Genomic DNA, 57,671 nt, shown 5'->3' with positions numbered 1-57,671 from the left:
CAGCCTTGATAGTTCATTGGCTGAATCTATTGATGAACCCAAGACATAGCGCCAAAAAACTTGCAAAGAGATGAAGACAGTCATCAACGCCATTACCACCACAACAGCCCAGTAAGTGGCGACATCCAATTGCTCGATCAGCTTTTTAAAGTAACTAAAGCGTTTAGATACCGGCGGGGGCATTGGCCCCCACCCGCGTTTTTCATCATGGCGATTTTCAGAGGAAGAAGGCGTCATAGCTCGTCTCACTTAGCGCTTTCAGCTTCTTGCATCACCAGCTCGAGGAACTCAGGATCGACCCGCTCGGCAAGCGTATCCGCCACCCCTGCGGTCGCCTCGCGAAGTTCGGCGCGCAACTCATCAGGGATCGATGTAAACTCCATGCCCTCGTCGATAAGCATCTGACGCCACTCTTCTTCTTCCGCCGCAGCCGCTTCACGCTGCCACTCCATTGCCGCTTGCATACCCTCGTCCACTAGCATGCGATGTTCATCGGAGAGGGCGTCATAGCTATTCTTGTTCGCCACCGCGTTGATAAAGTCATAAAAGTGACCACTGTCCGAGAGATAATCCTGGACCTCATGGAAGCGACGACTTGCGATAATGTTGTAGGGGTTCTCCTGTGCATCAAGCACATCCTGCTGAAGGGCCGAGTAGAGTTCTGACACATCCATCGATTGCGGATTAGCCCCCAGAGCTCGGAACGTCTGAAGGTGGACCTCATTGGGCTGCAGACGAATACGCATGCCCTCGAAGTCTTCAACCGACGTAATCGGGCGCAAATTATTCGTCACGTGGCGGAACCCGAGCTCGCCGTAACCCAGGTTGACAAAGCCGAGCTCTGCCATCTCCTGGTCCAGATGCTCACCGACGGGACCGTCCATAACTTCAAAGGCCTGCTCACGACTGTCGAACAGGAAAGGCAAACTGACGGCTTCGTAGTCCGGCACGGTCCTACTGAAGTAAGCAATCGACGTAAAGACCGCAAAAATACTACCGGAGCGCACCTGATCAACGTTTTCGGTTGCACCGCCCAACTGCATAGCGGGAAAAAGATCGACCTCGATCTCGCCCTCGGACTCCGTTTCGACATACTCTTTAAATATTTCCATGGCGCGAGAGACCGAATGATCCGTCGGAAAGTTACCTGCCACTCGCAGTTGTTCCGCCGCCAGGAGCGAGGGTGACAGCAGCATACCCGCCGCCAAAAAAGGAACCGCCTTCAAAAATTTGCTATGGGACATGATGAAATCTCCAGCCGTTTTAGTAAGGACAGCCTGGGCACTCAGAGCTCGGCCACCTGAGATTAAGTCAGCAACTAGCATGCCAAGCCCATTTTCATCACACCGACATCAGCCATTTATTGTCGTAAATAAATGAATATAAAGGATAATAATATTGTTCTTTATATTATTTAAAATAGTTAATACAATATTGCATACAATATTTTTGAAAATATATCGCACTCATTTTGTGCGATAAAAATGCAAACGCCCATTAACAGTGCAGTCGTACCAGACGCACTTTTGATTGAAAGCCGACCCCATTCATACGTATCTTACGGCTAGTGAAAATACAGGAACCTTTATGGACACATCCCTTGCAAAACTTGCCATTGATGAGATAGCCGAGCGGATAACGGATGCGGTAATGGAGCACCGGCTACCCCCAGGCATCAAATTAGTGGAAGAAAAACTAGCCAGTGCTTTCGGTGTGAGCAGAACGAAGATTCGTCAGGCACTGACATTGCTGGCACAAGACGGGCTTGTGACCCTGCACCCCAACAAGGGGGCCTACGTGACGCGCCCCACGGCCGACGAGGCGAGAGACCTTTTTGTCACCCGTCGATTGGTAGAGCCGGAGATCGTACGTAATGTCATCAAGCGCGCCTGCGCCGACGACCTGGCACAGTTGCGGGCTCATTTAGAAGAGGAAACCGAGGCACGCCGGCTTGGAGATCGGCGGCGCATCATTCGGCTGTCAGGCCAGTTTCATATGTTGATGGCTCGCCTTAGCGGTAACAGCTTCATTGAAAAACTGATGGCGGAACTCTGTCCTCTGACCTGCTTGATTATTGCTCTTTTCGACGAGCCTCAGACGCCCGCTTGTCCAGAAGATGAGCATGCCATGATTGTGGACGCGATAGCTGAACGTGATGAAGAACGAGCCATCGACTTGATGCTGCATCACTTACATCACATTGAGCAGGCACTTCATTTGGATCAGCAAGTTGAAAGTGGCATTCACTGGGAAGCACTTTATGGATAGAGAAGCAGCGCTGTATGCCCTCATAGATCATACACCCTTCCATCTATCCCAAAAGGCACCGTACGGAAGCAATTAAGGCGTCCGTCATGACACTTCGCCAAGCTGTTTTCGAGACAGATTGGTCGGACCGGATACATCATCGTCTCCCTCATGCATCGGGATAGGCCGTGCCGCGCTTGACGCGCACCAGTAGCTCCTCCCCGCCGATCTGGCCGCCCTTGAGTACTACCTCCAGCCCGTCGACCGGCGAGTCGGTGGCTACCAGCCGGCACAGATGGCCTCCCTGAGCCTCATCGAAGGCCACCAGTTCCAGGGCATCTGCCCCGAGTTGCCGCATGGCATGGCTCGAGGTATCACCACCCGCAAAAACAACACGATGAAGATCGCCTGCCTCTCTCAGCTCGCGGGTCAGTCGAGCGAAAACCTCGCCAACGACCGTCGCCAGTCGCTCGGTTGAAAGGTCAGCAATGACATCCGTGTCGCTGCGCGTGGTCGCCACAGCGACATCACGACCCTCTCGGAACATAGCCATCACCTGGCGGGACAGCCGTCGGGCCACGCCAGGCGCATCGCGCATCGCCTCTTCGGGCTGCAGTGGTAGAACGCAACCGCCCTGCGACTCGAAATGCGCCAACTGCATGCGGGTCTGGGGGGAACAACTGCCGGATAGCACCAGCAACCGCGCCACGCCTTGATAGGTGGTCGGCAACGGGTGGCGCTCCACCGTATCGCGGGTCAAGGAACGGCCCACGGCATCTGCCAGCCCCTGGGCAGCAACCGCGAGCGTAGGACGGTGCTCGGCCAGGCGCAGGATCAACTCGGCAGCGTGTTGCAGCTCGGACTGATTGGTGGCATCAAGGACCACGAAACGCTCTGACTCAACGGCCGACCACAATGTCTCCCAGCCGCCGCCCGCCTGACGATAGTCGAGCAGTGTGACCGCCGCCGACGCAATTGTCGTCTGCGAAGCCAGATGACGACGCAAGTCCGCCTCGTTCATCGGGGTCGAGGGGTGATGCGCCATGCCTGGATGCTGATCCAACCGACAGATCTCGCCCTGGTAGCGGGTGAACAGGTGGGAAAATGCGGTGTATCGCCCGAAGTCCGGGGTAGCGGGCATCACCGGCAGAGCACAGCCCGGCCAGCGCCGACGGGCCAGCTCCATTACATGCCCGATGCTGCCCACCGTCGGTGATGAATCGAATGTCGAGCAGATCTTGAACTGCATTAGCCTGGGGGCGATCGACTCGATGACTGCAAGGGCCGGCTCGACCTCGGCGGTGATTGCCGACGGCGTCAACCCACGAGCCGTCCCCGCCAGCCCTACCACATCCAGTTCCGTTGCCATGTCAAAGATCGTCTCGGGCGCTGCAGTGGAGAAAAACAGTCGCCCACGAAATCCATGGCGGCAGAACTGCGCCAAATTTTCCGTCGAACCGGTGAAATCGTCGCCATAAAAGGCAACCAGTGGTCTTGTCATTGTTAGCCCCTCTTTCCTGGTTGCTCAGGTGCTCTCTCGCACCTTGAGCTCGTAGCCTATATCAACTCTCGATGAAGCGGGCGATCCGCCCTCCAGCTTCGCCAATAGCATTTTCGCGGCCTCTACGCCCATCTCGTAGCGGGGCACGGTCACGGTTGTCAGGCGTGGCGTCAGGTGCTCACCCAACGACAACCCCAGATATCCACCGATGGCGATATCCTGGGGCACCCGTACGCCAATCCGATTGGCTTCCAGAATGGCCCCGGCCGCCAGGTTATCGTTGGCGAAATGTAACGCCTGCAGTTCAGGACGTGCGTCCAACGCCTCGAGAAACAGTTTCCGCCCTACCTCATACGACGAAGGTTGGTCATCCTGAAATAGCACGTCACTTTCTATCCCAGCTGCCTTCAATGCCTGACGATGCCCTTCATACCGCAGGCGGGCACGATAATCGTGCGCCATGCCAGTTCCCAGAAAGGCAATACGTTGATAGCCCTGCTCGACCAGATGCCTGGCCATGCAGGCCCCCGCTTCGGTGTTTTCAACCCCAATGTTCATATCGATGCAGGTCTCGCCCAACTCCATGATCTCGACCACAGGTCGTCCCCAGGCCTTCAGCCGACGTTCAGCGCTCTCGCGATGCCGGAGACCGGTCATGATCATCCCTGAAGGCGAATAGCCGAGCACCGTATCGACCAGGGAGGCCTCGCGTTCCAGGTCAAAATCGGTGGAGCCCAACAGCACCTGATAACCAGCGGGTTCAAGGGTCTGCTGGATGCCATGGATTACCTCGATATAGGTCAATATCGACAGTGACGGCACCACCACCGGAATCACTCGGGTACCTGCCGAGGCCAGACCGCCGGCGATCAGATTGGGAACATAGCCCAGTGCGGACACGGCATTGTCGATACGCTCACGCAAACCGGCAGAGACATTCTCGGGCGTATTCAGGGCGCGCGACACAGTGATCGGCGCGACCCCTGCCTCCCTCGCTACGTCCTTGAGCGTGACACGGTTATCACCTTGATGACGTCGACGTTCTCGCACGCCCGTCTTGTTGGTTGACATACCCTTCTCCTATCTATCCCAGTTTGCGTTCCTGGAAGTTTATCCTATGATGAAAAAAATGGTAGCGCTACCAAATCACCAGTGCTAGCTTTCTGAATAGCCATTCGAACCAGTTGGTGAGGAGTACGCAAATGGCGAGCCAGCCATCTTCAGTTGAAATGCCGCGCATCAGCGCCAGCTACCGCATCGAAACGCCGCTTGATCCAGAGCGGGCGGCCCTGGCGATGGCTGGCGAGCAGTCCTCCGGCACTTTCCTCAAGCTGGCCGGAGAAACCGATGCCCTGCGCGAACGCCATGCCGCCAGGGTAGACGCGGTCACCGCGCTGACGGCATGTGATACGCCCTCACTGCCTGGCTGTTTATCCGGTGACACTTACCAGCAGGCGGATGTCACCTTGTCATGGCCGCTCGAGAATATCGGGGCCAGCCTTTCCAACCTGATGGCGACGATTCTTGGCAACCTCACTGAGCTACGGGAACTTTCCGGCTTCCGGTTGACGGATATCGCACTGCCCGATGCGTTCATCAAGGCAATGCCCGGCCCCCAGTTTTCGGTTTCCGGCACGCGGCATTTGGCAGGCGTCGACCGGGGCCCGCTGGTGGGTACCATCATCAAGCCCAGTGTAGGCCTATCCCCCGAGGAAACCGCCGCACTGGTCAAGCAACTGGTGGAAGCCGGCATCGACTTTATCAAGGATGACGAGCTGATTGCAGATCCCCCCTATTCGCCGTTAGCCGAGCGGGTCCCTGCGGTGATGCGAGTGATCGAGGAACACGCTCAACGTACCGGGCGCAAGCCCATGTATGCCTTCAACATCACTGGCGACCTCGATGAAATGCGCCAGCGCCATGACCTGGTCCGCGACCATGGGGGTACCTGTGTCATGGCCAGCGTCAACTGGATCGGCATGGGGTCGCTGACGGCACTGAGGCGTCATGCCCAGCTACCGATTCATGGTCACCGCAATGGGTGGGGCCTTTTCTACCGCCATCCGCAGTTGGGCATCGATTACCGCGCCTACCAGACATTACTGCGCCTGGCCGGTGCCGATCACTTGCACGTCAACGGTCTCGGCAGCAAGTTTGCCGAGGCCGATGCCTCGGTGATCGACTCCGCCCGCGCCTGCCTGACCCCATTGCTCGAAGCGCCGGACCGCGACGATTGTGCAATGCCGGTTTTTTCGTCGGCACAAACGATCCACCAGGTACCCGCTACGTTCGCGGCACTCAAGTCGGCGGATCTCATTTACACCTGCGGCGGCGGCATCATGGGCCACCCCGATGGAGTCGCCTCTGGCTGCCGCGGAATTCGTGCCGCCTGGGACGCCACCTCCCGCGGAATATCGCTGGAGGAATACGCTAAACAGGAACCCGACCTTGCGGTCGCGTTGCGGGCCTTTAGCCGCCCGTTTTCAGGATGAAGCAACACCGATACGCCATAACAACATCAATACGCCACTACGACATCAAAGAGGTAAGTACCATGAAGACAATAACAGCAAGCAGCATCTTCCTCGTTGGCCTCGCGGCCTTTGGCACGACAACAACGGCCTCAGCCGAGGAGTTGGCCATTGCCATCCACGTCGAACCGTCGCATCCCATGTTCAAGGTGGGCGAACGGCTCAAGGAGAGCATCGAAGAAAAGACCGACGGCGAATTCTCGATCACCCTGCTGGGGACCGAAGTGGGCGGCGAACGTGACCACCTCGAGGGCGCCAGTTACGGCGAGTACGCTATCGCCCTGGGTGGCTCAATGCCCATGACCCTATATGCCGAGGAATTTGCCGCCGCCGACCTGCCCTTCGTCTACGGCTCCAGCGAAGAGGCCCGTGAGGTCTACAACGGCGAGACCGGCGAACTGCTCAACGAACAGCTTATCGCCAACGGCAACATGCGTCTGGTCGGACTTTCCGCACGCAATCCGCGCAACCTGACGTCCAACTTCCCAGTCGAAACGCCAGAAGACGTTCAAGGGGTGCGCATGCGGGTACCCGAGATCGCGCCCTGGATCCAGATTTGGGAAGAAATCGGCGCCCTGCCCAGCCCCATCGCCTGGCCCGAAGTTTACACGTCGCTGCAGACCGGGGTGATCGATATGCAGGAAAACCCGGTTGACCTGATCCATGCCGGCAAACTCTACGAGGTACAGAGCCATATCAACCGCACCGAGCATGTCTACTCTTTCTTCCATTGGCTGATGAACGAGGACTTCTACCAAGGGCTTTCCGATGAGAATCGCGACATCATCATCGGTGCGATCGATGAAGCGACCAGCTGGGGTAACGACATGGTCGCCAATGGCCAGGCCGACCTCTACGCGGAGCTTGAGGAACTCGGCATGACCGTCGTCGAGCCGGATGTTGCCGCCTTCCGCAGCGCAGCCGAACCCGCGATTCGCGACATTGCCGAGAGCTATCATCCTGCGGTGCGTGACTACGTCTTGTCACTCGTCGAGTAATCGCAAAGGGCGAACCGTTAATTTCGGCGGTTCGCCCACCCATTCCGATGCACATCACCCGGAGGCGCCCGTGAAAATCTCGGAACGCGTTACCCGTGCACTTGATCTGTTCTGGAAGTTGCTGACCGGGGTTGTGATGACAGCTTTCGCGCTGATGCTGATCATCATGGCTGTTCAAGTCATCTCACGCTATGCCTTGGGCATTGCCGTGTCCTGGACCGATGAAGCCTCGCGCTATCTCTTCCTGGCCGAAATTTTCCTGGGGTCAGTGCTCGCGCTGCGCTACCAGGAACACATTCGCATCACCATCGTGACCGACATCTTGAGCCCTTCCGTGCGCAACATCATCGCCAGCGTAGCGGATGTGATCTGCGTGCTGGTGCTGCTGATGCTCGTCGCTGGAGCCTGGAACATGATGGACAGAACGGCCGGCATCATGGCCAGCACCTTTCAGATGAGCTTTTCCTACATCTACCTCATACAGATGATTTCCGCGTTGCTCATGATCGCGCTCCTGCTCGGTGAACTTTACCAGCGTCTCATGGGCACCCTCCAACCCACCATCGAAGATGGCAGGAGTGACTGACCATGGAAGTTTTCGTCATCATGTTCGTTGGCTTGATCGTTCTGCTGATGCTCGGGGTTCCCGTGGCATTCGCCATGATCGCCTCTTCGGCCCTTGTACTGGGCTATACCCGTGGCTTTGACGCCATCCCCATGGAAATGATCTCACAGCGGACACTATACGGGGTCAACAGCTTTACCCTTCTGGCTATCCCCGCCTTTCTGCTCATTGGCCGCCTGATGAACAGCGCCGGCATCTCGGACCGTGTCTTCGATGTCGCCCGCACCATGGTAGGCCACTTCAAGGGTGGGCTGGGTCATGTCAATGTCGTCGCCAGCATGCTGTTCGCGGGCATGTCCGGCTCGGCGGTTGCCGATGCCGGCGGACTCGGGGCGCTGGAAATCAAGGCGATGGAGGACGACGGCTACCCGACTGGCTTCAGTGCCGCCGTTACCGCCAGTTCGGCCACTATTGGACCGATCATCCCACCCAGCATCCCCGCTGTCATCTACGGCGCCCTGGCCAATGCCTCGATTGCCGCCATCTTTCTGGCTTCCATCATTCCCGGGCTATTCATGGGCATAGGATTGATGGTGATGGTCGCCATTATCTCTCATCGGCGCGGTTTCCCGACGCGGGCAAGGGCCCGTTTCAGCGAGTTTACTCTCGCCCTCACGCGGGGCGCACTGCCAATGTTAACCCCCCTGATTATCATCGTGGGGATTCTCTCGGGCGTGTTTACCCCTACCGAGGCGTCGGTGGTAGCGCTGATCTACTGCCTGATCATCTCGTTTCTGGTCTATCGTTCGATCAACATACGCGAGTTCCTGAATATTCTGCGCGCCACCGCCATTGATACCGCCGCGCTGCTCTTTATCATCGCCGGCAGTGCGCTTTATAGCTGGGTGTTGGCACGTTATCAGGTGACCGCGCTGGTGGCGGATTTTCTGCTGGCAACGGTGACCGACCCACTCGGACTGCTGCTCTTGCTGGCCCTGTTCATCCTCCTGATCGGGCTCTTTATTGATTCAGTTCCGGCGCTGTTCCTGCTGACCCCGCTACTGGTGCCGGTGGTGATGCAATACGGTATCGATCCCGTGCATTTTGGCGTGGTCATGATTTTCACCCTGATGATCGGCTTGATCACACCGCCTGTCGGCACTGTGCTGTTCACGATACAGAAGATCACAGGCATGCCGTTCTCGGGTCTGGTGAGGGAAATACTCCCGTTCTACATACCGCTTTTCGCGGTATTGCTGATCATCATCCTGTTCCCAGCAGTCGTCATGTTTCTACCCAACCTGGTACTCAATTAGGGCAGCAACGCCTGTCCACGACAACGAGGAGATTCACATCATGTCTGTTCTCATTACGGGGGGGCTCGGCCACGTCGGCTCCTGGGTGGCCTACCAACTGGCCAAGCAAGGCAAGCAAGTCATCATCTGCGACATGGCGGCCGGCCATTTCGATCGGCTGGGTCTCGACTATCTGGAGGAGGTACGCGACAAGTTAGTGCTGGAAGCCGTCGATGTCCTCGACTATCACAGCATGTTCGAGCTTTTCCTTCGTCATCAGGACGAACTGGAAGGTGTCATCCATGGGGTCTCGGTCATCGCCGGCCCCACGTTCCAGCAACGCCCCTTCAAGAATATCTCGATCAACGCGATGGGTACCCTGAATGTACTCGAAATCTGTCGAATTCTGGGGATTAACAAGGTCGTGAACATGAGTTCCGGTGCCGTTTACGGCGATGCCCCGGGACCCCAAAGCGAAGCGACGCCTTACAAAGCGACCGATCTTTATGGGGCCACCAAGATTGCCGGTGAGCTCTATGGCTTACAATACAGTGACACCTACGGAATGGACGTACGCAACGCACGGCTGTTCTTCGTCTACGGCCCTGGCAAGCGCCCGTCGCACATGCATATGGTCTACCAGGGATTGTTTGGCCCGCTGGAAGGGCTTGACGATATCCAGGCACCCAACGGCGCCGAGCAGTCCCTGGACTGGACTCATGTACACGACACGGCGGCCGGCATCGTCAAATTGTTCGAGAAGGACAGTGTTGTCCAGCGCAATTTCAACATCTCCAGCGGGGTCAGCGTCGACCACCTGCAGATCGTCGAACACGTCGCCGAGATCACGGGCAAGCGGGCCAACGTCAAACTGGGTCCCGGCCCCTTCGTGGTCAGAGGCGCACCGCTGGATATCTCGCTGGCCCAGCAGGAGCTTGGCTTCACGCCCAGATTCACGGACATTCGCGAAGGCATCCGCGACTACTGGCAGTGGCTGAAATCCAACGCCAATTGAAGGGAGCAATGGGAGGCAACTGAACGCATTCGCCGCACGTCCTGCGAAAGAATGCGTCTTATCCGGTGAAAAATGGCTGGCTCCCCCAAGGGGTGACGCTGGCCATCGCTTACGACCCTCATACAGCCACTTTCCTACCTGCCACCAGAACGGATCACCTCGCCTGAACAACGATTAAACATTGGTAACACCGGGAACATAAGTCCGTCTTTCAAGCATCCCCAGCAAGCTCGCCACGGTGGATGTCAGCACCAGGTAAATCACCCCCGCCCAGAGAAAGACCATGAAAAAGTCCAGCGTGCGTGAGCCGATATCTGAAGCAATCGCGGTGATCTCCACCACACCGATCGTATAAGCAATGGAGGTAAACTTGAGCTCGATGATCGCCTCGTTGGACCATTGAGGAATCACTCGGCGCAATGCCTGTGGCAGCATGATATGGCGAATGGCCTGCCACTGACTCATCCCGCAGGCGCGCGCAGCGACCAGCTGCCCTTGCGGCACCGACAGCACCGATCCACGAAAATATTCAGCCTGGTAGGCCGCACTGTTTAGCGTTATGGCGATAACGGCCGCCGTGAATGCATCGAAAACAATCCCGACATGCGGCAGCCCCAAATAGATAAAAAACATCTGCACTAACATCGGCGTCCCGCGGAACAACTCCACATACACGGTGCTGATCCAATAAAAGAGGCGATTGCCATACACCCTGGCCCAACACAGTATGAGACCGAGAAAGAAACCCAACGTGATCGCAATGATCCAGATCGACAGCGTGATTGGCACCCCCGCAAGAAGCGAGGGCAGCCACTCGATCCCAAATTCAATGAATTCCTGCATGGATCACCCGTGCTCGGCAATAACGTTGAGAAAAGCGCGTGTCCGCTCGTGGGTAGATTGATTGAACATGAAGTCAGGCGCCCCCTGTTCAACGATATACCCATGTTCCATAAAGATAATCTCGTCAGCTGCTTGACGGGCAAAGCTCATTTCATGAGTCACCACCACCATTGTCATGCCTTCCTTGGCGAGCTGTTGCATCACTTTTGTCACTTCCCCCGTTAGCTCAGGGTCAAGCGCCGATGTTGGCTCATCAAACAGCAGAACGTCGGGGTCCATCGCCAAGGCACGCGCAATCGAAACACGTTGCTGCTGGCCACCGGAAAGCTCAGCGGGATACGCCTCCGCTCTATCGGCCAGGCCGACCCGCTCAAGCTCCTGGTGTGCCCGTTCAGTGGCAGAAGCCTTATCTTTACCCTTCACCTTGATCTGGCAAATCCGCACATTGTCGAGCACGGTTAAATGCGAAAACAGGTTGAAATCCTGGAAAACAAAGCCCATTCGCGCCCGCATCGCATCAATATTCGTGTCCAGGACTTCTTCACCGTTCAACTTGATACAACCGGCATCCGGAGTGGTGAGATAGTTGATACACCTCAACAACGTGCTTTTACCCGACCCTGAAGGGCCAATCAGCACCTTGGTTTCACCCTTTTTCAAACTAAAACCGATGCCTTTTAGAACGTCCACACCATCGTAGGCCTTTTTAAGGTCTTGCACGTCCAGAATCAGATCGTTGGCCATTGTCGGTTGAACCCCTTAGGTTATTTTTCGAATCCTGGCACGGCCAACTTACGCTCAAAAGCGTACAGCAAACTGTTACCCGCGCGGTTAAGAATGAAGTACAAGAGCGCGACCACGGCAAACACGGTCAACACATTCCCCTGGGTACTGGTAATGATGTAATGCGCCTGACGTGTCAGCTCAACGACACCAATGACATAGGCCAGAGACGTCTCTTTGATCTCGGAAGAAAACTCGTTCGTCCAGGGGCCAATCGCATGGCGTGCTGCCTGCGGGAACATGATGTGCCGAATGGCACTTAATTTGGACATTCCCATGGCCCGGGCGGCCATCATTTGCCCGGCAGGCACCGACTGGAAGGCACTACGGAAAATCTGTGACTGGTAAGCCGCTGAGCGAAGCCCCATGGCAAGAATAGCGGCACCAAATGCTGAAATATCCCAAACGCCCGAGATGCCGTAATAAAAGATGAACAGCATGATGATGATCGGAATGCCGCGAAAAATACGTTCATAAACTTTCAGCGGCCACTGCACCAGACGTGATTTGGGCCCATAGAGCTGGATAAGACAAATCGCCATCCCCAGAACGAAACCGATCAATAGAAGCGCCGCCAACAGAACGATGGCGACGCCCAACCCTTTAAGCAAGAAAGGGAAATCACGTATCAATACATCGTAGATATTCATGAAAGCTTCCCTACAACACAGGGAACGACCTGATTGAGATCAGGCCGCACCTGGAAAACGAACGGTTATTCGTTACCTAATTCGGGAAGACCAGCAACAGGCTTCTGATAAGTGTCAACAAAGCCGGGCATATGGCCAGGAATCGCAGGAGGCGTCACGCCGGGAATATATTCCTCGATAATCTCACCCCAGGTGCCCGCCTCATAAATTGACAGAATACCCTGGTTCAAACTCCCCAGAATTTCCTGCGGGTCACCTTTAGAAACCGCAAGCGCCAGCGGGGCACGTATGTAGATCTTACCTGCCATTTTTACCGGCCTGCCCGCATTAATATATTCCTGAGCGGATGTATCGTCGACAATGACGGAGGAAATACGGCCAATCGCCATATCATCAACGGCAGTGACATAGTTATCGTACTTGGCCAGTTCTACGTCTATATCACTGGAATTGACAATATTCTCCTCCATCCAGGCTTGCTGAGAAGAGCCCCCCTGCACACCCACGCGTGCACCACAGCACACCGCCGTAAAGACGTTTAGATCAGAGTCCTCGGGTACCAGCACCACGTCGTTCGTTTCCCACCAGGGAATCGTAAAGTCGATATTCTGGCTCCGCTCTTCAGTCACCGTCAGCCCAGTGGCGAGAATATCAATTTTTTCTGCGGCTAATGCGGGGATCAATGATGGAAAGGGCATATCCTGAAATTCAATTTCAAAACCTGCCTCATCCGCAATGGCGTCCATGGCATCAATGGCAATCCCTTTGAATTCACCACCTTCAACGTATGCCCAGGGCGGGAAAGACGCTTCCACGCCGACGGTATAAGATTCCTGAGCCTGCGCAGACGTTATAAAAAAGCTTCCGCTAATCGCCGAACAAAGCACTGCGGTGGATAAAAAAGATAGTTTTTTCATGAAGTTTCCCTTTGATTTGTGCGGTTTTTGTAATTTCGGGTTTATTTTTAGCAGATTTGAAGTTTGGTCAGCCCCGAGCACGCCTGTCAAGTTGATAAGCGATCACAAGCGCACAGATCGCCAATTTTCCGCCAGCGGGACACTTCCGTGAGCACGGGGGATTGCTGCGCAAAAGAGTACCTCTCGACCTTTGCGCCGGACTGGGTAACTCCCATCAGTTCGCGCTATCGCGACCATGAGATATCGTGTTGGCCATTCGCTATCACTTACGAGAGAACCGCCAAAAGCCGCAACACGCTTAGCCTCAAACGCCATCTAAAAGGCCTGAGCCCCTTACATACAGTAAAGGATCCAGAGCGAATTGCCCGCCCACCCTGCTTTGGCAGATACATGACAAGGGGTGATCCGGCCTCCTGAACACCAGCTCGGTGTCGGTATACCCTGTCAAAAGGCCTCGCCAGTCTTAACCGCATACCCTCGCAAGATAGGCGCGTGTTTCCGCGGTTCGCCAGAGCAGCGGGTACAAATCACCATCGGCGAAGTCGTAAAGCAAATTAGCAATTTTCTTTTCTTGCAACGCCGAGTCCCCAGCTATCGTTTAGAACTCGATATTGTGGGTATAACGTATACTCATCAATCGACAGCGCTAAGCGTGCTACTTTGAATTACCACGAAAGTTGTATTTCATAAAAAAATAGAGGTATGTCGCTGCTATGAAACATCTCATCATGACACTCCTGACTACCCTGGGACTGGGCCTTTCTGCCACCACCATGACGGCACACGCACAAGATGACCCTATCGTGGTCGGCGGTCTCAACTACACGGAGCATTTGATTCTCACCTCCGCCACCTTCCAGTTGCTGCAAGCCAAAGGCTATGACGTCGACAAGCGCGAGGGGTTGGGCACCTCCGTTTTGCGTCAGGCGCAGGAAAATGGCCAAGTCGACCTCTATTGGGAATATACCGGCAACTCAGTCATCCTCTTCAATGACCAGCCACAACCCGATAATGCCGCCGAGACCTACGCCACTGCCAAGCGTCTGGACGCCGAGAAAGGCCTGGTCTGGCTGAATCCTTCGGACACCAACAACACCTATGCGCTCGCCATGCGCGAGGCCGAGGCCGAAAAACTCGACATCCATACCCTTTCTGATCTAGCCGCGGCGATGAACGATGGTGCCGATCTGACGCTAGCCTCTAATGCCGAGTTCTATGCCCGCGAAGATGGGCTGCGGCCACTCCAAGAAGCTTATGGATTCGAGTTTCCCCGCTCGAGCGTCAAGCGCATGGACTCAGGGCTTACTTACAATGCGCTGCGTGAAGGCGAAGTCGACGTGGCGCTGGTATTCGCTACCGATGGCCGCAATGGCGCTTTCAACTTCGAGGTGCTCGACGACGACCAGCAGTTCTTCCCGGTCTACCAGCTGGCACCGGTGGTTCGCGAAGAAACGCTCGACGCCCACCCTGAACTTCGCCCCCTGCTAAACGATATGTCCGCTGCGTTGAACGATCCGACGCTAATCGATCTCAACCGCCGAGTCGACGTCGATGATCAGAGCATTGAAAAGGTCGCGAAGGACTTCCTGACCGAAAACGACCTGCTCTAACCCCTTGCTCCGATCCCATCTTCTTTTCCGGGGGCGATGCTTGCATCGCCCCAAGTGACAGGACACCCCATGTTTCCAAGTGGAAGCCAACCCGATTCCCGGGAAGTGCGTGACTTCCCGCATCCAGTCGTAGAGGAACCAGCACTTTTCATCCCGCTGCCCGATGATAGCCACCTCGCAGCAAGGATGTGGAGGCCGACAGACGCCGAGTCCCATCCCGTGCCCGCGATCATCGAGTGCATCCCCTACCGCAAACGAGACGCCACCAGTGCCGACGACGAACGCATGCATCCCTACTTCGCTGGACACGGCTATGCAGCGCTGCGTATCGACTTGCGCGGCAGCGGCGACTCCGACGGCGTGCTGGAAGATGAATACCTGGTGAGCGAGCAGGACGATATCGTCGCCGCAATCGCCTGGATAGCCGAACAGCCATGGTGCAGTGGCCGCGTCGGCATGATGGGCATTTCCTGGGGCGGCTTCAACTCATTGCAGGTGGCCTCGCGCCAGCCGCCAGCGCTCGGCGCCATCATCGCCGTTGGTGCCACCGTCGACCGCTATCACGATGACGTGCACTACAAGGGCGGCTGCGTGCTCAACGAGAACTTCGGCTGGGCGGCCTCGTCGCTTTCCTTCATGTCGCGGCCGCCAGACCCCGCCTTACGCGACGACTGGCGCGAACTCTGGCAGCACCGGCTCGCCCATCAACCCTTCGTGGCCGAGAACTGGTTCGATCACCAGACGCGCGATGCCTACTGGCGCCACGGCTCGGTGTGCGAGGATTATGCGCAATTGACGACACCGACCTTGGCCGTCACCGGCTGGGCCGACGCCTATGTCAACTTCGTCGCCGAAATTCTCGAGCATGCGCCCTGCCCAAGGCGTGGGATCGTCGGCCCCTGGCCCCATGCTTATCCGCACCTGGCGATGCCTGGGCCGACCATCGGCTTTCTCCAGGAAGCGCTGCGCTGGTGGGATCACTGGCTGAAGGGGCGTGACACCGGCATCATGGAAGAACCGCTATATCGCGTATTCTGTCCGTCCTTTTCCGAGGCCGATCCGCAACGGCTCGAAGTGCCCGGCGAATGGCTCGCCGAAACACAATGGCCAAGCCCGCACGTCACTTCGCAAGCCCTGGCGCTCGGCAATGGCGCGCTACACACGAACAGCGGGGCTATCCGCCCCAAGATGGCCAAACTGCGTGCGCCCGCCGACAATGGCCTACAATGCGGTGAGTACATTCCCCACAGCAGCGGCCCCGAGATCGCTGGCGATCAACGTGTCGACGACGCCCATTCGCTGACCTACGACACCGATCCGCTGGATACCGACATGGTAATTCTGGGGCGCCCCACGCTATCCCTGCGGGTCAGCGTCGACCAGCCGCGCGCCAATTTGATCGTGCGCGTTTGCGACGTCTCGCCCGAAGGCGTGTCGCAACGCGTCTCCTACGGTGTACTCAACCTCTGCCACCGCGATAGCCACGTCACACCCTCCGACGTACCATGCGATACGCCTTTCGACGTGTCGGTTCCACTGAATCAAACCTGCTACCGCTTCACCGCCGGGCACCGGCTTCGCGTCTCGGTGACCACTGCCTACTGGCCGTTGGTCTGGCCAAGCCCTTACCCGGTGACGCTGACCCTGCATGAGGCCGACTCTCAAATCACGCTACCTCAGCGCGCCTCGCACGACACGCCACCGGTACAGTTCGAACCGGCAGTCTTTTCCGGCCCCCTGCAACATCAGGTTGTACGCGCGGGCGAACAGTCCCGAGACGTCACCCACTCCTTGACCGACGGCTGGACCCGGCACGCCATCATCGACGACTTCGGAGAGATCGCCTACGACCATGGCCTGACCAACATTGCCTCGGCGGACGAGCGCTACACGATCCACCCCGATGCACCCGCGACCGCGACCATGAGCAAGAGCTGGCGTCAGGACTTCAGACGCGACGGCTGGCACGTCCACACCGAAACCTGGGCGGAACTGAGCTGCGATGCCGACTGGTTCTACCTGGAAGCACGTCTGCAGGCCTTTGATGAGACCGAACGCTTCATCGACCGACGCTGGAAAACGCGCCGCCGCCGACGCTGGGTGTAAGTCACGCCCTCAGCCGTGACGCTCCCGTTCCAGCCGCTGTGCCATCAGCGAAGCCACCAACGGCGTGTCAGCGTCCCGGTGGGTCGGCATCGCGAAACGGGCGGCGTCGATCGCGCCGGTGTCGATGTCGGCGCTGACGAGGGTCTCGCCGTCTTCGGCCCGCACCAGCACCTTGCCATCAACGTCGACGATGCAACTACCGCCCCAGAACCAGGCATCGCCCTCTGCCCCGTAGCGATGGGCCATGACCATGGGCGTAGCGTACATCATGGCGTAGAACTTCAGGCAGATCAGCCAATTGCCTTCGTCATCGAAATCGCCATCGACCATTCCCGTGGCCGCGTTGACCGGTGCCAGCATGACGTCGGGACGCTCCATCATGGCCGCGTGGGCCAAGCCGGGATTCCAGAGATCGGCACAGATCATCACACCGCAGGCGAGACCGTCAGCATCGGCGACGGTAAGCGACTGTCCCTTGCTGAAATGCTTGCCTTCCTCGTGTCCTCCGTAGGTACAGAGATTGACCTTGCGATGCACGGCAACGACCTGCCCAGAACACAGACAGGCCATGGAATTGGCATATTCACCGCGACCGCAGCGCTCGACAAAACCCACTACTGTCAGCATGTTGCCGACGGATTCCGCCAACTGGACAAGACGCGGATCATCACGATGCATGGCAACCTCGGGAACACGGGTGCCCAGGTCATACCCCGTCAGGGAAAGCTCCGGGAACACCAATACATCGATCTCCCGCTGACGGGCTTCCTCGATGACACGACGGTGGGTCTCGATATTGTGCGCGACATCAGCCAGCGAGCATTGAATCTGGGCGGCGGCGAGCCGGTAATTCGTCCTGCAAATGCTCAAAATGTTGCCTCCCGCAAGAAACACGAAAACACTGGATAAGCTTCGACGAGGATACGGTGAAACCCATGCATTTCCTATCCAATGCCTATTGGCATCGCAAATAAATGGCATGACATATCCGAATATCATAATCAGAGATATCTCTGAAGAGCGTGTTAAGCTCTTTACCTACACACTTATAAAAAGTGTCTTATACAGAACTTTTTAAGCGCGTTAGTAAAACACTTGTTCACGAATGCGACGTCCATGCCAATGAATTTACTTAAAACTTTTTATAAGTAGTCACGAGTTTTTAGGGTCCTTATCTTCGAACACATTATGTTAAGTAATCTTCATCCTATGTGTATTGGCACATTGATAGGGAATGGGCTTTTTCATCTATCAAGCGATTCTGGGTCAAAAACCAGCACCAAAGGACACTAACATGCACGACCACCCTTCCCTTTCCTGGATGCACGGAGTCGATCTAACGGCTCTGGACGCCGCCCACCTTCATCAGGTCAAGCGGTGCCTGCTTGACCTGCTGGGGGTGGCCGCCGGGGCCACCCGCACGTCCCTCGCCGAAAAAGCCAGACGCTTTGTGACTACCCAGCACGGCGGCGACCGTCCGCTATTATTTGCCAACGGCCAAGCCTCGCCAATCGGCGTCGCCCTACACGGGGCCTGGCTCATCGACGCGCTCGACGCACACGACGGCCAAGTACTCACCAAAGGACACGCCGGCGTCGCCTTGTTACCCGGACTACTGGCGCTGCCCGAGGTCAACAGACTTTCCGGACACGATTTCCTCGCCTTGCTTGCCTACGGCTACGAGATTGCTACCCGCGCGGGGATCGCCCTGCACGCCACCAGTCCGGATTACCACACCTCCGGCGCCTGGAACGCCCTGGGTGTCGCTGCCGTTGCCGCTCGCCTGCGCGGGGTTGATGTCGAGACCATGCATCATGCCCTGGGTATCGCAGAGTTCTATGGCCCGCGCAGCCAGATGATGCGCTGCATCGACCACCCCACGATGCTCAAGGACGGCTCTGGCTGGGGGGCAATGACCGGGATCTCAGCGGCGCTGCTGGCCGAAGACGGCTTCACCGGAGCCCCGGCGCTGACAGTGACCGCGCCGGACGTGACCATGGTCTGGCAAGACCTGGGCGAGCGCTGGTATCTCCACGAGCAGTACTTCAAAGCCTACCCGGTCTGCCGCTGGGCCCAGCCCGCCGTGGAAGCCGTGTTGTCACTGCCTGCAGCGAAACGCGATCCCGCCGCCATCACGCGTATCGAGATTATTACCTTTCACGAAGGCAAACGCCTGCACGTGATGCACCCGACGACCACCGAGCAAGCCCAGTACAGTCTGCCCTGGTCTGTCGCCTGCGCACTGGGGCGGGGTACCGTGGATGTTGCGGGTGTCTGCGACGAGCTCGACGCCCCCGACCTCAAGGCGCTTGCCAGCCAAGTAGAGATTCATGAGGATGACAACTTCAACGCCCGCTTTCCTGCCGAGCGCTGGGCATGTGCCCGATTGCATCTAAGCAACGGTGAGGTCATCGAAAGCGCGAACTTCGAGGCGCGTGGCAATCCGGATCAGCCGCTGTCGGACGCGGAGTTGATTGAGAAATATCAAACGTTGGCCAAGCCTGTCCTGGGCGACCGAGCCACACGAATTCACGAGGTGGTGATGAGTCTCGATACGCGACCCGCGGGCGACCTTCTAGCCCTGCTTGGCGAGCCTTGAAACGAGGACGGGCAAGCGCTGAATGGCCTCATATCGTTTTCTGGTCATCTGACATCTCGCTTATGGTGTTGATACTACCACCTGGGTTGGTGTCCAGAAGCAGTGAACCTCTACCCCTTACCGAAAAGGGGTCAGCCCCCGGGATGTCGCAAGCTATTCACCACGACGTTACTCACCTGACGCTAAGTGGCTGAAGGTGAGCGCTTCTTCACTGTCATAGATCTTCGTGGCACATAACGGCACGCCCGCAAAATCGTGGTCGATCAGGGCATCAGCGCTGATGAAATGGTCCTGCTTCGGCTGCTGGGTGCGCAACTCACCCTCAATGTTCTCCTGGAAAACCATGGGCACCGTCGTGATACCGTCGGTTCGAGATACACGATTCACACGCCTTGCGACATCGAGATAGGCAGTGGGGTCCGTCAATACCAGCGTGCGCCCCAGCCTTTTGACCGGGATATCGATGGGCCGTCCATCCCAGAGCGCTTCGTCAAGGGACGCATCATGCAAACCGATGGGCTGCACTCGCACGATGCCTTGATCCGGAATGCCGACCTGCTCCTCCGTCGCCAGCAGCGCCACTCTCAGGTTCTTGCCCGGCCCACCCTGCTTCGGCAGATACATGACAAGGGGATGATCATGCCGCCTGAACACCAGCTCGGTGTCGGTATACCCTGTATAAAGGCTTCGCCAGTCTTCGCCGCATACCCTCGAAAGATAGGCACGCGTTTCCGCTGTTCGCCAGAGCAGCGCACGCTCGGCGCTCTCGGCGTAGTCGCCAACAGGCGTTGTGTGGGCCAGCGACACCGCATAGCCCATCGCCGTGAGGTAGTCGTCAAGAAGCGCAAAAGCCGTCACTTCCTGATGAGGCGTGAGCGGCTTGGGCAGGCCCTCAATGAAAGCGTCGACGGGTGTGTCTTTCCAATTAAGCGACAGCACCCATCCAAGCAGTGTTTCGTAAAGGTGGGAATCCTCCAGCGCGATCATCGCGTCGCTTTCCTTCAGCACCGGGGTTGTATCGGGATCGGCGCTTTCTCGCACATGAACCGTGATGCCCAAACGCATCATGTTCTTTGTGGCCGCTTGCAGGGCGTGGCGTTGTTTAAGGGTTAAAAACGGCGCCGCTATAGCGATATCAAGCTCGACCGGCACTCCATCTTCCGTGAGCAGCCGCGCACCGTTCCCCAGCGTGTAACCGGCCTCGGTAAGTCGCTGAAAACTTTGCCGCAACACCGCTCGCCCGTTTCCGACACCGACCATGGCCTCAGGGTCGAGGCTGCTCAGAACCGGTATGCCGTTTCCGGGGGTCATGCCAGAGGCATCCGCCAAGGCTGCAATCGAGGCGTCAGGACCGTCGAAATCGGCAAGCGCCTTACGGTACTCCGTGATCGGCCCCGTGAAGGCAGGTGCAGAGAGTTCGAGGTTCGATGACCCAGCGGTGCGCGGAAAAATCGCCTCATCCGCGATACCCAACAACATGACGGCTGCGACGACATCCCGAATCGCCGGGTCGGCAACCGCCTCAGACCCCGGATTGAAGCGCAGGACAAGTTCGGCTTCACTCTCCTCGAAGAAAGGGATGTCCAGGTTGGCCTGAATGGCGGGGGGCGGCAGGCTAAAACCGAAGCCGAAAAAGAAGGCGGCAGCGGGGATTGGGGCCATGGCCAGGCCGATGGCAAGGAGAAGTGGCAGCGACCGAGCAGCGAGCATGGCAGACCTCCCCGTCTAGCGTCGGCTTGTGCAGCGCAAGATATTGTCGTCGATCCGGCAATTTTCCCATGTTTCCACCAGTTGCCAGGTCTGCCCGTCTTGACGAAACGAGGCCCAGGTCCACTGATTGAAAGCGCTTGCCGCATTCACGAGCGACGCGACCTGCCCCATCATGCCTGACCCTGTCATCGACATATCGGCGCGATACCGACAATAGGCCGATACGTCAGGGTCCTTCATCCGCAGGCAGTGATCCAGGCTGACAGATGTGATGCGCATATTACCGGTGCTTGAGTTCATCGCACCGCCTCCGGAGAACAGGCACATCATTGCTGCCACAGGATTGTTGTCCCGGCGGTAGGTGTTGCATTGGTCGCCCATCGCATCCAGCCGCTGGAAAGCGACATCGACCCTTGCCTGAATCGCGTTCTGGATGTCCTGTGCGTTCGGTGTGAAACGACCTGCCAGAGACGGCACGCCAGGATCGACCACCGATGCAGGCCGTTCAGGCGTCAGCGCGGGCTCGGGCGTAGGCGCACCATCGGGGTTTCGAGCCAGCGCGATATCGATCGGTTGCGACAGCTGCAGGTCGAACTGCCGCCCTCCGAAATCGACCACGACATCACGGCGCCCATCGGTGTAATCGTACCAAGGAAGGTCTTCACGAATATTCTGCCGGAGCCTATCGAACACCTCTCCCGAGCAGCCGTGATGGGTGAACACATCGATAAAGCCTTCCTGCTGCCTCTGACGCAATTCATCGAACCGCTGAGATAAAACGCTGAACGAGAAATCGTTTCGCAGCTCGCTGTCATATATTTCTCTACTGACGTCCTCATAGGTAGAGGCCGTGAGGACAAACGGCGCAAAATCGTCATCAAGGAGGCTCACCGTCTGAACCTCGGCAAGAGGCGTCGTCGTATAGGAAGACATCGGCTCGTCAGTGGCCGTGGCACAGCCCTCCCAGTAAGCAAGGTGGAACGCCATATAGTTGAGCATCCGAGCCCGCAGCGACGACTCCGAAGAGGCCCGCCGACCCTCATAAATCCGCTGGAAGGTTCGCGCCTGGCTCTGGTCCAGGAATGACAAATCAAGCTCGGCGGGCGCCTCCGCCGATCCTGGGTCATTTTCAGCAATCACGGTCTCGTCGAGATCGATGCGTTTTAGTGGATTCGGCTTACCAGCGCGGCAATACGCCAATAGTGGCTCCACATCCGCGCGAAACGTGCTGAAATCAAGGCCGCCGGTCATGGGCAAGAACGCGCCATTTCTTTTCAACTGATAGGAAAAATTGGTGGTGCCCTTCAAGTGAGTAAAGAAGGGGGCGTCAGCGCGTGCCGACCCCGTCACGCGAACCACATGGCGATGACTGGGAAAGCGCTCCCCCAGCGCTACCGGCATCGTCAATTCGTGGTCTTGACCGTAAGGACGAATGTGGAGTGAATACTCGTCGTCAGCGCTCAGTTCCAGAGGGTCGTCCATCAACTGTGAGACGATGCTGGTCATATCGATGATGCCATCGCCGCGGCAACGCATCACAAATTCCGGCTCTCCCTCAGGCACATCGTAGTTAGCGCCACGCGTGTAGACAAAAGCGGGGTCACCTTGGATGGATACGAGAACTGGCGGAGTGGCGTTCGTGCGATTCTCGTCACGGCCACTTTTATCGACACTACTCGCCGTTATTCGCGGGTCGCTTCCCGCTCGCGCCATGTCGGCAATGCGTTCGATTTCCTGGATATCCATTACGTCAGCTGCGCTAACCGCATCCTGAGCAAACACCGTGGTGGCAGTGCAGAGCCAAAGAGGTAAGGAGATAAGCCGACAGGTAGCATTGAGTGTCCGATACATGGTTTTCCTACCCTCGAAAGCTCGGATCGCTAGAGCCGTGGTCACCCGTTAGATGTAAAAAAACTAGGTGCCTTTAGTGAGGGGGTCAACGCTCAATTGTCTAATACTTGTAATGACGACAATCTCCTTGATTTCATTCAAAACCCCAAGATTGCATACAACAATAGACAAAAGTTTAATTTCTGAGCGCTAATTACTCACCTAGATTCAAAACTGCATACAATTTTAGGAATCCAGATGGCAAACACCGCTCGCATAGCACCTGCTTCCGTGGTCCAGACAGCGACGACCAAGGTGCATGAGGTCATCAAACAGCGGATTTTAGATGGGCACTACCAGGCTCATGAGTACATTCGGGAAGCGAATATTGCCCGTGAACTCGACGTGAGCAGAACGCCTGTCCGTGAGGCCCTCCGCGAACTGGTGTCGGAAGGTTGGCTCGAGATGATTCCCCATCACGGGTCTCGTGTGACGGCCTGGACCGAAAAGGATGCCCGTGAGGTCTTTGAACTACGCCTTGTACTGGAACCCATGGCGGTTCGCATGGCAAGCGAGCGCATGACCAGGGAATGCCTTACCAAACTCGAAGCGATGGCTTCCCACATGGAACAGCTCACCGAGATGGCCGATACGACGCCATCCATACGTAATGAAATCGCCTCCATCAATCATGAGTTTCACCGCGAACTGATCCACGCGAGCGGAAACCAGCGCCTGGGTGCCGTGTTGGAAAGTGTGGTTCGCACCTCGGTCATCAGACGTAACTTTAGTCATTACGACCTGGCCAGCTTGCGCCGGAGTATGCGCCATCACCGAGAGATTCTGGAGGCCATTAAGGTGGGTAGCCCTCTATGGGCCGAACAAATCATGAGCGCTCACCTACTCGCTGCCAAGTCGTTAAATGGCCGCTTTTCCGATTCTGCCGAGTCTTAGCGAGCATCCATCCAATCATTCAATAGAGGCATCACAACAACAATGATTAAAAACGAAGCCCAACCCTCAACGCCCCTGAACGACATCAAGGTACTGGAACTCGGTCAGCTGATTGCCGGGCCCTACTGCGGCCAGGTACTGGCTGACTTCGGCGCCCAGGTCATTAAGGTCGAGCCGCCTGGCAAAGGTGACGCCATGCGCCAGTGGGGGGCAGCGGATAATGAGACGGGCGAGCCCCTCTGGTGGAATGTCATTGGCCGCAACAAACAGTCACTTACCCTGGATCTTCGCCAAGCGCGTGGACAAGAAGTATTGCGCGAATTGGCCAAAAACGCCGACGTCATTATTGAAAATTTCCGCCCCGGCACGATGGAACGATGGGGGCTCTCTTACGACGTGCTCTCCCAGGACAACCCAGGCTTGGTGATGGTCCGGGTTACCGGCTTCGGCCAGGATGGGCCCTATTCCACAAGAGCCGGTTTCGCCTCAGTCTGCGAGGCCATGGGCGGGTTACGCTATTTGAGCGGCTATCCGGATCGACCTCCGGTCCGCGTCGGCATTTCAATCGGTGACACACTGGCAGGTTTGCATGCCGCCCTCGGCACCATGATGGCCCTCCACCAGCGTGAACGCACTGGGCACGGCCAAGTGGTCGACAGCAGCATTTTCGAATCCGTATTGGCGATGATGGAAAGCCTCATTCCTGAATTCGCACGTGCCGGCAAGGTTCGCGAGCGCAGCGGCAGCTTTCTGGCGGGAATCGCGCCCTCCAATGCCTACCCGGCGCGGGACGGGCGGGACGTCATCATTGGCGCCAACCAAGACACCGTCTTCGCTCGCCTTTGCCAAGCGATGGGCCAGCCAAGCTTGGCAGATCATCCTGATTACGCCACGCACCGGGCGCGCGGCGAGCATCAGCAGGCCATCGATGACCTTGTGGCAGCCTGGACACGCCAGCACGACGCTCAGCACGTCGTTGATATTCTCGCTGACGCGGGCGTCCCCGCTGGCTTGGTCTACAACGCTCCCGACATGCTCGATGACCCGCATTTCAAGGCGCGTGAAGCCATTGTCGAAGTCTCCGATCACCACGGTAAACCTCTGCCAATGCAGAACGTTTTTCCGCGACTATCCAGAACCCCGGGAAGTGTACGTCACGTTGGCCCCGTCTTAGGCGAGCACACCGAGACCATCCTGTCCGACTGGCTTGATCTCGATACCAATGCACTCGCCGCCCTACGCGACGACCAGGTGATCTGACGGAGGCCTACCATGGATCCAGTTCTTGTTCTAATTGCCTTGATCGGGCTTATCGCTTTTGGCGTACCGATCTTCCTGGCCCTTGGCCTCTCTGGATTACTCGGCCTTTACATGGCCCGCGGTCCACTGGCGTTCTTTTTCGCACCCTCATCGCTGTTTGGCCAGCTCAACGCCTTCGAGTTGATCGCCTTGCCACTATTCATCCTGATGGGCAACTTCCTTGGCGCAACCCCTGTCGGCTCAAGCCTGTTTACCGCCGCTGTGCGCTGGCTCAACTGGCTTCGTGGCAGCCTGGCAATTTCGTCGGTGGGCGCCTCCGCCATGTTTGGCGCGGTATCCGGGGTCAGCCTTGCCGGTGTCGCCGCAGTGGGCTCCATTGCGGTACCTCAGATGCTGGCCCGGGGCTATAGCCGCTCGCTGGCCGCGGGCTCGGTCGTCAGCGCCGGCGCCCTGGCCATGCTGATTCCGCCCAGTGTGCCCTTCATCATCTACGGGGCAGTTTCCAGCGTTTCGGTGGCCGACCTGTTCATCGGCGGCATCGTCCCCGGCATCGTATTGGCGCTTGCCCTGTCGCTGTTCATCTACATCCGCGTGCGCCTGAACCCGGCTGAAGCACCGGCCAGCGAGGAGCGCTTCACTTGGCGCGAGCGTTGGGCGAGTTTGGCCAATATCTGGCATGCCGCCCTACTGGTGGTGGCCGTACTGGGCTCCATCTACTCGGGCCTGGCCACTCCCAGCGAAGCGGCCGGCATCGGCGCCGCCGGCGCCTTCCTGATCGCGACCCTGGTATTTCGTAGCCTCAGTTGGCGGAAGTTTCTGGAGATACTGGCAACCACCGCGCGGATCAGCGGCGCAATCCTGCTGATCATCGGTTGCGCCAAGATCTTTGGCGACTACCTCAATATGGTGCGGGTCCCGCAGCTACTCACCGAAGCGCTGACCTCCACCGGCCTGCCCGCCTGGGCCATTCTATTGGCGGTCATGCTGCTGCTGATCCTGCTCGGCATGATCGTCGACGCCGTGTCCCTGATCGTCGTGACCACCCCGGTACTGCTGCCATTGGTCACCGCACTGGGCTATGACCCGCTTTGGTTCGGCATTGTCATGGTACTCAACCTTGAAATTGCCGTCGTGACACCGCCGGTGGGACTTAACCTGTATGCACTGCGCGGGGTCTGCCCAGAGCTTTCGGTAGAGGAAATCATCAAAAGCTCTCTACCCTTCGTCGCCGTCCAGTTCCTCGTGCTGATGCTGTTCGTGTTCTTCCCCAGCCTCAGCCTGTGGTTGCCGGGGCTCATGTAGTCCCGGTGTTTCAACGTCAGTGAAGTGAGCTATCACCTCCGACCTTTAAAGGGTCTATCACAACAACAAGCAGGAGATTCACCATGACCTTATCCCGCCGCCAAGTCCTGAAATACGGCACATTCGCCACTGCCGGGGCCACGATGTTCGGCTCCCATACCCTGCTGGCACCACGTAGTCACGCCGCCACCACGCTGACCGGTGTCACCTACCTGCCCGACTCCTACAAAGCATTAACCTACGGCTCCAATCGCTTCGTGGAGATGCTAAAAGAGCAGGGTGGCGACGCGTTGACGGTGGACTTCTACGACTCAGGCCAACTCCTGAAGGTAGACGAGCAGCTGCCAGCCTTACGCTCGCGGAGCATCGACTTCATGTTCCATACCTTCTCCTACGTTACCCGATCGATTCCTATCCTCGGCGTCACAGGCCTGCCGGGCGTGGTCGGCGAGCTCTACCGCCACCCCGAACGTCTGCGCCAAGGCAGCCCGTTGATGACGTTGATCAACGACGTGTTGGCCGAAGATAACCTCTACATGCTGACTTCCGGGGGCGGTATTCTCGAGCCGGAATACCTTTGGAGTACCGAGGAAAGCCCGATCCGCCGTCTTGAAGAGGTACGCGGCAAGAAGGTACGTATTGTCGGCTTTGAGGCTACCCAGGCCTTCGAGCCCTACAACGTGGGCGCGACACGGATTCCCTCCTCCGAAACTTACATGGCCCTTCAGCGGGGCACCGTGGATGCGGGTATCTTCAACATCTCGACGGTTATCGGCCGCAGTCTCCAGGAGCAGTTGAAGGTCTGCTACAAACTCCCGATCACTGGCTTCTCGGTGGCTCCCTTCATGCTGCGCGACACCTGGGACAGTCTGGACGATGACGTCCGCGCCGTGCTGCAGAATGCCGCCGACTGGTATGACGCCAACTTCATCGAGCACTGCAACAACGATATCTATCCCAACGAATATTGGCCCCAGGTCGAGCAGGCTGGCGTCGAGATCGTCGAGCCCAGCGAAGAGGATCTCGAGACATTCAACAACGGCGTTCAGGACGTCTGGGATCAATGGAAAGAAGAGGTCGGCGAAGAAGTCGGCAGTCGCGCCATTGCCCTGGCCCTGGGCGAGGAATGAGGGAGAGCACAATGACGATGACTGCCATGCGCAGCTGGGATGCGGTACTCGCCGTCCCACGCTGGACGTCGATGGCGGTGCTGATGTTCATGATGGCGTCAATCTGCTATGACGCCATCATGCGCTACGCCTTCGCGGCGCCGACCAGTTGGAGTCTGGAGATCAACTCTTTTCTGCTGGTCTATCTTGCCGTGATCGGCGCCGCGGAAGCCCAGCGCCACGACGCTCATATCCGCATCACTTATTTTAAAGACAAACTGCCGTTGCGTCTGCGCGCCACCATCGACTTGGCCACCGGGCTTTTGGGGGTCGTGTTCTGCACGATCCTGGTGTGGCGCGGTGGCATTATGGCGCTACAGGCACTCGAACACGGCGAACGGGTTTCCAGTTCGTTGGGCACTCCCATGGTATATCCCTATGCCCTGATGCCGATCGGATTCGCCGCTCTAGGCCTGCAGTTTCTTATCGATGCGTTGACCACCCTTCCTCGTCTGATGGGCTCCGCCAACGATGAGGCCCCCTCTCATGACTAACACCCTTGGCCACAAGCTAATTGCCACCCACCTGGAAGACGAACTGCCCGAACGCCTTGACGCGCCCGTTCTGCTCAAAACCGGCGCCAACCAGGGACACGGGTGGAGCCGAGAGAACGCAGCCTTGATACCTAAACGACGGGGCCTTCAGGTGGTCGTCGCCAACAACTTTGCTCGCAAACAGGAGGCTCCGTCATGACGTTGCTTGCGCCACCCGCACAGGTGGACATTGTCGAGGTCGCTCCCCGCGATGGCTTTCAGTCGATCAGCGACCCACTACCTACCATCGATAAACAGCGCTGCATTTCAGCACTTATCGATGCCGGCATCACCCGCCTCGAAATCGGCTCTTTCGTGAGCCCCAAGGCCATCCCACAGATGGCCGACATTGACAAACTCATCGAGGCTTTCGTCGACCGGCCCGAGCTGCGCCTTTCGGCGCTCGTGCCCAATCTAAAGGGAGCCGAGCTGGCCCTGGCGCACGGCATCCGCGAAGTCGTCTACGTGGTTTCGGTGTCAGAGTCCCATAACCGCAGCAATGTAAGACGAAGCGTCGATGAGTCCCTGGAGGATCTCGGACGAGTGGCAGAGCGCCTGCGTCAGACCGAGGGGACCCGGTTACGTCTCGACCTCGGCACCTGCTTTGACTGCCCCTTTGAAGGCACAATCGACTGGCGGCAGGTTGACCGCGTCCTCGACCAGGCGACCCGCTTGACCGACGGTTTGCCGATAGAAGTGGCGTTATGCGATACCACCGGCCGAGCCAGCCCCTATCAGATTGCCGAGCATTTCACCCAGTTGCGCGAGCGTCATGGCGGTAAAGGACTGGCCTGGGCCTTCCACGGCCACGATACTTACGGCATGGGCGTAGCCAATGCGCTTTTTGCGATACATCACGGTGCCACGGCGGTGGACAGCGCCTGCGCTGGCCTGGGAGGCTGCCCCTTCGCCCCCGGCGCTACCGGCAACACCGCCACCGAAGATCTGCTCTATGCCCTTCAGGGTGGCAGCGTCACAACGGGGGTCGATCTGTCAAAACTGCTCGTGGCGGCCGACCTGATCGCTGCCCTGCCCGGTGGCCAGACCGCCAGCCACTTGCGCCAGGTGCCACGAGAACGGATGCGCTAAACCGTGCCGGTCATCGTGCTCCTGTCGACCACCCTGGTGCTGGCCTTCTCAGCGCTGGTGGCGCTGTTTCCTGCCGCCATCGCGCCAGAATTATCCGGTGTACTGGGCGTCTCCTCGGCCACCATCGGCTTGCAGGTGAGTCTCATCTTCCTCGGCGCCATGCTGACGTCGCTGGTGGGCGGCCCGCTTACCCGACGGCTGGGACCCTGCCGCACCAGCCAACTTTCCCTGGCGATGCTCGGCGGTGGCGCCGCCATGATGGCGATCCCGGCCTTGCCGACCTTTGCCTTAGCCTCTCTCATCGCGGGCTTGGGTTACGGAATGACCAACCCCTCCGCGTCAGTCCTGCTGGTGCGCTTTACCCCGCCCGAGCGACGCGGCCTGATCTTCTCATTGAAACAGTCGGGCGTGCCCCTGGGCGGTGTGATCGCCGGGGCCAGCGCCCCCTTTTTAGCCCTGGCGGTGGGCTGGCAGGCCGGGCTGCTCCTGCTCAGCGCCATTGCCCTGCTCGGCATCGTCGCCCTGCAATGGCAACGGGCGGGTTGGGATGACCAGCGCGACCCAAACACAGCGTGGCTGTCGACGCCCTTCTCAGGGCTCGACGTGGTATGGCGGCAGCGATCGCTGCGCTACGTCGCGCTGCTGAGCCTGTGCTTCTCGGCGATTCAGCTATCGGTCTCGGCCTTTACGGTGGCACTGCTGGTGGAAGATCTGGATTTCGGCCTGGTCGAGGCAGGATTGGTCATGTCCGGGGTGCAGGTAACCGGTGTCGCGGGACGCATCGGCTGGGGCGTGATCGGCGACCGGCTGGGCGACCGCCTGACGACGCTTACCATCATCGCATTCACCACCGCGGTGGGCGCTCTGTTGGTAGCCACCATGACACCGGCCTGGCCCCAGTGGCTGGTCATTGTATTACTTGTCCTGCTGAGCTTTTCCTCGTTGGGCTGGAACGGCGTCTTCCTGGCCGAAATTACTCACCTGGCCCCGCCACGTCGTATCGCGGATGCCGCTGGCGGTTGCCTGGTTTTCACCTATGGCGGTGTGTTGCTCGGTTTGCCTATGGTGACTTTGCTCCACAGCTTGCTGGGTGACTATACAACCGTTTTCGCTATCCTCGCGGGTATCGCGGTACTGGGACTCTGGCTCATCCATCAAGCGAGACGGTCCGCCACCATCCCGCCACCACACGTCACTCATACACCGAAGGCAAAACAACGTTGATCGGCCGACAGGGTTTTCTGCGCCATGGCTTCAATGGATACTTTAAACGCCTGGCGGGCGTGGTCTTCGCCGTGTACCAAACGCACCTCGCGCGGCCAACGGTGCATCCGTTTGATGAAATTAAGCAAGTCGCGCCCACCCTTATATAGCGCCCCCTAAATAAAAACGTATCACATTACATAAAAAAAGCGCCTGGCAAAGCCAAGCGCTTATAGCTAACCCAATCAGCTGTTCCCCACAACGTTATTACTGACGCTGACTTATAACCGGGGCGATATCAGGCAGCCATGGTCATCTTCTGTTTCGGTAATAGCCACTTATATATAGTCATTTAAATTATGTGCCACTATCCCGCATCGCCAGCAGCCAACCATTCATCAATCAAGTCACGATTTTCATCGATCCAGGTCTGGGCACCTTCCACCGGGTCGCCGGTTTGCTCGATTTCGGCCATCAAGCCACCCAATGTATCGTCGTTCATGTGCCAGTCATTGAGTACAGACGTTAGCCAGGGATCATCGTCTCCGAAATCTTTGCGCGACATCCAATGAATATCATCGCTTTCGCCATAAACGCCTTCAGGATCTTCCAGATACTTGAGGTCGTACTCAGCAAAGGCCCAATGTGGGCTCCACAGTGTCACGACGATTGGCTCTTCGCGCTGGTAAGCATCATCAAGTGCCGCCATCATCGCCGGTCCAGAGCTGTTAATTTGATTAAGTGGCAGTTCGTACGCTTCTATCGCTTCCTCGGTAGAGCCTGCAATCGCCGAACCTGAATCAATGCCAAGAATAGTCGGATTACCCTGGTACACATAAGCCTCAGCGTTTTCGCCAAGCTCGGGGATGGTGTCGATGTCGACGTAGCTAGGCACCACCAAGCCCAACCCAGTGCCTTCGTACCAGACATCGTGCACGTCGATCTCATCCTTGTGGGGCTCAAGGAAAGAAGCATCCGTAGTGGGTAGCCAGATCTCCATGGAAAGATCGATATCTTCGTTGGCCAGACCACTGTAAAGCACGCTCTTGCTGACATCGGAAAGTTCGATGTCATACCCATACTCTTCTTCCAGAATGATCTTCCACATGTTGGCGACGGCAATGTTCTCGGCCCAGTTGTTGGTGCCGATCACCAATGACTTGTGATCGTCTGCCTGAACGCCAGTTGCCGCTGCCAAAAGCCCTACCATCAAGAACGATGATGACATTTTATTCATACCAAGTTCCTTCCTTTTGTTTTAGCCATTCTAAAAAGTCAATCGTAGCAGGTTATTATCGAATGACGATCGACATTACCGAATAGCAATCATGAGAAAAAAGAATGAAGTACCGTTTCACTAGGTGTATCCCAGCAACCTGGAATCGAAGGGGTAATCGGACAGTAGCTCCACTTTTCCGTCATCGCGTACGTAGAGCTGCTCTTCAAGCTTGACGCCCTCACCACCCTCTTCGTGGCCGATAAAGCTCTCCACGCAAAGCGTCATTCCGGGCTCTATAATTCCGTCATAGCCCTTATCGTCGATATCCTCACGATGAACGATGTAGGGATACTCGCCATTCATGCCAACGCCATGCGCCAAGGCAAAGTAACGGCGCGCCTTGTAGGCTTCTGGCAGTCGCCAGGCACGCTCGGCGTATTCCTTGAAACTGATGCCGGGCTGGATGTTTTCCATATTGGTACGTATCTGTTCATATGCCATGGCGTAGAGATCCTTCTGCGCCTGGCTTGCCTGGCCATCGCCACACAGGAAAGTGCGAGAGAAGTCGGCATAATAGCCGTAGCGCCCAACCACGTCGGTATCCAGCGCCACCAGTTCGCCATCCTGGATGATGCGATCTGAACACTCTTGGAACCATGGGTTGGTGCGCGGTCCCGAGTTCATCAGTCGCGTCTCGACAAAATCAGCGTCGGTTTCGATGATGTGCTGGTGCAACCGTGACCACACAGCGTTCTCACTCACTCCCGGCTTGATCGCCCTTTCAAGATGACGAACACCATCTTCTACCGCGCGAAGCGACGAACGCACCATCTTGATCTCATTGGGTACCTTGATGGCACGCGCCAACTCCAGTGGCGCCTGTGCATCCAATACCTCTAAGCCACTCCTCTGCAGCATGAAGGCCGCTTCCGGTGTGGCGCTTTCGATGCCGATACGTTTACCACCCCCACATTGCCGAACGAGGTCGATGATCTCGTCCGCCCAGGCACGGGTCACCGCCTCGGTATTTTTCTCATTGAAGTAATAAGAAATCGCTTTCGCAGGGCGAATCTCATCCACCGTAGGCAGGTGCCTGGCCAAGTGCTCGCAGCCGGAAAACTCAAACAACACCACAGGCCCTTCAGCGGGCACGAACGCATAGCGTGCCGGGTTGCGCGAACTATAGACCTGCATGTTGCGCGACCCTGTCGCATAACGTACGTGTGCCGGATCAAAAAGCACGACCGCGGTCATGTCGCGTTTGACGAGTTCACGTCGAACCCGGCCAAGGCGGTCAAGTAATACCTGTTCAATCTCGGCTTGCGTCGGCTCGCAATCGCTGGGCTCGTGGGTCGGCGGAAGAATGCCGAGGGTATCGAGATCCATCTTCATGGTCTCTCCTCTTCATTGAAAATATAGGGAGGCGTGCTTAGTCGATCAGTCCGTCAGTACGCTCGGCATAGCGGGCTTCTGCCTGGATATGCTGCTCAGCGACACGCCCGTACAGCTGGCGTGTTCGTTCCAGCTTGCCGACCACGCCAGGTTGCTGCGAATAGGCGAAAATGGCCGTCAGTCTTGGCGTATCACCTTGCACCTCTGAGACGCGGTGCAGACTGAAGCGCCCTTTGAAAAGCTGTAGATCCCCCGGACGCAGATCCAAACGCTTTACAGGTGTTGGGTCATCCTCGCGAATCACCGCCCTGACACCGGTATAGTTTTCGTCCTGCGGTGTACGAATTCCCGGGCAATACTCGAAAACGCCGCCCGCTTCGGGCTGCTGCGTCATCATGGTGACGATGAATTCGTTGGTGTCGTAGTGCCACGGCTGCTGAGTACCATCGGGCAATACGTTGAGCACGAGGCCAGCAAAGGGGTCGGCATACTCGTAAATCTGCTCTTCGCCAAGACAGCGTGCCACCAGCGATTTCATTGCCTTGGAGACATAGAGCCTATGAATCAGGCTATCTGCCGTGATCATGTCCCGTGTAACGAAACCGCTGGTACGCGTCATGAATATCCGGCGGGGGTCATCTTCCGGCAGCGAGGGGTCATCAGCCGTAAAATAGGCGTTGACCTGGCGCGTGTTGAAGAAACTTTTCTCGGCCATGCGCGCGCTCTCTAATCGTGCCTGTTCGAGTACGCTCGGGTGCAAAAAGCCACGAAGCACCGCACAGCCCTCACGATCAAGATCACGCCGGGCAGACTCAATGACCTCAACCAGCGACGAACTATTGGGGTCATCGAGTGGATAGCGTTCGGTATTGACGAAGGCAGACAGATCCAGGCGTTCGGCATCCGCCAACTGGTCAGCGTTCAGCATTGCATTATCCTCCAGCAGTAAAACAGGCACCGGGCTTGGCACCCGGGCTTATCTGGAGGCATAGTGAATAAACACTCTCTATTGAGGAAACAATTCCTTGTGATGGATTCCATCGACTTTACCGATAGTTCATCCCGCACCCCGTCACTCGACAATGAGCTGCTGAGTGCTTTCGTTGCCGTCGTGGACAACAATGGGTTTACTGCTGCCGCTAACCAGCTGCATAAGACGCAGTCGACCATTAGTCTGCGCATACGCACCCTGGAAGAACGGCTCGGCACCCGTTTATTACAGCGTACAAGCCGTCAACTGACACTCACTCAAGATGGTGAAACGTTTCTGGTCTACGCCCGACGCCTGTTGCAATTGCAACGCGAGGCGTTGAGCGTGCTTGGTCACGGCGACCACGACGGCATCATTCGTTTCGGCCTACCAGAAAATTATGCCGAAGCCTGGCTACCGGCACTGTTGGGCCGCTTTGCCGAACGCCATCCGCGCATTCGGCCACATATTCACTGCCGCATGTCGAGTGAACTCATCGAGTCATTGGAAGCGGGGGAACTGGATCTCGTACTGACCATTCAGCACAAAAGCCAACGGCATGGCGTATCAATGGGCCACGAGGAAGTGGTTTGGGCAGCGCATCGAGATTATTGTGTCGACCCCAGTGCGCCGCTCGCACTGGCGCTCTTCCCCGACCACTGCCCTTATCGAGAACGCGCCCTGGAAGCCCTTGCTCGCATGGGCAGGCAATGGTCGCTGGAATATACTACCCAAAGCCCCACCGGGCTGCGTGTTGCCGTCAACCAGGGCAAGGCCGTCACGGTTACTGATCAACGCGCCATGCCAGAGAACTGGCGCATCCTTGATGAAGCAGACGGGTTCCCGGCACTGCCACCTGCCGAGCTGACGGTTCGACAATCGCCGAGTTTCCAGCATCCAGCAGGGGATACGCTCATCGACTTACTGCGAGAACAACTTCTCTCCGATAACAGCCTCCACGACGCCTCATAGCCCTGCGACAACCTTTCCACGACTGCGTCCCAAGATGGCTATAGACCGGTGGGGGGATCTTCGATCTCCTGCGCCAGCCATTGGCGAAAAAGCTTGAGGTTGGCCGACTCTACCTGGTGTGGCCGGGTTGCCAACCAGTAGGAACGATGCCCGGTGACCTCGACATCAAGCCAAGATACAAGCTCCCCTCTATCCAGCTCACGGGCAACCATGTGCCGGTCAGCGATGGTCACCCCGACAGCGTTGACGGCGGCATGAATCGCCAATTCCAGCAGGTCAAACGCGATACCCCCGCTGGTCTTCACCCCTTCGATACCCGCCGCTGACAACCAGTGATCCCAGGTATGAAAGCGATCCTCACCCCAAAGGACATGGAGCAGCACCTGGTGATTGAGGTCGAGCGCATCACGACGCATAGACCCCCTGAGCTTGGGTGCGCAGACGGCGATATGACTTTCTTGCATCAAGTGAACTATCTCGGCATCCGACCACTCACCGGTTCCAAAACGAATCGCTGCATCCAGGTTTTCGTCTCCTGCAAGGTCGTCATCGGCGCGCGTAGTCAGGGACAGCTCCAGATCCGGGTGCAAGGATTTCAAGCGACCCAGCCGCGGGATCAACCATCGGTTGGCAAAGGTCGGGGGCGCATTCAGGCGCAGGTGGGGAACAGCATCTGGCTCTTGCAAGCCTCTTACGGTCCAGGCAATGCGATCAAAGGACTGACGCAGTACAGGTTGCAACCGGCGCCCCGCGTCGGTCAGTCGAAGGTGGCCTGAACCGCGCTGGAAAAGCGACACCCCCAACTGCTCCTCCAGCAGCTTGACTTGACGGCTGACTGCGCTCTGAGTCACGCAGAGGCGCTGTGCCGCCAGGGTAAAACTCGCACACTCGGCGGCGGCCTCGAAGGCCTTGAGAGAATTGAGTGGGGGTAAAGTGCGTGACATTTGCCGGAGCCTCATTGGGTGATTTTTTCGCAGCAACTTACCAGATAATGTCAGTAATCACCTGCCCAATACCAGCCTTGCATGAGTTATAGGAATACCCGGGGTTCGCTTTCGTCGTTTGTGGGGCCACAGCTGAGCGCCTAGTATCACGCCGACATGCCAACTCACCGCCGAGGTTATTAGATGACGGACCGCTCCCACGCCGACTGGCAGAACCGCGCAAGCACTCTCCCTCTACCGCAACTGGCCTATATCGACGGACAATTCGTCCACGCTCTCAACGGCGCCACTTTTGCAGCCGAGAACCCGGCCACCGGTCAGGTACTAACGGATGTGGCGGCTTGTGACAACGCCGACGTCGACCTCGCCGTCGCCAGTGCTCGCCGCAGTTTCGAGAGTGGTGAATGGCGAGACCTGCCGCCCACCGAACGCAAATCGCGCATGTTGGCATGGGCGGATGCCATTGAGGCACAGCTAGACGACATTGCGTTACTTGAGACCCTGGAAACCGGCAAGCCGATCGGCCAGACCACAACCGTGGATGTGCCCGGCCTGGTCGGAGGGCTGCGCTGGTATGCCGAATCACTCGACAAGCTTTACGGTGAGACGGCACCTAACGGCTCAACGAGCGTCTGCCTGATAGACCGTGAGCCGATGGGCGTGGTGGCCGCCGTGGTGCCATGGAACTACCCCTTGATTATCGCGAGCTGGAAGATCGGCCCGGCACTGGGCGCGGGCAACTCGGTGATCCTCAAGCCCGCCGAGCAGTCTAGCCTGGCAACGCTCAAGGTGGCCGAGCTTGCCCAAGGGGCTGGTATTCCCTCGGGCGCCTTCCAGGTGGTCACAGGGCTTGGCCACATCGCTGGCAAGGCATTGGGCCTGCATGACGGCGTCGATGCTGTTGGTTTCACCGGTTCCACTGAGGTCGGGAAAGCCTTTCTTGAGTATTCCGCGCACTCCAATATGAAGCGCATCGGTCTGGAGTGCGGCGGCAAGAGCCCGCACATCGTCACGCGCGATGTGGAAGACCTGGACACCATCGCCATGTCGGTCGCCTATGGCGTCTGGTACAACCAGGGCGAGACCTGCCACGCGGGTACCCGCCTGATTGTCGATCGAACCGTCAAGGAAGCGCTGCTTGCCAAACTCCGCGTCTGGGCCGAGGCACTAAAGCCCGGCGACCCCCTCGACCCCGCCGTACAGATGGGGGCGATGATTGAACAGGCGCATATGGAAAAGGTGCAGGGGTATCTCGATCAGGGCCAGCGCGAAGGGGCGCAACGGCTGTTCGGCGGCGAGCAGGTTCGCAGCGAGAGCGGCGGTTACTACCTGACCCCGGCCGTACTCGACGATGTCACCAACGATATGCGGGTGGCCCGCGAAGAGATATTCGGCCCTGTGCTGGTGGTGATTACCGTGGACGACTTGGATGAGGCATTGGCCATCGCCAATGACACCGACTACGGCCTGGGAGCAGCGATCTGGACAGATCGGCTACGCGACGGCCACCGCGCCGCTCGTGCCTTGCGCGCGGGCACCGTTTGGGTCAACTGTTACGACCACACATCGATCAATGCGCCGTTTGGTGGCTACAAGCAATCCGGCCAGGGCCGCGACAAATCTCTCCATGCCTTTGATAAGTACACAGAACTCAAGACCACCTGGATCGAGATTTGAGCCCTATGCCCCTGAATCATTTTCACACCGGACGTCAGACACCGATCATCGCGGGACCTGGCAGCCTTGAGCAGCTACCTGAGCTTCGTCACCGCCTGGGTGCCAGCCGTTACATGGTCATCAGTGACCAGGGCCTTGCCGCGACCGGCCTGGTCGATGCCCTGGTCGACAACCTGACAGCTGATGCTGAGGTAGATACCTTCCTGGCACCGACGGGCGAACCCAGCGTCGCTACCGCCGATGCGGCCGCAGCCGAGGTACGTGCCCTGCCCGGCCGCCCATTGGTGATAGGGCTGGGCGGCGGCACCGCATTAGACATCGCCAAGCTGGTCGCCGCACTCGCAGAAAGCCAGGGCGATATGGAAAATTACCTGCTGGCCAGAACCCCCTGGTCAGGGCGCGTACCCGCCGTGATGGTGCCAACGACCTCGGGTACCGGCTCCGAGGTCACACGCACGTCGATCCTCACCGACGCAGAGGGACGCAAGCTTTGGGCCTGGGGCGACGAATTGCTACCCGACGCGGTCCTGCTCGACCCGGTGTTAACCCGTGGCCTGCCCGCCCCGCTCACCGCCACCACCGGCCTGGATGCCTTCGTCCACGCGTTGGAGGCCACTACCGGCCAAGGGCGACACACTTTTATTGAAGCGCCAGCGCTGCAGGCCATCCGCCAGGTAGGCGAGACGCTGCCCATGGCGGTGACCAACCCTCATGACCTGGTGGCCCGCCAACGCATGCAGGAAGCCGCTTGCCTAGCGGGCCAGGCCATTGATAATGGCGGTACCGGCATCGCACACAATATCGGCCATGCCCTGGGTAGCTGTTACCACTTACCCCATGGTGTCGCCGTAACGCTGGCGCTGGAAGCGTCACTGGCGTGGTCGGTGGCAGACAATGAGGCATGTTTCGCGCCAGCGGCCCATGCACTGAAAGCCGGGAGCAAGGCACAAGAGCTGCCCAGGCTATTCCGCGAACTTGCTGATCAGACCCACTTCAATCAAGCCCTTGCCCCCTTCACCACGCAGACACTAGACGCTGAGGCGCTAGCCTTGACCATGCAAAAAGACGAGAACGCGCCCATGGCCCACAACGCAGCCCGCCGTCCAACTGTCGAGGACTGGCAATGGCTCGCTGACGCCACTGTATCTGTGTTCGAGCGCCGTGTTGCCGAGCTTGCCACCCAGAACCGGGAGATCAGCGCATGAACGTGATTGAGCGCATCGAGATCAGCCAGCACCAGTGCGAGCTCGACCCACCCTTCCCCGCGGCCTGGGATAGCCAACCCAGGCAAAAGTTTCCTGCCGCTATCGTTCGCGTGATCGACAGCGAAGGCCGTGAAGGCATCGGCTCGGGCGATGCCATGTATGGCTTCGACGACTTCCGGTCACTATTCATTGGGAAAGACCCCTTAGCCATCGAACGCCATAGCGCCGTTATCGACAACATCGGCTTTCATGCCGGGCGTTGCTGGCCACTGGAAGTCGCTCTATGGGACTTGATCGGCAAGATCAAGGCACAACCGTTATGGCAATTGCTGGGCGGCACCTCGTCGCGCCTGAAGGCGTACGCCTCCAGCGGTACTCATCGACCTACCGAGCAGGTCGTTGCCCTCGCCGAGCAGATTCGCGACGCGGGCATCACCGCCATGAAACTACGCTTTGGCCGTCACCGGCTCGACGATGATCTAGCGGTGCTCGCGGCGGTACGTGATGCCGTGGGACAAGAGCTGGATCTGATGGTCGACTGCAACCAGGGCTGGCGGATGCCCTGGGATACCCAGGCCCCCTGGGACCTGGCCAAGGCAAGCGAGGTGGCTGAGGAGTTGATTCGCCATCATGTGCTGTGGATGGAGGAGCCGCTCTATCGCGGCGATTATCCTGGGATGCGCGCCCTCAACGACCTGACCGGCGAGCGGCTGAAAATCGCCGGTGGCGAGATGACCCGTGAACCCTACGAATTCCGCGAAATGCTGCGACAGCAGTGTCTTGACGTCTACCAACCGGACGCCGTCTGCTCAATCGGGCTTCTCGGCTTATCCAGACTGGCGAAAGAGGTCACCACGGCAGGCAAGTGGTTCACACCGCATACCTGGGGAAACGGCATCGGCCTTGCCGCCAATCTGCATCTCACCGCCGGGGCGGTTGGTCCAGAAGGCTGCCCTTATCTGGAGTACCCCTTCGACCCACCAGAATGGACACCCGAGGTTCGCGACTTTCCGCTGACGACCGCTATCAAGCCCGATGCCGAAGGCTGGCTGACGCTCTCTGATGAGCCTGGCCTCGGCATCACACTGGATGAAGCACGCCTGACGGACACCTGCGCTAATCAGGCAACTTGGCAATAGCGCATGTGCACGGGGGTTCTTAAGAGCCCAATTCATTGAGCGATCAGCAAACATCCCGCCACAAACCCGGCAAAAAGCCGGGTCCAGGTGGGTCTCGTATAAGCTCAATTCATAAGCAATCAACGTCCATTCCAGCCTGAAAATTGTCTACCACTTTCTGGATCGAAATACCCTGCCGCAATGAAAAACCGCCCATCAGAAGCGTCTGATAAGCGGTTCTTTATTATTGGACGTCAGCCTGTCATAAGTCCTTTTAACTCACATTTGAGTCTACGCCTCCAGGTACACCACGTGGCTGTGAGTGTACTCGTAAAGACCATGCTTACCGTCAGCGCCACCGACACCGGATTTGCGAACCCCAGCGTGAAAGCCCTGCATGGCTTCGAAGTTTTCACGGTTGACGTAGGTTTCACCAAAATCAAGCCCTCGACACGCTTGCATTGTATGCTTGAGGCTGCGCGTATAGACGGATGACGTGAGGCCATAGTCGGAGTCATTGGCAAGAGCGATCGCCTCTTCCAGGTCATCAACGATCTGAACGGGCAATACCGGACCAAAGATTTCCTGCCGCATAATCGCCATCTCCTGGCGACAACCAGCCAACACTGTCGGCTGATAGTGGTAACCGGCACCAAGGTCGGCGACATTGCCACCAGTGATCAGCTCAGCGCCTTCTCGCTGGGCGGTTTCAACCATCTTGGCTACCTTATCGAGGCCCGTTTGGTTGATCAGTGGCCCCATGTCCAGATCGTTGCGGGCAAGCGGGTCCCCGTAGCGAGTGGCATCCATCGCCTTGGCCATCTTCTCAACGAAGGCATCGGCAACGCCGCGCTGAACATAGACACGCTCGGCGCAATTGCATACCTGGCCGCTATTGATGACGCGTGAGCCATGAATGGCCTTCACTGCCAAGTCGATGTCAGCGTCGTCAAGGACTATCGCCGGGGCCTTGCCGCCCAGCTCCAGATTAAGCTTGGTGATATTGTCTGCGGCATTGGCCATTATGCGCGACCCGGTGGCGACACTTCCCGTGAAGCTGATCATGTCGACCTCGGAGCTGGACGTCAGAGCGCTGCCTGTAGTTGCACCGCTGCCGCTGACCACATTGAAGACGCCCGGCGGTAACCCCAGCGTATCGACCAGCTTGGCAAACTCGAAGCAGTTATTGGGGGTCTCTTCACTGGGTTTAATGACAATGGTGTTCCCTGTCACCAGTGCTGGCGCCATCTTGCGGGCAATCAGAAAGAACGGAAAGTTCCAAGGCAGAATGCCCGCGACAACCCCCAGCGGCTTACGGAATAAAAAGATATTCTCACCGGGCCGATCACTCTCAATGATCTCCCCTTCAATACGACGCCCCCACTCGGCCATATAATCCAAATAATCGGCCGTAAAGTTCACCTCGGTTTCGGCCAATGCAATGACCTTGCCCTGCTCTTCGGTGATGACACGTGCCAGAGAAGCGACGTTTTCGCGCAGCTTACTTGCCAGTCGGTGCAAAAAGGCCGCCCGTTCCACAGCAGGTCGTGCGCCCCAGCCCTTCTGAGCCGCCCGGGCGGCAGCCAGGGCACGCTCAACATCAGCGCTTCCGGACTCCGGCACTCGAGATAATAACGCCTGGTTCGCCGGATTATAGACCTCAAGGTGATCGTCTACCGACTCAAAGGCGCCATTGATATAGTTCTGATAGATGGTGGGCTGGCTCATGGTACGACTCCTGTATTGTTATAAATGGAAGTGCATTAATAGGTGGACGAGACCGTCGCAGCGGAGGTCCCATCCTTGTAACGCGCGATGGTTTCCAGCGCTGCCTGACGTAGTAAGCTGATATCAATGCCCACGGCAATGAACTGGCAGCCCATCGATTGGTAACGACGTGCATCAGCTTCTGCAGGGGCCAGGATGCCTACAGGTTTGCCAGCTTCCTGGACAGCCTTGATGGCATGGGCGATGGCAGCCTGAACATCAGGGTGTCCAGGGTTGCCTGGCTGCCCCATTCCCACCGAGAGATCAGCTGGGCCAACAAACACGGCATCCACGCCCTCGGTGGCGGCAATTTCTTCCACATTCTCGATTCCTCGTGGAGACTCCACCTGCACAACCAGGCAGAGTTCTTCATGCGCATGTGCCAAGTAGTCGTCGACGCCGTCCCAACGGGTAGCACGCACCAGACCTCCCCCCACACCTCGCATGCCGTGGGGTGGATAGCGCATGGCACGCACCAGCGCTTTTGCTTGCTCGGCGTCTTCAACCATCGGCACCATCAGCGTTTGAGCACCAACATCCAGCAGTTGCTTGATCAATGACGGATCGTGATTAACGGTTCGCACCACAGGCGCGGAATCATAGGGCGCCACGGCCTGCAACTGAGCCAGAATCGCTGGCACCGTATTGGGTGCATGCTCACCATCGATCAACAGCCAGTCGAAACCGGTAGACGCTGCTATCTCAGCAGCATAGCCAGTGGCAAAGCCGGCCCACAGTCCGTATTGGACATTTCCGCTCAGAAGCCCTGCCATGAATTCATTCTTGGGTATTTTCATTGTTTAATCCCTGTTCAAGAAAACCTAGTCAATACAACCTAATCAAAGGCCCCAAGTAATTCAGGCAGCCCCAGGGTAATCATTGGTACATACATGATGCACAACAGCCCTATCACCAGGACCGTAAAGAAAGGTATGAGGGGGCGCATCGTTTTCATGTAATCGACTTGAGCGATCTTGCACCCCATCAAGACAATCAATGCAACAGGCGGGGTCAACGAACCCAGCAGTAGCGCCACGATCACTACAATAGAAAAATGAATCATATCGAAGCCAAACATCTGGGCGATGGGCGTCAGAATAGGCACTACAAGGATTAAGGCGGATATGGTTTCCACAAACATACCTACCAATATCAGTGCCAGGACGATAAGCAACAAGATAATCGCCGGTTCATTCGTGACACTCGATAGCCAGGCCGCCATCGCAGCAGGTACGCCCTGACGAGCAATAATCCAGCTAAATAAGGCGGCGCTGCCCAATATGATTAAAATGCTGGCAGAGGTAACCACAGACTGGTAAGCAAAGCGATAAGTCTTCTTGAAGTCGAGGCGATGAGTCAATAATCCAAAGCAAAGGCCGTATACCACCGCCACAATTCCTGCTTCAGTCGGTGTAAATAAACCACTCTGGATGCCACCGACAATAATGACTGGCATAACTAATGCAGGCGCAGCCTTAAGAAAAACCCTGACGGTTGCACCGAAACTAGCTCGGGTGTGACGCGGGGCACCTATTTCATTAGCTTTCCAGTAAACGACGATCATCATTATAAAGGCCAGGAACAAGCCAGGTATAATGCCTGCCAGGAATAGAGTGCCAATCGATAGCCCCGTCATGGCACCATAAATCACCATCAGCAAGCTGGGGGGAATAATGGGGCCCAGGATCGCCGACGCCGCTGTAATCACCACCGCCCATTCGGGACGATACCCCTCCTTTTTCATGGCCGGTATCATCATCCCGCCAACGGCAGCAACATCAGCCGATGCAGAACCTGATATGCCCGAAAAAAGAACACTTGTCATGATATTTACTTGGCCAAGTCCACCTCGTATATGACCAACTAAAGACCGGGAAAAACCGACAATGGCTGAGGTAATCCCACCATAATTCATCAAGTTTCCGGCAAATATGTACAACGGAATGGCAAGCAGAGGAAAACTATCCAGCGAACTGAAAAAACGCTGAGGGAGTACTAATAACGGCACCCCACCATCGATAACGAGTACAGTCACAGCACTAAGCCCCATCGCGAAGGCAATCGGTATGCCCAGCGCAAGGAGTGCTGTAAACAAGCAGAACATCAAAGCAACAATCATATTCTTTTACCTGGATCTGACGGCTCTTTAATTTCTTTTCCACGAACGAGAAAAGCAATTATCGTAAGAATGCTCCCCAAGGGGATCGGCGCATATAACCATGCCCTTGATATACCCAGAGATGGCTGCATAGTGCCCAAAGACCGTTCCATGAATAAGTATCCCCAATATGCCAACATTCCGCAGAATACGACGGATAAAATGGAAACGATGACTTGCCTAAATGCTTCAAGATGGGAGCTTTTAAAATTAAAGAGCTCCACTTTGATTTCTTGATACTGGTAGACCACCACAGGAGTTCCCATCAGCACCAACCAGACCAGGAGCATCCTCACCACTTCTTCTGTCCAAAAAAGCGGTAAACCCAGTAGAAAACGGTTGATCACCTGAATGAAAATCAGAACCATGATCGCCGCAAAGATAGCGACGACCATGGCTCCCAAGGTGGCAAATGCATGATCCAGGTAACGACGCATTTGCACGCTCCTCACTCAATCATTGTTGCTCGATGGAATTGAGCAGTTCAGTGGCGTTGATCTCTGCTGCAAACTCTTCGCGAAAGCTTGCCGAGGCTTCCTGGAAAGGCGCCTGGTCAACCTCATTAATGGCAATGCCTTCTTCTTCCAGCTTCTCGAACCAGGATGCCTCGCGCTCAGACCACTCGCTGCGCTGCATTTCAGCGGCCTCAATGGCGGCACGGGTCACTGCCTCGCGGTCGCTTTCGGAAAGGTTGTTATAGAAGCTTTCATTAATGGCAAAGCTGCCATCGAAGAGAATGTGTCGCGTTTTGGAGAGTGATTCAGCTACTTCAAATATCCGGAAGGTATAACCGACTTCGGGCGTCCCCTCCATCGCGTCAACAAGGCCCGTCTGCATGGCCGTATAAACTTCAGGCATCGGGACAGGTGTTGGCTGAGCGCCAAGTGTAGAGAACGTACCCACAAAAACAGGGGATTCAGGCACACGTATCTTCAAATTCTCGAAGTCCTCGGGCGTCTCGATGACGTCGTCAGCCAGATAGGTGTCGCGATAACCTGCCAAAATCCAGTTAAGCGGCCTGACCCCTGACGTATCGACCAACTGTTCAATCAGACTATCGCCGATCTCACCCTGGACCACACTATTCCAATGCTCGACGTCACGATAAAGGAAGGGAAGCGTCAACAGACCAAACTCAGGTACATAGTTCGCGTATAGTCCTGACTCTCCATAGCCCATTTCTAACGTGCCTAGCTCCACAGATTCGATGATTTCCCGCTGTCCGCCCATTTGCCCGGCCGGGAGTATTTCAACCTTGACGTTCCCGTCGCTATATTCACTGGCTAAGTCGCGAAATCGCTCGGCAGCGAGGTGCTGCTCTGATTCTGTAGGCAGATGGTGCGCAAAACTAATGGTTGTCTCAGCCATGGCACCACCGAAAGGCACCGCGAACAGTAGGCTTGCCAAACCTAAGTGCAATGGAAAGCGTGCTTTTTTAATGGCGTGGTCGTTTATTTTCATTGTGTGCTCCTTGGTTTTAGTTACTACATCCCACTTACGATGGGTTTTATAAGTTTGAAAACGTCATTCAGTGCTCATAGGGCCTGGAAAGTGGGCATTCTGGATTCAATCGAACACCAAACCCAGGCTTATCAAGCGCAGAAGCCGACATCCGCCCATTGACCGGCACCGGTTCGTCCAGTAGTAGCGGATTAAACATGGGCGCCACCTCATCCGCGTTTGGCGCCATCATCAAGAACTCGGCGAAAGGGCTGTTGTGCCGTGTGATGACAAAGTGATAGCTGTAAACGGATGAGCCATGCGGCACGACCAACTTGTTGTGAGCATCGGCTAATGCGGAGATTTTGATCAATTCAGTAATCCCGCCGCACCAACCCACATCCGGCTGAATAATGTCACAGCAATCCATTTCAAGAAGCAGGCGGAAGCCCCAACGTGTTGCCTCATGTTCGCCGGTGTTGACCAGCATGCCCTTGGGGACATCGCGCTTGAGCTGGGCATAGCCCCAGTAGTCATCGGGTGGGAGGGCTTCTTCAATCCACTTGAGGCCGAATTCATGTGCTCCTTGGGCAAGCCGTGTCGCGTAATTGACATCAAGGCTCATCCAGCAGTCGTACATCAGCCAGAAGTCTTCGCCTACGGCACTGCGCATATCCGCCAGTTTCGACAGATTACGGGCCATACCTTCTTCACCCTCGGCCGGTCCGTGAACAAGCGGCATCTTGCCGCCAATGAAGCCAAGCTTCTTGGCCAGGTCGGGGCGGGGCCCGGTAGCGTAAAAAGTGAGTTCGTCGCGTACAGGGCCACCGAGCAACTGATGAACCGGCTCGCCGCGGACCTTGCCAAGCAAGTCCCACATGGCAAGATCAACACAGGAAATCGTGTTGATCACCACGCCCTTGCGGCCATAGTAAAGCGTGGCGTTAAACATCTGGTCCCAGACCTTTTCGATCTCGGTGACCTGCTTCCCTTCGATAAAGCGGGCCAGATGCTTTTCGACGATCCAGGCGCCAATCTCACCACCCGTTGTCACCGCAAAGCCAACCGAACCATCACTGGCCTCAAGCTCGACCACCAAGGTGCCTAGAACATTCAAGCCAAAGCTGCGACGGGTCATACGGTAGTCGGGATATTTGCTCATCGGCGTCGCGATCTGAGAATCGATCCAGTGGCCTTCGGCCTGATCGTGATAGTCAGCACCGCCCCCGCGAACGGTATAGGCTCGCACCTGTTTGATAGTCACTTCGCTCATGGACTTACCTTGTGAATGGGAGTTGATTGATACCTGCAAACCTACCCATGGAGGAAACAATCAACCAATGCCATTCATATGGTTTGTGATACCTTTTTGTTATCGGTAGCCGGAAAGCCACAGACCAGCGCTCCTTTTTAACATTAGCCGTTATTCATATTGCGCTTTTATTAGACTAATGTATGCCTCTTATTCACATTTATGCATGCATAATTTTGACGTATCGAATCAAAAGGATGATGAAGATGGAGGGGTTTAAAGCACTGCTCAATCGACTGCGCTACAAACATTTGCTGATGATCTCAATGCTTGGTAAGCACCGTAATCTCCATCAGGCGGCCGATGCTATGTATATGTCCCAACCCGCCGCCACTCGTATGCTAAGCGAGATAGAAAAAGGATTTGGTTGCCAATTATTCGAACGTACCGCGCGAGGCATGAACCCGACGCCAGTCGGGGAAATGCTGATCGACTTTGCCGATAATGCCTTGACCCGCCTCGATCGTTGCGCCGAAGAGGTTTATCGCTATCAACTTGGTGAACGGGGGCAATTGACGGTCGGGTCTATCGTGGGTGCCGCACCGGACCTTGTCGCCAGCGCCATCATAGAAATGAAACGCCAGCGCCCACGACTTCAGGTTCGCTTAATGGGAGAAACCAGCGATCAGCTGATGGAACTGCTTGAGCAAGGCAAGGTGGACTTGGCCATTGCCCGTTACGCCAATGCCATACAGCACAACCAGTTCGACTTCGAGCCGCTTGGCAACGAAACGCTGGTGACGGTTGTGCGCGCTGGCCATCCACTATGTTCGGGTTCGCTTCCCACACTGGAAACGCTGCTCGATGAATGGCCATGGATCCTGCAGCCAATGCAAACGCCGGCTCGACAGGCGTTAGAAAAGCAATTCGAAACTGAAGGTTTAGTATCCCCAAGGGATATCATCGAATGCAGCTCGATTTTTGCCGCCCTACAATTGGTGCAGAAAAGCGATGCCCTGATGGTCATGGCAGAAACCGTACTACGCGACCATCTGGGGGCCGGATTGATTGAAAGGCTCCCTATATCCCTGGGCCGTGCCCTTTCTCCTTTTGGCATCCTGGTACGCAAGGATACGCTCTATGCTGAACCCGTTAATCAATTCCGAGAACTACTGCGGAATGCCTCTCGGCAATTAAGCTGACGTTCTGATAACTGAGACATAAAAAAACCGGCATCAATCACCTCTGAATTGATACCGGCCTATAGCTCTGTCAGCAGCCGTCAGCTATTCACGCTTACCATCCACCAAGCGCGATACCCGCCACGGGTTGCCGTCCTTGAGGGGCTCGGGCAGAAGCGCTTCCGGCAATGCCTGGTAGCACACCGGACGCAGGAAGCGGAAGATCGCCGCGCTGCCCACCGAGGTGGTGCGGCTGTCGGACGTTGCCGGGTAAGGCCCGCCGTGCACCATGGCATGGCAAACTTCGACCCCGGTCGGCCAGCCGTTGGCGAGCACCCGCCCTGCCTTGCGTTCCACGATCGGCATCAGCGCCCTGGCCGCTGGCAGGTCACCGTCATCCAGTTGTAGGGTAATCGTCAATTGGCCCTCGAGCTTGGACGCCACACGCCTCAAGTCGTTATGGTCAGCACACTCGATGACCAGTGAGGTCGCGCCGAAGACTTCCTCCTGCAGTTCAGGCTCATTGAGGAAATCCTCCGCCGTCGTCACGAACAGCCCCGCCCGGCATTGGTTGGGCGACTCCCCCACCTGGCCGCGCGCCGCTTCGCGGACCTTGTGACTGCTGGACAGCCTGGCGACGCCCTGTTCATAGGCGTCGTGGATGCCAGGGGTCAGCATCGTCTGGGACGCACTGCCCTTGACGCCTTCCGCCGCCGCTGCGATGAAGTCATCGAGCTCGGGACTCTTGATGGCGATCACCAGGCCGGGGTTGGTACAGAACTGGCCCGCGCCCATATTGAGCGAGCCGACGAAGCCGTCGGCGATCTGCTCACCACGCGCCTTGAGCGCTTCGGGCATCAGGAACACCGGATTGATCGAACTCATCTCCGCATAGACCGGGATCGGCTGCGGGCGCGCCTGCGCCGTCTTCATCAGCGCGTTGCCTCCGCTCCGCGAACCGGTGAAGCCCACTGCCTGGATACGCGGATCGGCGACCAGGGCCTGACCGATCTCACTGCCTGAGCCAAACAGCAGCGAGAAGGTGCCCTCCGGTAGTCCGCAGGCTGTCACCGCCCGCTGCACCGCACGCCCCACCAGCTCAGAGGTGCCGGGGTGGGCGGAGTGGCCCTTGACGACCACCGGACACCCGGCTGCTAACGCCGAGGCGGCATCACCCCCGGCGACCGAGAAAGCCAGCGGGAAGTTGCTGGCACCGAACACCGCCACCGGCCCCAGGCCGATATGGCGCTGTCGCAGGTCGGCGCGCGGCATCGGTTGACGGTCCGGCATGGCCGGGTCGATGCGCACATCGAGCCACTCGCCAGCGCGTACCACATTCGCGAACAGACGCAGCTGGCCACAGGTCCGGCCACGCTCGCCTTCCAGGCGCGCCCTCGGCAGGCCGGTTTCGGCCATGGCACGTTCGATCAGCACATCGCCGATGCCCTCGATCTCGCTGGCGACCATGTCGAGAAACGCCGCGCGCGCTTCGGGAGACGTCTCGCGAAAGGTGGCGAAGGCCGTCTCGGCAAGCTCACAGGCACGCTCCACCTCGGTTCGGGTGCCGCCCATATAGGTGGGCGCGAGACGCTCGTTGGTGGCCGGATTGATGGCGTCGATAGGTCTGGAACTGCCACTGACGGCCGACTGGCCGATAAGTAACTTGCCTTCCAGGGTCATGGATAAACTCCTTGTGTCATGCAGTCCTTAGAGTGATTTCACGTCGACAGGCGTACCGTCCGCTTCAAAGCGAAGCGGGTTACGCAACGGCCGACCGAACTCGGCGAGACTGATCTCGAAGCGATCACCCTCGCGGGTGCGAATATTGTCGGCAAAGCTCAGGGTGGCGGTGCCGAAGAAATGCACGTGCACATCGCCCGGGCGTCGAAAGCCTGCGTACTTGAAATGATGGTGCTCGAGGTTCGCCAGGCTGTGCGCCATATTGGCCTCGCCGGTCAGGAAGGGCTTCTCCCAGAGCGTCTCATTGCCACGCACGATACGGCTGACGCCCTCCAGGTGAGCTGGAAGCGCTCCCACCCACAGTTCCGGGCCGAAGCTGCAGGCACGCAGCTTGGAATGCGCCAGCCACAGGTAATTGAAGCGCTCGGTGACATGGTCCGAAAACTCATTGCCGATCGCGTACCCCACCCGCCATGGGCTACCGTCATCGCCAATCACATAAAGACCGGCCAGCTCGGGCTCCTCCCCTGCATCCTGGGCGAAGTGCGGCACGGGCATGTCGGCCTCCGGGGCGACCACGCAAGCACCGTCGCCCTTGTAGAACCATTCGGGTTGAGCCCCCTCTTCACCGGGCGCTGGCTTACCGCCCTCGACCCCCAACTTGAACATGCGCATCGAGTCGGTAAGCTCGTCCTCGCTCACTTGCGTCTTGGCATGCATGGCCGAGCGCGTATCGGCGCTCCCCAGATGGGTCAGGCCGGTGCCGGTCACCAGACAATGGGCCGGGTCCGGATGTGTCAGCGGGGGCAACAGCCGCTTGTCGTCGATCAGCTGTGCATAATCGAGCCGCGTCGGCGTCAGCGCGTTTTCAACCGCTTCCGTCAACGACTGCCCCGCCGCCATCGCGCGGCGGGCCAGAGTGTAGGTATCGGCATCGAGCAGACGCACCTCTTCTGCACTCTCGACCAGCGCAGCGCACGGCGCGCCCTCATGGAGACACTGGATCAATCGCATGATGAGCCTCACTCGATGATATGAAATTGATCAAAATGATCATGGTTAAGCGACAGACCAAGGCCCGGCACATCATCATCCAGATCGATGAAGCCATTCACCGGTTCAGGGTCTCCCTTGAACAGGTAGTAGAAGAGCTCATTGCCGATCTCGACGTCATGGACGGGGAAGAACTCCGACATGGGCGAGGCCAGCGTCGACATGGTCAGGTGGTAGTTATGCATCTGGCCGGCGTGGGGAATGACCGGAACGCTGAACGATTCCGCCAGGGCATTGATCTTGCGGGCCGCGGTGATACCACCGACACGGTTGGTATCGTACTGGATGACCGAAATGGCACGCTTCTCCAGCAGCTGACGGAAGCCATAATGGGTGAATTCGTGCTCACCGCCGGAAATCGGAATGCTGGTGAGCTGGTTCAGCTCGGCATAACCGTCGATATCGTCCGCCAGTACGGGTTCCTCGAGCCAGCGGGGCTCGAACCGCTCCAGCTTGGGCAGCATGCGCTTGGCGTATTCCAGGTTCCAGCCCATATAGCACTCGAGCATCAGGTCGACATCGTCGCCAATCACTTCGCGCACCGCGGCCACACTGTTCAGATTTTCACGCATGCCGGACGGACCGTCTTTGGGACCATAGCCAAAGCGCATCTTCATGGCGGTGAAGCCCTGGTCGAGGTACGACTGGGCTTCGTCCTGCATGCTTTTAAGATCGGTACGGTAGAGCTTTGACGCATAGCAGGGAATTTTTTCCTTGGTACGGCCACCCAGCAGCTTGAAGACCGGCTTATTGACCGCCTTGCCCATGATGTCCCAGATGGCGATATCGACACCCGAGATCGCCGCCATGCCGATCCCCTTGCGCCCCCAGGCATGGGTCGCGCGATACATGCGCTGCCAGAGATACTCATAATCAAACGGGTCCTGACCGATTACCAACGGCGCCAGGTACTGGTCGATAATGGCCTTGGCAATGGGCGGCGCCAGCGCCACGTTACCCAGCCCTACCAGGCCGGTATCGGTTTCGATCTCGACCGTGGTCCAGCCGTGGAAGCGGAAGGTCCCCATGGAATCGCTCTTGTCCCAGAGTTCATCCATGGCGTTCGAGCAGAAATGCGCCTGAGCGGGGACGGTGTGGCCTTTCCACTCAAAAACACGTGCTTTGACCTGTGTAATTTTCATGTGCGGTGTTTCCTTGTAAACGAACGATTATCCAGCGACGGCTTCCAGGCGCTGACGTCTCAGATTCCCACCCATCTGGCAGGCAATGGTGAAGGCATTGCGGGTCGGGTTGACGTCGGCGTTGCCGGTGCCCGCGATATCAAAAGCCGTACCGTGAGCAGGCGTGGTGATGGGAATGGGCAGACCACCCTGCACCGTGACGCCCTGCTTGAAGCCCATCAGCTTGATCGCGATCTGCCCCTGGTCGTGGTACATGGTGACGATGGCGTCATACTCGCCATCCCGGGCCTTGATGAAGATGGTGTCGGCAGGAAACGGCCCGGCTACCGGGTAACCCTGCGCCTTGCACGCCTCCACAGCAGGCGCGATGACCTCGATTTCCTCACGCCCGCAGGTACCACCCTCGCCCGCATGGGGGTTGAAGGCCGCCACAGCAATTCGGGGGGCGTCGTTGCCCGCCAGCTTCAGGGAGTCATAAATCAGGCGACTGGCCGCGACGATACGGTCCTGAGTCACGTAGCTGGCGGCGTCCTTGAGCGGAATGTGTGACGAAATGCGGGACGTCCAGAGATCACCCAGGGTATTGAACTCGCAGAAATAACCGGTGACCCCCAGCTTCTCGGCAAAGAAGTGCAGTTCGTCCTCATGCGCCAAGCCCCCTTTCTTCATCGAGAACTTGTTGAGCGGGGCGAAACAGATGGCATCCACCTCGCCTGCCTGCGCAGCCTCCAGGCAGCGCGACAATACCGCCAGCACCGAGGCGCCGCCTTCTGCCGTTTCTTCCGCGTAACCGACAGCACCCTGGGCAACGCTATCCACAGGCATGAAAACTGGCCCATCATGCTGGCGCGCCTCGGCAAAGCGCTCGACTTCTGGCAAGTCATGGGCCTGGCCACCAACGCGCTGGCCCTCCTGCCACAGCCAGCGGTCGCCCACCAGCACGGTATGCACATTGTTGAAAAGCGCTGCCTCGGCGAACAGTTTTGCAATCAGCTCAGGGCCAATGCCAGCGGGGTCGCCGAGCGTCACGGCGATGACAGGGCGTATATCGGACATAGTGAGCTCCATATCAATAGAAGAAGTTAACGAGCGTCATGGGAATCGCTGGTACATAAGTGACGAGCATCAGCACCACGAACAGCACCAGAATCATTGGGAAATTGACCTTCGTGGTTTCCCACATGTCGGTCTTGGCAATCGAGCAGGATGTCGCCAGCACCGACGCCACCGGCGGCGTCTGCTGGCCGATGGCCAGGTTGAGCGTCAGAATCAAGCCGAAATGGATAGGATCGATACCGATCTGGTGAACCAACGGCATGACGATGGGCACGACCAGAATGATCGCTGCCGCCCCGTGCAGGAACATGCCCAGCAGCAGGAGCAATACGTTGAGCAACGCCAGCACCAGCACAGGATCTTCAGTAATGGCGGTAATTTCGCTGGCCAGCTGTTGAGGGAGCTGCATTTCGGTCAAGAACAGGCCGAGCACGGCCGAGGTCGCCACCAGCAGCATCACCACCGCGGTCTGGGTAACCCCCTCAATCACGGCGCGATAAAGGATCTTGAAGTTCAGTTCCCGGTAGACGAGCCCACCGATCAGCAGGGCCGCCAGCACGGCGATACCGGCGCCTTCCGTCGCGGTGACAAACCCACCGAAGATGCCACCCAGGATGATCACTGGCAGCAGGAGTGCCCAGAAAGCCTCCTTGAACGCCTTGCCCAGGGTGCTGAGCGAAAACGACTCTTCGCGGGGCAAGTCATACTTGACCGCATAGTAATAGCAGGCACCCGCCAGGCCCGCAGCGCCGATCAGCCCGGGTACGATACCGGCGACGAACAGTTTGACGATGGACGTATCGGCGATCGCGCCATACAGAATCATCGACAGCGACGGCGGAATGATGATGGCCAGAGACGCCGACGAGGACGTGATCGCGGCAGAAAAGTTGGGGTTGTATTTGCGCCGTTTCATTTCCGGGATCAATACCGACCCGGTGGCGGCCACATCGGCAACGGCGGACCCGGATATCTCGGCAAAAAACAGCGAGACCCCGACATTGACCATCGCCAGGCCACCCCGAACGAAGCCGACAATCGCGGTGACCAGGTTGATGAGCCGCAACGAAATGCCGGATGTGTTCATCAACGCCCCGGCGAAAATGAACAGCGGGATAGCAATCAGAGGAAACTTGGTCGCCCCGTTGAACAGCGTGAGCGGAACGTTCACCAGGGCGTCAGCCCCCATGTTCAGATAGACGCCCACGACGCCCACCACCCCGATGGCCACGGCGATCGGCACGTTGACCAGGACCAGGGCAAAGAGCGCGGCGATAATGATCAACAGTGTCATGCGCGATACTCCTTCAGGTCTTCCTCGGCTTGGCGGATGGCCGCTTCGATCTCTTCCGCGTCACCGTCCACGCCGCTGCGCATCTTGCGCCATGCCATGGGCATACTGAGCAGCTCACAGACAATGAACAGTACGGCGCTGATCGGAATGACCGACTGGGTCACATCCAGACCGATCCAGGGCAGTGACACCAGGTTATCCCAAGCAAGGATGTCGAGAACGACATAACCGTAGTAAGCGATCACCAGGAAGAAGCCGATGACGACGACTTCCGAGAAAATGAACAGGCTGGCACGAATGGCTGCTGGCGCGCGGCTGACCAGCCCGGGAAAGCCCATATGGGTTCGCTTGAGGGCTGCCAGATTGGCACCGTAAAAGCTCAGCCATGCCAGGCCGATAGAGGCCACCTCGTCGTACCAGGAGAACGAGTTGCCGACCATACGAAACCCCACAGCGGCAATGACGATCGAGGTTAGCGCCAGCAACAGAAACACGGTCAGCGCTTCAAGAAACCGTTCCAGCAGTCGATTGACACGACCCAGTAAACTCATGGCGTAGCCCTCCTGCGCTTGAGTGAGAGAGGGCGCCGTGACGGCGCCCGTTGGGGATGACATCCGGCGTTACTCCTCGGCCAACGCCATGGCCCGGTCCACCAGTTCCTGACCGCCGTCTACTTTCTCGGCAAATTCCGCGTAGACCGGGTTGCTGGCCTCGACAAAGGCATCGCGATCCACCCGGTTGACCTCCATACCGTCGTTACGCATGGCCTCCAGCAGTGAGTTATCGAGTTCGGCCCCTTTTGCAAGTGCCCAGTCCTGCGTCTCGATAGCAACTGCCGTAATGGCAGCACGAACGTCCTCAGAGAGCTGCTCCCAGCCACCCTTGCCAGCGGTCAACCAGATCGGCGAATAAACGTGATTGGAAAGCGAGAGATAATCCTGCACTTCCTGGAACTTGGCCCCGTTGATATTGCTGAGCGGGTTCTCCTGCCCATCGACCACGCCGGTCTGCAGGCCGACAAAGACTTCGGAAAACGCCATCGGGGTGGGGTTGGCACCCCAGGTATCGAACATCAGCGTGCGCCACTCACTCTGAGGCGTGCGGATCTTCAACCCCTCCAGGTCGCCGGGTTCGTTGATGGGGCGTTCATTGTTGGTGATGTGACGGAAGCCATTTTCCCAGGTAGAGATGATATTGAGCCCCTGTTCTCCAGCGCTCTCGGCCAGATCCTGCATCACGATCTCGCGATCGATACGCTTTAGGTGGTCCCGGTCCTTGACCAAAAAGGGCATATCGAACAGGGCGAATTCGGGGGAGACCGATGACATGATGGAAGAGATCCCCGCGAGGTCGACCGTACCGAGCCGCAGCTTCTGGACGAGCTGCCTCTCGTCGCCCAACTGGCCGCTGTGGTAATACTCCACCTGATGATTGTCGCCAAGGCGGTCCTGCAGGCGGTCGGCGAATTCCTGCGCCGTTTGGCCCTGCAGGCTGTTGGGGGTACCACCGATCGCGAAGACGATTTTGTCAGCCTGGGCATGCGTACTGGCGATGGCCAGAGTGAGAGCGGAAACGCCGAGTAGCTTCTTGAGCATGATGCACTCCTGGATTGTAATTGGTTTTGCTTCACTGGACTGCTGGTTGGTTAACCAGACCAGTAGTACAGAAACTTAAACCGCTCATCAGGTACCGTCAAGCACTGAATTAAGGCGTTATACCTTTGTCGAAAGGACCAGAAAGGGGATGTAGTATTTGATCAGCTTATGGTCTATTATCCAGACCAGCTGAGACAGGAGGGATCATGAGCAACCCGGCATTCGCTTTCGAAAAAACACTCAAGAATCGGACCAAGAAAGAAATCCTGGCCGACAAGCTGACCGACATGATCCTGACCGGGCTGCTAAGAGACGGCGATGAATTGCCCAGCGAGCGTGAGCTGGCGCAGTTATTTGGCGTGAGCCGCGAAACCGTCCGCGGGGCACTCGCCCAGCTAACGGCCCACGGCCTGATCAGCGTCTCCCATGGCAGCAAGACACGCATTCGCGCGGATGAAGAAACGTTGGCACGTTGCCGCCCCGCCACTGCTGACGGCACATCCCGCGAAATGAACCGCTTTGACGTGGACAGCGTGTTCGAAAGCCGCATTGTGGTGGAAGCTGCCATAGCCCGGCGTGCCGCCATCAATATCGACGACAAGGGCATCGAAGGCCTGGAACAGCTACTCGACGCCCAAAGCCGACTGTTCGACGCCCCCGTGCATTTCCAACTCTCCGACCAGAACTTCCACAAGCTGATATCGGAATACGCCAACAACGAGATCCTGCTGCGCTACGCCGAAGAGCTTTATGCCTTTGGCCTTCATATCCGCCGCCAGGTAATGCGCGAGCCCGGTGCCATCGAACGCAGCTATCACGAGCACCGGCATATCGTGGATGGCCTGAAACGCGGCGACCCGGACGCCGCCGAACGCGCCATGCTCGCCCACCTGGATAGCGTCTATCGCACCACCAAGACCAAGTTGACGACCAGCCAAACATAGCCTTAATGATCGAGCCACCGTAGGCTATCGCCCGACGAAGTCTGGCTCCTAAAAGGGCTGAGTACCAACCACCAACGCATGTGCATGGGGGTTCGTAGATACCGTCTCTCGATACCAGCTGCAAGGAGGATTTATACCCCTTGCGGCCGATATTCACTTTGTGACTTCAACACGCCGAAAGCGATGTGTACCAATTTGCGCATAGCCGCCCCCAGTGCCGACAGTGTTGGTTTGCCACGGGCTTTGAGTCGTGCAAATTGCTCGCTGATATCAGGGTTGCATCGGGTCGACACGACGGCGGCCATATAAAGCTTCCGGCGGACGCTGGGCGTCCCTGCCTTGGAAAGGTGGGATCGTAACTTCACCGACGAGCCTGATTCTTTCAATATAGGCACCAGGCCTAGAAAGGCGGCTGCCTGCCGAGCGCTACGGAAATCTCGGCTGCGTAGCGTGGCGACCAAGCGAGCTGATAGAACGTTGCCGATACCAGGAATACTCTTGAGTAGTTTGCGATCCTGTTTAAGCGGCGGATGTGCCTCGAAATGGTCCGTGATCGCCTGCTGTAGCCGCTGTACTTCTCGCTCAAGGGCGACCAGCATATAGCTAATGGATTCGCTCGCTTGAGTGTCAGTGTTGAACTCGGCCTTCTCCAGGCGGTTACGCTCGCGCTGCAGGTCGTCTTCTACGGCCTCTAACCGGTTGATAAGGCGCTTGAGCTCTCTCACCTCAGTTGGTTCTGGCTGCCACGGTTGAGGGTTGCGTTCGATCCCATAGCGGGCAAGCATCATGCTGTCTTTACGATCCGTCTTGCTGCGGACCCCCATTCCCTTGGCGTGATGGCGCACCTGGGCAGGATTCAGTACGTACACGGTGGCACCAACGTCATGCAGCCAGTAAGCTAA

Annotated in this window: 53 protein-coding genes (1 of these 53 running past the window's edge); 23 read left to right on the top strand and 30 right to left on the bottom strand. The window is 57.6% G+C overall.

Features of this window, described 5'->3' with window-relative positions; translation table 11 throughout:
• Positions 1–237, bottom strand: the beginning of a protein-coding gene (locus tag R3F64_RS10175; RefSeq protein ID WP_085917338.1) for a TRAP transporter small permease. The gene continues 330 nt to the left of window position 1, outside the view; 237 of the gene's 567 nt are visible here — the first part of the coding sequence; the start codon lies at positions 235–237; its stop codon lies beyond the left edge, outside the window.
• Positions 238–245: 8 nt separating this feature from the next.
• Positions 246–1,244 (bottom strand): TRAP transporter substrate-binding protein, encoded by a 999-nt coding sequence (locus R3F64_RS10170; protein ID WP_268900859.1) that lies wholly within the window; start codon positions 1,242–1,244, stop codon positions 246–248.
• Between the two features lie 343 nt (positions 1,245–1,587).
• Here R3F64_RS10170 and R3F64_RS10165 point away from each other — a divergent pair, with 343 nt between their 5' ends.
• On the top strand, positions 1,588–2,268 hold the full coding sequence (locus tag R3F64_RS10165) for a GntR family transcriptional regulator (protein WP_264826577.1): 681 nt from the start codon (positions 1,588–1,590) through the stop codon (positions 2,266–2,268).
• A 148-nt stretch (positions 2,269–2,416) separates the two neighbouring features.
• Here the strand turns inward: R3F64_RS10165 and R3F64_RS10160 are convergent, their stop codons facing one another.
• Positions 2,417–3,748 carry a four-carbon acid sugar kinase family protein gene (locus tag R3F64_RS10160; RefSeq protein WP_332611262.1) on the bottom strand — a complete coding sequence of 444 codons (1,332 nt, stop codon included), beginning with the start codon at positions 3,746–3,748 and terminating at the stop codon, positions 2,417–2,419.
• Positions 3,749–3,772: 24 nt separating this feature from the next.
• Positions 3,773–4,819: a LacI family DNA-binding transcriptional regulator gene (locus tag R3F64_RS10155; protein WP_085917334.1), complete on the bottom strand. Its 1,047-nt coding sequence runs from the start codon at positions 4,817–4,819 to the stop codon at positions 3,773–3,775.
• A 131-nt stretch (positions 4,820–4,950) separates the two neighbouring features.
• Here R3F64_RS10155 and R3F64_RS10150 point away from each other — a divergent pair, with 131 nt between their 5' ends.
• The 5 genes from R3F64_RS10150 (at position 4,951) to R3F64_RS10130 (ending at position 10,152) form a co-directional block, all read left to right on the top strand.
• Positions 4,951–6,240, top strand: coding sequence for a ribulose-bisphosphate carboxylase large subunit family protein (locus R3F64_RS10150; protein ID WP_332611260.1), 1,290 nt, complete (start codon positions 4,951–4,953; stop codon positions 6,238–6,240).
• Positions 6,241–6,302: 62 nt separating this feature from the next.
• Positions 6,303–7,277, top strand: coding sequence for a TRAP transporter substrate-binding protein (locus R3F64_RS10145; RefSeq protein WP_332611258.1), 975 nt, complete (start codon positions 6,303–6,305; stop codon positions 7,275–7,277).
• Between the two features lie 70 nt (positions 7,278–7,347).
• Positions 7,348–7,863 carry a TRAP transporter small permease gene (locus tag R3F64_RS10140; protein WP_332611256.1) on the top strand — a complete coding sequence of 172 codons (516 nt, stop codon included), beginning with the start codon at positions 7,348–7,350 and terminating at the stop codon, positions 7,861–7,863.
• Positions 7,864–7,865: 2 nt separating this feature from the next.
• Complete coding sequence (locus R3F64_RS10135) at positions 7,866–9,158, top strand: TRAP transporter large permease (protein ID WP_085917332.1); 1,293 nt, start codon at positions 7,866–7,868, stop codon at positions 9,156–9,158.
• Positions 9,159–9,198: 40 nt separating this feature from the next.
• On the top strand, positions 9,199–10,152 hold the full coding sequence (locus tag R3F64_RS10130) for an NAD-dependent epimerase/dehydratase family protein (protein WP_332611253.1): 954 nt from the start codon (positions 9,199–9,201) through the stop codon (positions 10,150–10,152).
• Positions 10,153–10,326: 174 nt separating this feature from the next.
• On the opposite strand, the gene R3F64_RS10125 is transcribed toward R3F64_RS10130, so the two are convergent.
• From R3F64_RS10125 to R3F64_RS10110, 4 genes are all read right to left on the bottom strand, one after another.
• A complete protein-coding gene (locus tag R3F64_RS10125) occupies positions 10,327–10,995 on the bottom strand; it encodes an amino acid ABC transporter permease (protein ID WP_332611251.1) in 669 nt (222 codons plus the stop codon).
• Between the two features lie 3 nt (positions 10,996–10,998).
• On the bottom strand, positions 10,999–11,739 hold the full coding sequence (locus R3F64_RS10120) for an amino acid ABC transporter ATP-binding protein (RefSeq protein ID WP_264826573.1): 741 nt from the start codon (positions 11,737–11,739) through the stop codon (positions 10,999–11,001).
• Between the two features lie 20 nt (positions 11,740–11,759).
• Positions 11,760–12,428: an amino acid ABC transporter permease gene (locus R3F64_RS10115; protein ID WP_085917328.1), complete on the bottom strand. Its 669-nt coding sequence runs from the start codon at positions 12,426–12,428 to the stop codon at positions 11,760–11,762.
• Positions 12,429–12,493: 65 nt separating this feature from the next.
• A complete protein-coding gene (locus tag R3F64_RS10110) occupies positions 12,494–13,345 on the bottom strand; it encodes an ABC transporter substrate-binding protein (RefSeq protein ID WP_085917327.1) in 852 nt (283 codons plus the stop codon).
• A 713-nt stretch (positions 13,346–14,058) separates the two neighbouring features.
• Between R3F64_RS10110 and R3F64_RS10105 the strand changes: the two genes are divergently transcribed.
• Positions 14,059–14,955: a glycine betaine ABC transporter substrate-binding protein gene (locus R3F64_RS10105; RefSeq protein ID WP_442908825.1), complete on the top strand. Its 897-nt coding sequence runs from the start codon at positions 14,059–14,061 to the stop codon at positions 14,953–14,955.
• Positions 14,956–14,991: 36 nt separating this feature from the next.
• The gene (locus R3F64_RS10100) at positions 14,992–17,061 is read left to right on the top strand and encodes a CocE/NonD family hydrolase (protein WP_332611245.1); all 2,070 of its coding nucleotides are present in this window, start codon (positions 14,992–14,994) and stop codon (positions 17,059–17,061) included.
• Positions 17,062–17,070: 9 nt separating this feature from the next.
• On the opposite strand, the gene R3F64_RS10095 is transcribed toward R3F64_RS10100, so the two are convergent.
• Positions 17,071–17,931: a nitrilase-related carbon-nitrogen hydrolase gene (locus R3F64_RS10095; RefSeq protein WP_332611243.1), complete on the bottom strand. Its 861-nt coding sequence runs from the start codon at positions 17,929–17,931 to the stop codon at positions 17,071–17,073.
• Positions 17,932–18,355: 424 nt separating this feature from the next.
• Between R3F64_RS10095 and R3F64_RS10090 the strand changes: the two genes are divergently transcribed.
• Entirely contained in the window at positions 18,356–19,660 is a 1,305-nt protein-coding gene (locus R3F64_RS10090; protein WP_332611241.1) for an MmgE/PrpD family protein, read from the top strand.
• Between the two features lie 168 nt (positions 19,661–19,828).
• Here the strand turns inward: R3F64_RS10090 and R3F64_RS10085 are convergent, their stop codons facing one another.
• The gene (locus R3F64_RS10085; protein ID WP_332611239.1) at positions 19,829–21,370 is read right to left on the bottom strand and encodes a hypothetical protein; all 1,542 of its coding nucleotides are present in this window, start codon (positions 21,368–21,370) and stop codon (positions 19,829–19,831) included.
• A gap of 15 nt (positions 21,371–21,385) precedes the next feature.
• Entirely contained in the window at positions 21,386–23,221 is a 1,836-nt protein-coding gene (locus R3F64_RS10080) for a hypothetical protein (RefSeq protein WP_332611237.1), read from the bottom strand.
• 237 nt (positions 23,222–23,458) lie between these two features.
• On the opposite strand from R3F64_RS10080, the gene R3F64_RS10075 reads away from it, so the two are divergent.
• The 8 genes from R3F64_RS10075 to R3F64_RS10040 all read left to right on the top strand — a co-directional run bounded on the left by R3F64_RS10075 (position 23,459) and on the right by R3F64_RS10040 (position 30,731).
• The gene (locus R3F64_RS10075; protein ID WP_176243611.1) at positions 23,459–24,154 is read left to right on the top strand and encodes a GntR family transcriptional regulator; all 696 of its coding nucleotides are present in this window, start codon (positions 23,459–23,461) and stop codon (positions 24,152–24,154) included.
• A gap of 42 nt (positions 24,155–24,196) precedes the next feature.
• Positions 24,197–25,414, top strand: coding sequence for a CaiB/BaiF CoA transferase family protein (locus R3F64_RS10070; RefSeq protein ID WP_085917320.1), 1,218 nt, complete (start codon positions 24,197–24,199; stop codon positions 25,412–25,414).
• Positions 25,415–25,426: 12 nt separating this feature from the next.
• Positions 25,427–26,716, top strand: coding sequence for a TRAP transporter large permease (locus R3F64_RS10065; RefSeq protein WP_264826562.1), 1,290 nt, complete (start codon positions 25,427–25,429; stop codon positions 26,714–26,716).
• Between the two features lie 83 nt (positions 26,717–26,799).
• Positions 26,800–27,846 carry a TRAP transporter substrate-binding protein gene (locus tag R3F64_RS10060; RefSeq protein ID WP_085917318.1) on the top strand — a complete coding sequence of 349 codons (1,047 nt, stop codon included), beginning with the start codon at positions 26,800–26,802 and terminating at the stop codon, positions 27,844–27,846.
• 11 nt (positions 27,847–27,857) lie between these two features.
• Positions 27,858–28,379, top strand: coding sequence for a TRAP transporter small permease (locus R3F64_RS10055; RefSeq protein ID WP_268900873.1), 522 nt, complete (start codon positions 27,858–27,860; stop codon positions 28,377–28,379).
• Positions 28,372–28,578 carry a hypothetical protein gene (locus R3F64_RS10050; RefSeq protein ID WP_332611229.1) on the top strand — a complete coding sequence of 69 codons (207 nt, stop codon included), beginning with the start codon at positions 28,372–28,374 and terminating at the stop codon, positions 28,576–28,578. The genes R3F64_RS10055 and R3F64_RS10050 overlap by 8 nt, the downstream gene beginning before the upstream one ends.
• Positions 28,575–29,507: a hydroxymethylglutaryl-CoA lyase gene (locus R3F64_RS10045; protein ID WP_332611227.1), complete on the top strand. Its 933-nt coding sequence runs from the start codon at positions 28,575–28,577 to the stop codon at positions 29,505–29,507. The genes R3F64_RS10050 and R3F64_RS10045 overlap by 4 nt, the downstream gene beginning before the upstream one ends.
• A gap of 3 nt (positions 29,508–29,510) precedes the next feature.
• Positions 29,511–30,731: an MFS transporter gene (locus R3F64_RS10040; RefSeq protein ID WP_268900876.1), complete on the top strand. Its 1,221-nt coding sequence runs from the start codon at positions 29,511–29,513 to the stop codon at positions 30,729–30,731.
• Here the strand turns inward: R3F64_RS10040 and R3F64_RS10035 are convergent.
• The 4 genes from R3F64_RS10035 to R3F64_RS10020 all read right to left on the bottom strand — a co-directional run bounded on the left by R3F64_RS10035 (position 30,704) and on the right by R3F64_RS10020 (position 34,249).
• A complete protein-coding gene (locus R3F64_RS10035) occupies positions 30,704–30,859 on the bottom strand; it encodes a hypothetical protein (RefSeq protein ID WP_332611223.1) in 156 nt (51 codons plus the stop codon). The two genes, R3F64_RS10040 and R3F64_RS10035, sit on opposite strands and share 28 nt — an antisense overlap.
• Positions 30,860–31,077: 218 nt before the next feature.
• Complete coding sequence (locus R3F64_RS10030; RefSeq protein ID WP_085917313.1) at positions 31,078–31,947, bottom strand: glycine betaine ABC transporter substrate-binding protein; 870 nt, start codon at positions 31,945–31,947, stop codon at positions 31,078–31,080.
• A 120-nt stretch (positions 31,948–32,067) separates the two neighbouring features.
• Complete coding sequence (locus tag R3F64_RS10025; protein ID WP_199284991.1) at positions 32,068–33,321, bottom strand: M24 family metallopeptidase; 1,254 nt, start codon at positions 33,319–33,321, stop codon at positions 32,068–32,070.
• Between the two features lie 37 nt (positions 33,322–33,358).
• The gene (locus R3F64_RS10020; RefSeq protein ID WP_199284990.1) at positions 33,359–34,249 is read right to left on the bottom strand and encodes a HalD/BesD family halogenase; all 891 of its coding nucleotides are present in this window, start codon (positions 34,247–34,249) and stop codon (positions 33,359–33,361) included.
• Positions 34,250–34,351: 102 nt separating this feature from the next.
• Here R3F64_RS10020 and R3F64_RS10015 point away from each other — a divergent pair, with 102 nt between their 5' ends.
• Entirely contained in the window at positions 34,352–35,263 is a 912-nt protein-coding gene (locus tag R3F64_RS10015) for a LysR substrate-binding domain-containing protein (RefSeq protein WP_268901185.1), read from the top strand.
• A gap of 38 nt (positions 35,264–35,301) precedes the next feature.
• Here R3F64_RS10015 and R3F64_RS10010 read toward each other — a convergent pair whose 3' ends face one another.
• Positions 35,302–36,207: a LysR substrate-binding domain-containing protein gene (locus R3F64_RS10010; protein WP_085917309.1), complete on the bottom strand. Its 906-nt coding sequence runs from the start codon at positions 36,205–36,207 to the stop codon at positions 35,302–35,304.
• 183 nt (positions 36,208–36,390) lie between these two features.
• Here R3F64_RS10010 and R3F64_RS10005 point away from each other — a divergent pair, with 183 nt between their 5' ends.
• The 3 genes from R3F64_RS10005 to R3F64_RS09995 are packed head-to-tail and all read left to right on the top strand — an operon-like array spanning position 36,391 to position 40,228.
• Positions 36,391–37,884 carry an aldehyde dehydrogenase gene (locus tag R3F64_RS10005; RefSeq protein WP_332611217.1) on the top strand — a complete coding sequence of 498 codons (1,494 nt, stop codon included), beginning with the start codon at positions 36,391–36,393 and terminating at the stop codon, positions 37,882–37,884.
• A 5-nt stretch (positions 37,885–37,889) separates the two neighbouring features.
• Positions 37,890–39,089, top strand: a complete 1,200-nt coding sequence (locus R3F64_RS10000; protein ID WP_332611433.1) for an iron-containing alcohol dehydrogenase — start codon at positions 37,890–37,892, stop codon at positions 39,087–39,089.
• The gene (locus R3F64_RS09995) at positions 39,086–40,228 is read left to right on the top strand and encodes a mandelate racemase/muconate lactonizing enzyme family protein (RefSeq protein ID WP_332611215.1); all 1,143 of its coding nucleotides are present in this window, start codon (positions 39,086–39,088) and stop codon (positions 40,226–40,228) included. Before R3F64_RS10000 ends, R3F64_RS09995 begins: the two co-directional genes overlap by 4 nt.
• A 270-nt stretch (positions 40,229–40,498) precedes the next feature.
• On the opposite strand, the gene aldA is transcribed toward R3F64_RS09995, so the two are convergent.
• From aldA to rhmD, 6 genes are all read right to left on the bottom strand, one after another.
• A complete protein-coding gene (gene aldA, locus R3F64_RS09990) occupies positions 40,499–41,935 on the bottom strand; it encodes an aldehyde dehydrogenase (RefSeq protein ID WP_332611213.1) in 1,437 nt (478 codons plus the stop codon).
• A 35-nt stretch (positions 41,936–41,970) separates the two neighbouring features.
• A complete protein-coding gene (locus R3F64_RS09985) occupies positions 41,971–42,771 on the bottom strand; it encodes an HpcH/HpaI aldolase family protein (RefSeq protein ID WP_332611211.1) in 801 nt (266 codons plus the stop codon).
• Positions 42,772–42,809: 38 nt separating this feature from the next.
• Positions 42,810–44,093 carry a TRAP transporter large permease gene (locus R3F64_RS09980; RefSeq protein ID WP_230447492.1) on the bottom strand — a complete coding sequence of 428 codons (1,284 nt, stop codon included), beginning with the start codon at positions 44,091–44,093 and terminating at the stop codon, positions 42,810–42,812.
• Positions 44,090–44,569: a TRAP transporter small permease gene (locus R3F64_RS09975; protein WP_268900884.1), complete on the bottom strand. Its 480-nt coding sequence runs from the start codon at positions 44,567–44,569 to the stop codon at positions 44,090–44,092. Before R3F64_RS09975 ends, R3F64_RS09980 begins: the two co-directional genes overlap by 4 nt.
• A gap of 19 nt (positions 44,570–44,588) precedes the next feature.
• A complete protein-coding gene (locus tag R3F64_RS09970; protein ID WP_268900885.1) occupies positions 44,589–45,593 on the bottom strand; it encodes a TRAP transporter substrate-binding protein in 1,005 nt (334 codons plus the stop codon).
• Positions 45,594–45,660: 67 nt separating this feature from the next.
• Entirely contained in the window at positions 45,661–46,845 is a 1,185-nt protein-coding gene (rhmD, locus tag R3F64_RS09965) for an L-rhamnonate dehydratase (protein WP_268900886.1), read from the bottom strand.
• A 182-nt stretch (positions 46,846–47,027) separates the two neighbouring features.
• Between rhmD and R3F64_RS09960 the strand changes: the two genes are divergently transcribed.
• Positions 47,028–48,026, top strand: a complete 999-nt coding sequence (locus tag R3F64_RS09960) for a LysR family transcriptional regulator (protein ID WP_268900887.1) — start codon at positions 47,028–47,030, stop codon at positions 48,024–48,026.
• 84 nt (positions 48,027–48,110) lie between these two features.
• Here R3F64_RS09960 and R3F64_RS09955 read toward each other — a convergent pair whose 3' ends face one another.
• Genes R3F64_RS09955 through R3F64_RS09925 form a run of 7 tightly spaced genes read right to left on the bottom strand, consistent with a single transcriptional unit; the run spans position 48,111 to position 55,825 of the window.
• Positions 48,111–49,685, bottom strand: a complete 1,575-nt coding sequence (locus R3F64_RS09955) for an aldehyde dehydrogenase (NADP(+)) (RefSeq protein ID WP_332611205.1) — start codon at positions 49,683–49,685, stop codon at positions 48,111–48,113.
• A 27-nt stretch (positions 49,686–49,712) separates the two neighbouring features.
• Positions 49,713–50,699, bottom strand: coding sequence for an AraD1 family protein (gene araD1 / locus R3F64_RS09950; protein WP_332611203.1), 987 nt, complete (start codon positions 50,697–50,699; stop codon positions 49,713–49,715).
• A gap of 8 nt (positions 50,700–50,707) precedes the next feature.
• Positions 50,708–51,880, bottom strand: coding sequence for an L-rhamnonate dehydratase (locus R3F64_RS09945; RefSeq protein WP_085917303.1), 1,173 nt, complete (start codon positions 51,878–51,880; stop codon positions 50,708–50,710).
• Between the two features lie 27 nt (positions 51,881–51,907).
• Positions 51,908–52,936, bottom strand: a complete 1,029-nt coding sequence (locus R3F64_RS09940) for a 4-hydroxythreonine-4-phosphate dehydrogenase PdxA (protein ID WP_085917302.1) — start codon at positions 52,934–52,936, stop codon at positions 51,908–51,910.
• A 13-nt stretch (positions 52,937–52,949) separates the two neighbouring features.
• A complete protein-coding gene (locus R3F64_RS09935; protein ID WP_085917301.1) occupies positions 52,950–54,230 on the bottom strand; it encodes a TRAP transporter large permease in 1,281 nt (426 codons plus the stop codon).
• Entirely contained in the window at positions 54,227–54,844 is a 618-nt protein-coding gene (locus R3F64_RS09930; protein WP_332611199.1) for a TRAP transporter small permease, read from the bottom strand. Before R3F64_RS09930 ends, R3F64_RS09935 begins: the two co-directional genes overlap by 4 nt.
• Before the next feature lie 6 nt (positions 54,845–54,850).
• Positions 54,851–55,825, bottom strand: a complete 975-nt coding sequence (locus R3F64_RS09925; RefSeq protein ID WP_268900890.1) for a TRAP transporter substrate-binding protein — start codon at positions 55,823–55,825, stop codon at positions 54,851–54,853.
• Positions 55,826–56,031: 206 nt separating this feature from the next.
• Between R3F64_RS09925 and R3F64_RS09920 the strand changes: the two genes are divergently transcribed.
• Positions 56,032–56,769, top strand: a complete 738-nt coding sequence (locus R3F64_RS09920; protein WP_332611194.1) for a FadR/GntR family transcriptional regulator — start codon at positions 56,032–56,034, stop codon at positions 56,767–56,769.
• Between the two features lie 131 nt (positions 56,770–56,900).
• Here the strand turns inward: R3F64_RS09920 and R3F64_RS09915 are convergent.
• Positions 56,901–57,671, bottom strand: a 771-nt coding sequence (locus R3F64_RS09915; protein WP_332611192.1) for an IS110 family transposase, incomplete at its 5' end; no start/stop codon positions are given.

This window comes from Halomonas sp. 5021, from assembly GCF_036663435.1.
GTDB classification, from domain to species: Bacteria; Pseudomonadota; Gammaproteobacteria; order Pseudomonadales; family Halomonadaceae; genus Vreelandella; species Vreelandella janggokensis.
The sequence above is the reverse complement of the archived record's forward strand: the minus strand, read 5'-3'. Positions and strand labels throughout refer to the sequence as shown.

Excerpts from the sequence above, each read along its gene's own strand:
- R3F64_RS10170 (WP_268900859.1), bottom strand. The coding sequence starts at position 1,244 with ATGTCCCATAGCAAATTTTTGAAGGCGGTTCCTTTTTTGGCGGCGGGT.
- R3F64_RS10165 (WP_264826577.1), top strand. The coding sequence starts at position 1,588 with ATGGACACATCCCTTGCAAAACTTGCCATTGATGAGATAGCCGAGCGG.
- R3F64_RS10160 (WP_332611262.1), bottom strand. The coding sequence starts at position 3,748 with ATGACAAGACCACTGGTTGCCTTTTATGGCGACGATTTCACCGGTTCG.
- R3F64_RS10155 (WP_085917334.1), bottom strand. The coding sequence starts at position 4,819 with ATGTCAACCAACAAGACGGGCGTGCGAGAACGTCGACGTCATCAAGGT.
- R3F64_RS10150 (WP_332611260.1), top strand. The coding sequence starts at position 4,951 with ATGGCGAGCCAGCCATCTTCAGTTGAAATGCCGCGCATCAGCGCCAGC.
- R3F64_RS10145 (WP_332611258.1), top strand. The coding sequence starts at position 6,303 with ATGAAGACAATAACAGCAAGCAGCATCTTCCTCGTTGGCCTCGCGGCC.
- R3F64_RS10135 (WP_085917332.1), top strand. The coding sequence starts at position 7,866 with ATGGAAGTTTTCGTCATCATGTTCGTTGGCTTGATCGTTCTGCTGATG.
- R3F64_RS10130 (WP_332611253.1), top strand. The coding sequence starts at position 9,199 with ATGTCTGTTCTCATTACGGGGGGGCTCGGCCACGTCGGCTCCTGGGTG.
- R3F64_RS10125 (WP_332611251.1), bottom strand. The coding sequence starts at position 10,995 with ATGCAGGAATTCATTGAATTTGGGATCGAGTGGCTGCCCTCGCTTCTT.
- R3F64_RS10120 (WP_264826573.1), bottom strand. The coding sequence starts at position 11,739 with ATGGCCAACGATCTGATTCTGGACGTGCAAGACCTTAAAAAGGCCTAC.
- R3F64_RS10115 (WP_085917328.1), bottom strand. The coding sequence starts at position 12,428 with ATGAATATCTACGATGTATTGATACGTGATTTCCCTTTCTTGCTTAAA.
- R3F64_RS10110 (WP_085917327.1), bottom strand. The coding sequence starts at position 13,345 with ATGAAAAAACTATCTTTTTTATCCACCGCAGTGCTTTGTTCGGCGATT.
- R3F64_RS10105 (WP_442908825.1), top strand. The coding sequence starts at position 14,059 with ATGAAACATCTCATCATGACACTCCTGACTACCCTGGGACTGGGCCTT.
- R3F64_RS10100 (WP_332611245.1), top strand. The coding sequence starts at position 14,992 with ATGCTTGCATCGCCCCAAGTGACAGGACACCCCATGTTTCCAAGTGGA.
- R3F64_RS10090 (WP_332611241.1), top strand. The coding sequence starts at position 18,356 with ATGCACGACCACCCTTCCCTTTCCTGGATGCACGGAGTCGATCTAACG.
- R3F64_RS10085 (WP_332611239.1), bottom strand. The coding sequence starts at position 21,370 with ATGCTCGCTGCTCGGTCGCTGCCACTTCTCCTTGCCATCGGCCTGGCC.
- R3F64_RS10080 (WP_332611237.1), bottom strand. The coding sequence starts at position 23,221 with ATGTATCGGACACTCAATGCTACCTGTCGGCTTATCTCCTTACCTCTT.
- R3F64_RS10075 (WP_176243611.1), top strand. The coding sequence starts at position 23,459 with ATGGCAAACACCGCTCGCATAGCACCTGCTTCCGTGGTCCAGACAGCG.
- R3F64_RS10070 (WP_085917320.1), top strand. The coding sequence starts at position 24,197 with ATGATTAAAAACGAAGCCCAACCCTCAACGCCCCTGAACGACATCAAG.
- R3F64_RS10065 (WP_264826562.1), top strand. The coding sequence starts at position 25,427 with ATGGATCCAGTTCTTGTTCTAATTGCCTTGATCGGGCTTATCGCTTTT.
- R3F64_RS10060 (WP_085917318.1), top strand. The coding sequence starts at position 26,800 with ATGACCTTATCCCGCCGCCAAGTCCTGAAATACGGCACATTCGCCACT.
- R3F64_RS10055 (WP_268900873.1), top strand. The coding sequence starts at position 27,858 with ATGACGATGACTGCCATGCGCAGCTGGGATGCGGTACTCGCCGTCCCA.
- R3F64_RS10050 (WP_332611229.1), top strand. The coding sequence starts at position 28,372 with ATGACTAACACCCTTGGCCACAAGCTAATTGCCACCCACCTGGAAGAC.
- R3F64_RS10045 (WP_332611227.1), top strand. The coding sequence starts at position 28,575 with ATGACGTTGCTTGCGCCACCCGCACAGGTGGACATTGTCGAGGTCGCT.
- R3F64_RS10030 (WP_085917313.1), bottom strand. The coding sequence starts at position 31,947 with ATGAATAAAATGTCATCATCGTTCTTGATGGTAGGGCTTTTGGCAGCG.
- R3F64_RS10025 (WP_199284991.1), bottom strand. The coding sequence starts at position 33,321 with ATGAAGATGGATCTCGATACCCTCGGCATTCTTCCGCCGACCCACGAG.
- R3F64_RS10020 (WP_199284990.1), bottom strand. The coding sequence starts at position 34,249 with ATGCTGAACGCTGACCAGTTGGCGGATGCCGAACGCCTGGATCTGTCT.
- R3F64_RS10015 (WP_268901185.1), top strand. The coding sequence starts at position 34,352 with ATGGATTCCATCGACTTTACCGATAGTTCATCCCGCACCCCGTCACTC.
- R3F64_RS10010 (WP_085917309.1), bottom strand. The coding sequence starts at position 36,207 with ATGTCACGCACTTTACCCCCACTCAATTCTCTCAAGGCCTTCGAGGCC.
- R3F64_RS10005 (WP_332611217.1), top strand. The coding sequence starts at position 36,391 with ATGACGGACCGCTCCCACGCCGACTGGCAGAACCGCGCAAGCACTCTC.
- R3F64_RS10000 (WP_332611433.1), top strand. The coding sequence starts at position 37,890 with ATGCCCCTGAATCATTTTCACACCGGACGTCAGACACCGATCATCGCG.
- R3F64_RS09995 (WP_332611215.1), top strand. The coding sequence starts at position 39,086 with ATGAACGTGATTGAGCGCATCGAGATCAGCCAGCACCAGTGCGAGCTC.
- aldA (WP_332611213.1), bottom strand. The coding sequence starts at position 41,935 with ATGAGCCAGCCCACCATCTATCAGAACTATATCAATGGCGCCTTTGAG.
- R3F64_RS09985 (WP_332611211.1), bottom strand. The coding sequence starts at position 42,771 with ATGAAAATACCCAAGAATGAATTCATGGCAGGGCTTCTGAGCGGAAAT.
- R3F64_RS09980 (WP_230447492.1), bottom strand. The coding sequence starts at position 44,093 with ATGATTGTTGCTTTGATGTTCTGCTTGTTTACAGCACTCCTTGCGCTG.
- R3F64_RS09975 (WP_268900884.1), bottom strand. The coding sequence starts at position 44,569 with ATGCGTCGTTACCTGGATCATGCATTTGCCACCTTGGGAGCCATGGTC.
- R3F64_RS09970 (WP_268900885.1), bottom strand. The coding sequence starts at position 45,593 with ATGAAAATAAACGACCACGCCATTAAAAAAGCACGCTTTCCATTGCAC.
- rhmD (WP_268900886.1), bottom strand. The coding sequence starts at position 46,845 with ATGAGCGAAGTGACTATCAAACAGGTGCGAGCCTATACCGTTCGCGGG.
- R3F64_RS09960 (WP_268900887.1), top strand. The coding sequence starts at position 47,028 with ATGCCTCTTATTCACATTTATGCATGCATAATTTTGACGTATCGAATC.
- R3F64_RS09955 (WP_332611205.1), bottom strand. The coding sequence starts at position 49,685 with ATGACCCTGGAAGGCAAGTTACTTATCGGCCAGTCGGCCGTCAGTGGC.
- araD1 (WP_332611203.1), bottom strand. The coding sequence starts at position 50,699 with ATGCGATTGATCCAGTGTCTCCATGAGGGCGCGCCGTGCGCTGCGCTG.
- R3F64_RS09945 (WP_085917303.1), bottom strand. The coding sequence starts at position 51,880 with ATGAAAATTACACAGGTCAAAGCACGTGTTTTTGAGTGGAAAGGCCAC.
- R3F64_RS09940 (WP_085917302.1), bottom strand. The coding sequence starts at position 52,936 with ATGTCCGATATACGCCCTGTCATCGCCGTGACGCTCGGCGACCCCGCT.
- R3F64_RS09935 (WP_085917301.1), bottom strand. The coding sequence starts at position 54,230 with ATGACACTGTTGATCATTATCGCCGCGCTCTTTGCCCTGGTCCTGGTC.
- R3F64_RS09930 (WP_332611199.1), bottom strand. The coding sequence starts at position 54,844 with ATGTCATCCCCAACGGGCGCCGTCACGGCGCCCTCTCTCACTCAAGCG.
- R3F64_RS09925 (WP_268900890.1), bottom strand. The coding sequence starts at position 55,825 with ATGCTCAAGAAGCTACTCGGCGTTTCCGCTCTCACTCTGGCCATCGCC.
- R3F64_RS09920 (WP_332611194.1), top strand. The coding sequence starts at position 56,032 with ATGAGCAACCCGGCATTCGCTTTCGAAAAAACACTCAAGAATCGGACC.